Below are 57671 nucleotides of genomic sequence, written 5' to 3'. Positions count from 1 at the left end.
TTCTTGATAGTATTAAAATTCGTATTATTTTTAGGCCATGTCTTTTATCTACCATAACACTTGCCCGATATGCGGGTCGTCCAATATACACAAGGTACTGACTGCGAAGGATTACACCGTATCCCTGGAATCCTTTGACATATTTCATTGCGGACATTGCAGCGGACGTTTTACACAGAATGTTCCTAACAACCAGGAAATAGGACGTTATTATCAGTCGGCGGAATACATTTCGCATTCTGAAACACGTAAAGGATTAATAAACCGTTTATACCATAGCGTAAGGAAGATCACTTTACGTTCCAAACAAAACTGGGTGAAGGCCGGTACAGGTCTTAAGCAGGGTAATTTACTGGATATCGGATGTGGTACAGGAGCCTTCCTTCATTATATGAAACTGGCAGGATGGGAAATTACGGGGCTGGAACCGGATGACAATGCACGCCATAATGCAAAGACATTGTACGGCATAGAACCTTTGCCATCTTCGGAATTATTCCGCTTACCGGCACAAAAATATGATGCAATTACCATGTGGCATGTGCTGGAACATGTACATGGACTGAATGAATATTTACAACAGATCCGTGTTTTACTGAAACCGGAAGGTACTTTACTGATAGCAGTACCCAATTATACTTCTCCCGATGCGGAACATTATGGCGCCTACTGGGCGGCATATGATGTACCCCGTCACCTCTATCACTTCTCCCCTTCTTCTATGGAGCAGTTATTAAAACAGCACAAAATCCGCATTGTTAAAAAACACCCGATGGTGTTTGATGGTTTTTATGTGAGCCTGCTGAGTGAGAAATACAAAACAGGACGCAGTCGCCTGATACCCGGATTCTTACATGGTCTGGCTTCTTACAGAAGAGGACTGAAAGATGTGGACAGATGTAGTTCTGTAGTGTACGAATGTAAAGCAGATTAAATGGGAATAGCCGATAGTCCGAAGACTATCGACCATTTGCTCATGCATCAGCCAATAAGGGATCTTATCTACTAATACAAATAGTTCAGGGCAACTATATCGTTAGAATTGAACGTACGGTTTCCTCCGTTAGAACATGCCAGCATGAATGAATTTGCGGCATTTGTTGCTGTAGATGGCGTACCCGGAATAAGGATAGCACCTACACCGGCACTACCTTCGTTTGAAGTAGAACCACCGCAGCTGATAGCACGGTTGTAATAATCTGTGTGACGGAAGCCGAAGCAATGTCCCAATTCGTGCTGAATTACAGAACCTACATAGTTAACGTCAGGGTTGCTACCATAAGCAGCAGCATTTGTGTTCATCTGAATAGAGTTGTAAGGATTACCAGAGCTTGTAGGGAATCCTGAAGAACCTAAAGTAATGAAACCACCACTTGGTCCCTGGTTAAACCCGGAGATCGTAATGTTTGCTGTACCGCTGGTGATACGCTGCAGCGTGATGCTCAGTCCCAGTGCATTATAGCGTGAAATAGCAAGGTCTGTACCTGATACGAAAGCTGCACCCAGACTGCTCGCTACTTTGATAGTAATAGTACGTGGCAGGCCTGTTACCAGGTTTGTAGTTCTGTACTGTTCAGCATCTGCAACACGCAGCACCGGACCACTGAAGCTTTTCTTAAGATCTTCTTTGGACAGACGGATATCACCTTCTACCAGGTAATCATCACCGAAGGTGTGTACATCAGCAGTACTGAATCCGAGGCTGGCAATCTGGTTTAAAACTGCTTGTGGAATAGCAGTAGTTTGCTCAGGAGTTTTTGCTACTTTCTCTTTCTGGCAAGAGTAAAAGGTAACGACAGAAATGCCTGCTATGAGGCAAAACAAGGCTGTGAATGTTTGTTTGCGCATACATTTTTAGATTTGGGTTTCAAGAAAAGAGGATATTATTAGCTGATAAGCTGAAAATAAATGCAAATACACGGCGGCGATGCCGACGTATGGACATTATTCATCAGTAAATACAGCTAACGCTGACAATTATTGCTCATGATTTTAATAGTGCTGTGTATGACGGACAGTAATAGTGCCAGTACTGTGTCATTACCGGGTTCTCAAAAATTTATGTTTAAGGTTTAGTACTGGTTGGCCATTACCAGTTTGTAAGATTTCTCTTCGGGTCAAATACTCGACGTTTAGATTTCAGTTGCTCTAATCAATATTACAACTTTCCCGGATACCAAAAAAAAAATTGTAGATTTAAAAGCAAAATATGTCAACCCAAAATCTTTATGAAAACAATCCTTGTTTTGTTCTCACTTTTATTATGGCAAAATATATCAGCAAGGCAAGTACAGCCACCAGACAGTATTTCACTAAGGTACGCAGTTGCTGATACCGCAGCACGTACGGGTGGTCCGCTGCGTTATTATCTGGTAAAATTCAGCGTATATCCCGGTAATGCAGTGAAAAATTATGGCGTAATAAAAACGCTGAGTCCATTTCATTATATTTTAAGCCGGGTTGATTTTGACACATCGTTACAACGCAAAGTTGTATATAACTATCCTGCAAATAACAACTGGAAAGCAAGTGCGTTATTGTTACAACAACTGGCTCTGTCTGATAGTATTGTAGTACTGGCTGGTGTACGCAATCCTTCCTTAAATTATTGCCGGGTAATATCCCGGTCAGGCGCCGTATTGCGTGTAAGTGTGCAGAAAAAAGACTGGGATAATTTTATAACGCAACCGGATATACTTTTTTTAGATGGTATCCGAAAAGCACATACAGAAATACTGATCAACAATGCTGATCCTGCTGCCAATGCAGTAAATACAGCACAACAAAAATATCCTTCTGTAAGAGGTAAAAACATCACCGTATCATTAAAAGAAGATTTATTGGATACGACAGATATTGATTTCACAGGACGTTATATCCCATCTCCCTTCGCTGCTACACAACGCTCTTCTCATGCTACTATTATGGCTACGATGATCGGCGGTGCCGGCAATACAGGCACAAAGAGTTTAGGTGCTGCTCCGCAGGTGCTGTTCACCTCTGCCGATTTTAATACAAGCCTGATGCCGGAAGATCCGGATTATTTTAAGCAATTTGATATCACTATACAAAATCACTCCTATGGTACAGGGGTAGAAAATTACTACGGACTGGAAGCAGTCGCATATGATGAGCAGGTGTATAACACGGATACACTGCTACATGTTTTTTCTTCGGGGAACATAGGTTCCAATACTGATTCCAGCGGCATTTACCAGGGCATAAACGGATATGCCAATCTTTCCGGCACATTTAAGCAGGCAAAAAATGTACTTGTAGCAGGTGGTACTGACGATTCCTTACATGTTGTTTCATTAAGTTCACGGGGCCCTGCTTACGATGGACGGGTAAAACCAGAGCTGGTGGCATTCGGAATTGACGGGACCTCAGGTGCGTCAGCAATTACAAGTGGTGTGGCAGCTCTTTTGCAGGATGCCTATAAGCAAAAATATGGCGTTGCTCCTTCTGCTGCACTGGTAAAAGCATTACTGATTAACAGCGCTGTAAAAGTGGACCATATTCCTTTAAGTTATAAAAGCGGATACGGTAGCTTACATGCACTGGACGCACTGAATACACTATCTGCAGCACAGTTTATGAAAGGCAGTGGTCCGCAGCAATTTACCATACACGTTCCGGCAGGAATGGAACAATTACAGGTAACGCTTTGCTGGAATGATCCGCCAGCGGCAGTGAATGCGTCCAAAGCTTTAGTGAATGACCTCGATCTGTCTGTTACAGATGCTGCGGGCCAGACTTTTGCGCCATGGGTACTAAGTGCAGCCCCTTCCATGGATTCACTGGGGGCAGCGGCAAAACGCGGACGGGACAGCCTGAATAATATAGAGCAGGTGACAATTGATCATCCTGTGGCCGGGGATTTGCAGATTCATGTGCACAACCCTGTTGCGGAACAGACTTTTTACGTCGTATATCAATGGACGCCTTCCCATCATTTTGAATGGCTGAATCCCGGAGACCATGAAGTATTGTATGCCGGCGGGAACACGCCTCTCCCCTTTCGCTGGCAAAGCAATATAACAGGCAAAGGCGATCTTTCCTACAGTATCGACAGTGGTATTACCTGGAAGCCGTTAATATCGTCTGTCGGGGCTGAAAACGGGCTTTATTACTGGACTGTACCATCTCTGTTCAGCGCTGCATTGCTAAAGTTTACCCTGCCGGATACCTCGTTCATCAGTGAACCCTTTTATCTTTCCCCCCGTCTTACCCTGCAAACAGGATATAATTGCGGGGACAGCGCTTTCATTTACTGGTCTTCCGTGCAGGATGCTTCAGCTTACGAAGTATATCATCTGGGAGAACAGTACCTCAGTCCTTATGCTTTACCTACAGATACTTTCCTTGCAGTAAGCGGAGGTTCTCCTTATTTCGCAGTCAGCCCTGTGCATAAAGATGGATGGACCGGATTAAAGAGTTACGGAACGAATTACACCATACAGGGTACCGGATGTTATGTCAGAAATCTGTTGGCAGACCTGAATGCGGATGGGACCGTGACTTTGTCGCTTAACCTGGGAACAGCCTATAAACTGCAACATTTATATTGGCAACGGTTAGCAGGCAGTGATTATGTTGATATATCTGATCAGTTGATTGCAGGAGTTGATTATACTTACCTGGATGAACATACGACAAAAGGATTGGTGTATTACAGGGTAAAACTGGTAACCGATGATGGGAAGATCATTTATTCAGATCCTGTATCTGTCTATTTACTGAATGACAAAGAATATCTGTTCTTTCCCAACCCGGTGCATAGTACATTATCTGTTTTAGGTAAGGAGTTGTATGGTATGCAATTGCAGGTGTATGATATGAGTGGACGGTTGGTATTGAGAAAATTATTGCAGAATCAGCTGGAGAGCGTTTGGGTAGAGGATTTGCCGGCAGGGGTATATAATTGTGTGTTGTTCAGGGATGGGAAGAAAATAGTGGCAAAGAAGGTGGTGAAGGAATAATTTGTTATAGAGGAAGTGACCAAAAAAGGTCTAAAAAGAAAGTCCCGGACGATTGTCCGGGACTTCTATATTTAGTAGATACACTATTAAAGGTGGATAGCTTCTCCGTAAGCAACCTCGATCGCGTCTTTTACAGATTCGCTCATGGTTGGGTGCGGATGGATGGAGTCCAGTACTTCCTGATAAGTAGTTTCCAGTTTGCGGGCAGTCACTGTCTGAGCAATGATTTCCGTTACGTTGGCACCTATCATGTGTGTACCTAACCACTCGCCGTATTTTGCGTCGAAGATCACTTTGATGAAGCCTTCGGTTGCACCTGCCGCAGATGCTTTTCCGGAAGCAGTGAATGGGAACTTACCCACTTTCACTTCATAGCCAGCTTCTTTAGCAGCCTTCTCGGTATAACCTACAGAAGCAATTTCAGGCGCACAGTAAGTACAACCCGGGATGTTCATGTAGTCAATTGGTTCTGGCTTGTGTGCGTATTTCTTTTCGTTATATGCGATTGCTTCTACGCAAACGATACCTTCTTTAGAGGCAACGTGTGCCAGTGCCTGGCCAGGGACCATGTCACCGATAGCATATATACCAGGTACATTAGTCTGGTAGTATTTATCTACCAATACCTTTCCTTTATCAGTTTTGATACCTAGTGCTTCGAGGCCCAGGTTTTCTATGTTAGCAGCGATACCAACAGCGCTCAGTACAACATCTGCTTCCAGGGTGATTTCACCGGTAGCTGTTTTTACTTTTGCTTTAACGCCTTCGCCACTAGCTTCTACGCTTTCTACAGAAGAATTGACCATTATTTCAATGCCTTTCTTCTTGTAGATCTTTTCCAGTTCTTTGGAGATATCCTCATCTTCAACAGGAACAATGCGTGGGAGGAACTCAACGATCGTTACTTTAGTACCCAGGGTAGCATAGAAGTACGCGAATTCAACGCCAATTGCACCGGAGCCTACAACGATCATGGATTTAGGCTGCTTAGGCAATACCATTGCCTCGCGATAGCCAATTACCTTTTTACCGTCTATTTTCAGGTTAGGCAGTTCACGGGCACGGGCACCAGTAGCCAGGATAATGAATTTAGCTTCATGTAAAGCTACCTTACCATCCTTATCAGTTACTTCTATCTGTCCTTTGGATTTTACCTTACCGGAACCAAGCAGTACATCAATTTTGTTTTTCTTCATCAGGAACTGAACACCCTTGCTCATCTTATCTGCAACACCCCGGCTACGCTTAATAACCGCATCAAAATCGGCGCTACCTTCGCCAACATTAATACCATAAGTTTTGGCATGTTGTATATATTCCAATACCTGCGCAGACTTCAATAATGCCTTTGTGGGAATACAACCCCAGTTCAAACAAATACCGCCCAGGCTCTCCCTTTCTACTATTGCCGTCTTAAATCCCAGCTGAGAAGCACGGATAGCAGCCACATATCCACCAGGGCCGCTGCCAATTACGATTACGTCGTATGCCATATTGCTTAATTTTAATTTAAACTTGCCAAAGGTAGTAAATAAAAAAAGCCCATCCAAACGGGCGGGCTTATCTTATATCTTATTAATATTTTTTATCTGAGGTCTACTACTTCCACGCCAGGATACTTTTTAGCATCAAAGACAAAGGTAGCGTCTGTCAGGTTAGTATTTGGCGTAAAGCTGGTAATCTCGTAAGTGTAGTGATTACCGTTCTTTTCGTACACTTTCATACGGGAAATGCTCTGATTTTTCTTATCTACAGATACAATTACCTTGAAAATGTTCTTGGATTTGTCTGTAGGCGTCATTTCGATGTTCTCCAGTATTTTACCTTTCTCATTGGATTCGCCATCGAGGCGGTACAGATAATCTTTATCGTAGAAGTTGGTGAACAGTTTAGCAGGCGTCAAAGCAGTGCTATTCTGATCTACATTATTGATTGTTACTTCATTAGCATCCTTTGCGTATGTCCAGGACGTTTTGTTATCGCTGATGATTTCCTGTCCGTCCAGGTTTACTTTATATTTAGCGCCTTTCAGGTATACAGTCCCTTTCTTTGAGTCAGTAACACTGTTATTAGCCCCTTCAACCTTTAAAACGAAGTTGGCTACAACAGACTTTAACGTTGAAAATTTCTTGCTCACATTATCCAGGATTGACTTTGCCTTAGGATCATTCACTCCTAAAGAACCTCTAGCCTGCGCCACGCCGTTCGTTACTACACTTCCAGTCAATATGGCCATTAATATAATTTTCTTCATCGTTTTGTAAGTTTTAGTTTACTAGTTGTTTTAAGACAAATGTTATGCCGATACCTTTTTGCAATGTTAATATAAAGCCAATTAGCCGAGGCTATCGAGTATTTCTTCGAGTTCGGACTCAGATTTCACGTGTACGTCCCTGGCTTTGCTACCCATGTTAGGCCCTACGATACCTGCTGCTTCCAGCTGGTCCATCAGGCGGCCTGCACGGTTATAGCCCAGTTTCATACGGCGCTGTAAGAGTGAAGTAGATCCCTGCTGGTTCTGCACGATGATACGGGCAGCCTCTTCAAAGAGGGTGTCCCTGTCCTGCAGGCTGATCTCCTTCCCTTCCATATCCTTATCGTCCACATATTCCGGCAGCAGGAAGGCTTCCGGATAACCGCGCTGTTTACCAATGAATTCCGCTACTCTTTCCACTTCCGGCGTATCTACGAATGCGCACTGTAAACGTACCAGTTCGCTGTTGAAGGACACCAGCATATCCCCCTGTCCTATCAGTTGTTCAGCACCGCCGATATCCAGAATGGTACGGGAATCTATCTTGGAAGATACCTTGAATGCTATACGGGCCGGGAAGTTGGCCTTGATAGTACCTGTGATGATATTTACAGACGGACGCTGAGTGGCGATAATAAGATGGATACCAATGGCACGTGCCAACTGGGCCAGGCGGGCAATAGGCATTTCCACTTCTTTACCGGCTGTCATGATCAGATCCGCAAACTCATCTATTACGAGTACGATAAACGGCAGGTAACGGTGTCCTTTTTCAGGATTCAGGCGACGCTGGGTGAACTTCGCGTTGTATTCCCGGATATTACGGGAGCCGGCTTCCTTCAGCAGGTCGTAACGGATATCCATCTCTATACAGAGGGCATTGAGGGTGTGAATCACCTTTTTAATGTCTGTAATAATGGCATCTTCTTCTCCGGGTAGTTTAGCCAGGAAGTGTTTCTCTATCAGTTTATACAATGATAACTCCACTTTTTTGGGGTCTATCAGTACAAATTTGAGTTGAGAAGGGTGCTTCTTATATAATAATGATACTAATAAGGTGTTGATACCCACAGATTTACCTTGTCCTGTCGCTCCTGCCATCAGCAAGTGTGGCATTTTGGCAAGATCTGCGATAAAGTTCTCGTTATCAATCTTTTTCCCGATAGCTATTGGTAAGTCCATCGTACTCTGCTGGAACTTTTCAGAAGCCAGCAGGTTTCTTAATGACACGATACTCTTCTTTACGTTAGGCACCTCTATACCAATAGTGCCTTTACCGGGAATAGGCGCGATAATACGGATACCTAAAGCCGACAGGCTGAGGGCTATATCATCTTCCAGGTTCTTAATCTTCGAGATACGCACACCGGCGGCGGGCACTATCTCGTAAAGTGTAACGGTAGGACCTACCGTCGCACTTATTTTCTGGATAGAGATATCGTAGTTCTTCAGTGTGTCTATAATCTGGTTCTTGTTCCTGTCCAGTTCAGAGGTATCCTGTACGATCTTTTCTGTACCATGGTTGTCCAGCAGTTCAAGAACGGGATATTTATAATCTCTCAGATCGAGGATAGGATCGTAGGGGTCCAGTTGTAATGGCCCTGTAGCAGGTTGTTCATCCGGCGCAAGGTCATCTTCAGCTTCTTCTACAGGTGGTTTTAATTCAAAGACCACTTCATTGGGCTGGTTATTCCTTCTGCGGGATGATGTTTGTTCTACGGTTTCTTCTATATATAATAATGGACCGGCTTCCTCCTCCTCTTCTTCTTCCTCTTCTATGACAGATGCTGGCGGAATGACAGTGATATTTTTTACGACGAGCTGCATTTCCGGCAATTCGTCTTCCCCTGTTTCATCAGTTGGCGGAATAACGACTACCCCATTGCCTTTCAATCCGTTTCTGCGTTTGTTATCAGAGACTACCGGAATTTCTTCCTCCTCCTCTTCTTCCTCAATGGCTACTTTTTTAGGTTTACGTTCCATCAGCCATTTGAAATCGAGGTTATATTTCCAGATGATCCAGGCGAAGCCTGCTACCAGCAATAATAATGCGGCTCCGGCTTTACCCAGGAACCCTGTGATCCACTTACTTACCGCATCGCCGAGTGCACCTCCCCAGGGGAAGCCGGCCATACCGGTAACGAAAGCAGCGGCCGTGCTGATGAACAACAGGCCAAACATGATATATTTTATGTTACGCCAGATGCGGAATACGCGACGGCCAACAATAAAATTCATTCCGAGTATAAAAAAGAGGTAACAGAAGAGATAGGAGGCAACACCGAATCCGCCATAAATGAACCAGTGAGACACAAAGGCTCCCAGGCGGCCCAGCAGATTTTCCACTTTCAGATCATCCATGAACAAAACGCTGGCAGCATAACGGAAAACTTTATCCTGATCATCTTCCCAGGTGAACAGATAGGATGTGAAGGCAATAAAGCAGTAGAGTGATAATAACAGTAGTATCACACCCATTACTTTGTGAGTGCGCTCATCTTTTACCAGCTCTTTTACTTTCACCTCAGCTTCCTTCTCCTGTTTCAGTACATTGGGGTCATTACCACGAGGTTTCTTGCTTTCCGGTTTCTCAGTTTTCAGTTTATTCCTAGACATAATTATAGCGCTCCAAAATTAAGGCTGCCGGCTGACATATTAAGAATTTATTTTGGTGTTGCTACAAACACGAGGCCCCGTCTGGCGCCTTTCGGATTGTTTATCATACATTAATATAATAAATGTATCTATCTGCGAACAGGCCTGGCTGACTTTAATATAATAATTGTATCCACCTGACCATAAACTGTAATACCGCAGGATTTATTGTTTCGTCCAGGGTTCCATATTCTTCTATCGTGCAGGAATTACAACGTTGAAACTGGTGGTTGAGCCCCCGGAAAGTACGTAGCGTAATTGTTTGATTTCCACCTTTTAGCATACCGGCTTCTATGCCTTTCAGGTTTTGGGCGGCATTTACTTCCACATCCTTTTCCCCGTTCATAGCCAGTACCGGGCATTTAATTTTTGCCAGATAGGGAGCCGGATCATACGCCAGCGAGCTTAAAACCTCAGGACGGGTATCTGCTTTATAGCTGGTTTCCAGCATCCAGTCCTGTATGGTATTTGTATCGGCCATTTGCTTATAAACAGTAGTAAGGCTGGCGAATGCTTTCTTTTTACGTATTACGGTGTCTTTTTCAGCAACGAGGACATCCAGGTAGTCTTTGAAGGCTTTGTTATTGCCGGCCTTTTCTGTACGGCCGTCGACTCCGGGTGCGGCCATCGTCATCAGGAAAGCGATTTTGTTGTCCGAGGAAGCAACTATCTGTCCTACGGCGCCACCAAGGCTATAGCCCAGCATACCGATCGCATTGCTGTCTACATCTTTACGCTGGCGTAAAAAGCTAACGGCAGCGCGTACATCTTCTGCAAAGTTATAAATATCGGAAGAGTCATAGTTACCGGTGCTGGTGCCGGTACCGCGGTCATCAAAACGAAGTACGGCCATGCCATGTTTAGCGAAATAATCAGCTATAACGGCGAATGGTTTATGTCCGAGGTGTTCCCCGTCCCTATCCTGCCGTCCTTCTCCTGAAATCATGATGATAGCGGGAAAAGTGCCTTTTATACCGGGTTTGGTGAAGGTTCCGGTGAGCAGTACTTTATCCTTTGCATTAACGAATTTCACTTCTTCAACATCGTATGCAAAGGGTGGTTTTGGTTCCTGGGAGTGTTCAGCCGGTTCTGTTTCACGACGCGAGAAGTTGAGTTCCGCACGGTTACCGAGTTGTTCGAAATACCCCTCATACCGGCCGTTCCTGGAATTCCAGCCACCGAAATAAACAAGACCAATCTTTTTGATAGAGAACTTTAAGCTATCATCTGTAGCAAATACCTCATCTATGTTGATAACGTCCTGGGTAACATCCGGACTTTTCATCTGACCTTTAATTACATTATCCTGGTAAGTAAAGGTTACCTGCAGGCGTTGTTTATTCCCCTGAGGTGTTCTGAAAAACCCGTACCAGTTGCCACTTGCATCGTGGAGTGACTGAGAAAATGAAGTGCCGGCCAGGGCGATACCCAGGCAGGTCATGACAATATATTTAAACATAATTTTACCCTTTCTTTAATACGGACAGCAGCAGGCAGACCCAGCCTGCGATGAAGAACAGTCCTCCGATGGGAGTGACGATCCCTACTCCTTTTAAACCAACATTGCCGGTCATTTTCAGCAAAGTAAGCGCATACAGGGAGCCGGAGAATAATATAACACCTATGATAAAGCAGCGGCCGGCCCATTGCAACAAAGAACCGGGGAACTGCGCATATAACATAGCGATAGCGAGCAGGGCGAATACATGGTAGAACTGGTAAGTGACGCCTGTCTGAAAAGTACTGACCGTTTCCGGTGGCACGAGTTCTTTAAGTTTATGAGCGCCGAAAGCGCCAAGTGCAACTGCCAGTCCGCCTAAAGCGGAAGCCCATACCAGAAATCCTTTATGCATTGTTATTGAGTCTTTGAGTGAACGTGTCTAAGGTAATGCTATCTGATTCTGCGATAGTTATCTGTGCCTGCCGGTAAAATGATTCCCTTTCTGCCAGTTTCTTTTCTACGAACGCGAGCAATTCCTCGTCAGGTAAGTCCTGGATGAGGGGACGTTTGGATTTTTTACGTTTGAGTCTTTCTACGATTACCGGCAATTCGGGGTTGAGCCAGATGGTAGTACCTCTTTCATTCATGATATCCATGTTGTCCTGGAAACAGGGTACTCCCCCCCCACAGGAAATAACAAAATTCTCTGATTCAGAGAGTTCTCTCAACCAGAAACCTTCTTTTGCACGGAAATAATCTTCTCCTTTATTGGCGAAGATATCGCTGATAGACATAGATTCGGCCTCTACGATCACGTCATCGAGATCGTAAAAAGGCAATTCGAGGTGTTCTGCCAGTTGTTTTCCCCAGTAAGACTTGCCGGCGCCCATGAAACCAAGTAGAAAGATTTTCAAAGTATCTGATTTAAAAATGGATGATTAAGCTGTCCAAGTTAAACACAATTCGTTATCCAGCAAATATTGCAAATATAGCCGGGCATTTTTATCTGCTTTGTTAAAATTACAGGTAAGAAAGCCTTTAGGCTGAAAGGTAAAGGGTTCTATTGTCATATTCTCCTTAAAATCAACACTTCCCAGGCCATACCATTTGAATACGGCTTCTTTGGCGCTCCAGCAGATGGTTTTTTGTGCCAATGCGTTCCCGGGGTCTATAAACGCCTGTTCTGTTACTGACAGGAATTTGTGGGAGACTTTCTCAATTTTATTCGTTATCTCTTCAATATCAATCCCTACAGCCTCTTCTTTGCTTACGATCGCGGCCACATAATCCCCGCAATGGGAAATAGAAAAATGGTAGTCGTTCCCATGGACATAGGGTTTACGGCTTTCCATGATGCGGATATCCCTTATCGGGAAATCCGGGAATAGCTCCGTCAGCAGATACCGGCCCGCAAAATGCTGCAGGCGCTTGTGCGGATGATGGATAGCGGTGGAAATATTGACCTTCCCCGCAAAAAAATCCTCCTCTTCGGTTATCTTCCACACCCCCAACCGGCTGCCGGGATTCATTTGTATGGTACGTATTAATGGCATATCTTGCCAAATTAAAGCAAAAAGCAGGAGACTACCCAATGCTAATGCGTAATAACTATTAACGACTAATATGATCCTGTCAGACAAACGGATATTAGAGGAAATTGACAAGGGAACGATTGTTATCGCTCCTTACGACCGGAAGTACCTCGGCACCAATTCTTACGACGTACATCTTGGAAAATACCTGGCTACCTATAAAGACAGGATTCTGGATGCGCGTGAACACAATCAGATCGAACATTTTGAGATCCCTGCAGAGGGTTATGTTCTCCATCCCGGCACACTTTATCTTGGTGTAACCGAGGAGTACACAGAAACCCATGCACATGTGCCTTTCCTGGAAGGGAAATCCAGCACCGGCCGTCTTGGCATTGATATCCATGCAACAGCGGGTAAAGGCGACGTTGGCTTCTGCAATACCTGGACACTGGAGATTTCCTGTGCGCAACCTGTAAGAATATATGCAGGAATGCCTATAGGACAGCTGATTTATTTTGTGGTGGAAGGTGAAGTGGAGACCATGTATAATCAGAAAGGGAACGCAAAATACAACGGAAGGACGGTGAAGCCCGTCGAAAGTATGATGTGGAAGAATAAATTCTAAACTATATAGAGGCTGTCTTAAAGACGGCCTTTTTTTTTACCCTTCCCTATGGATAAAAGAACTGCCTGATTTCTGCCAACATTTGTTGTTGTACAATTTTGTAGCATCAAAAGTAATATAAATATTTTTTCAGATTTATCTGAATCACCGTTACCTAACTAGAATATACCGTTCCCTCTTTGGCTTCTACACACCCTACTCCTCTATTGTAATTTCGGCATCGTAACACGTATTTATAATCCCCAAAAAGATCAAAATGACAACTTCGGTTTTCGCATTGGAAAAAAGACTGGAAGTATTTGCTGTAGCAAATCTGGGTGCCGCAAATATTGATATTCTGCAAATAGAACGGATTGTTTCTTATGACAATGGCAGTACCTGGGTGAATAACTGGGTCCCTAATCAGACTGCTACTTTTTCTTCGTCGGTGGCTGCTGCCATAACAGGCGATAGTCTGGACACTTTTGTGGTTGGCCGCCGCAACGACGACCATTTCTGGTTTGGCAGACTAGAGGAATACTACGAATTTAAAACTACACCATGGGCTGTTATCGGAGCAGGTACCTTCTATGGAAAGCCTGCTATATGCAGCTATGGGAATTCAGTTTCAGGCTGGCAGAGCAAAAATACAATACATACCAGTTATGACGGTGTGAGAGTATTGGTCTTCGGGCAAGGAAAGGATAATAGGATCTGGTGGGCATCATCTGTAAATGGCGGACAATCCTGGCACATGGCATGGCAAGCCATTGGTACAGGTACGTTTACCTCCTCTCCTGCCGCTACCTGTTCTACCGACGGAAAACTGGTAGCCGTTTTTGGCAAAGGGAAAGATGATAGGATCTGGTGGGCTTATTCTACAAATGGCGCATCTTCCTGGGACATGGCATGGTCTCCTATCGGAGAAGCCCTGTTTACTTCTGCGCCTGCTGCAGTATGTTCTGCAGATGGAAAACGGATTTATGCATTTGGTAAAGGAAAAGACAACAGGATCTGGTGGGCGTATGCTACCAATGGTGTGCAAAAATGGGACATGGCATGGAAACCTATAGGAGAAGGGATCTTTACCTCTATGCCATCAGTCAGTTGTTCCTGGGATGGAAAAATAATCCATGTATTCGGAGAAGGAAATGATAACCGCATATGGCAGGCAAGATCAAACGATTTTGGTGCCACCTGGGATATCGCATGGAGGAAAATTAATGACAAACAATTTAACAATGTAAACGACTTATAACTATGGCAAACATCGCTAAAATACAAACGCTGTTAAACGATACAGCTAAGGCCATCCGAATTAAATATGGTATCCCGAATATTGCAGGTGTAATTGTACGTGATAATGGTGCTACTACTATGAATACCATACAGGGAGTAAAGAACAGTAACCTGAGTGAAACAGCAGCAGGCAACCAGATGACAGCATCCGACTACTTCAATGTAGGCTCCATCTCAAAACCTATTACGGGATTTTTGTTAGCCTGTCTGATCAAAAAAGGAATTTTAACCTGGGATACGACCATAGAAGAAGTATTTCCGGAATTCAAATCGAAAGTCTTCCGGGATAAACATGGGATGAATGATTTATTCCTGAAGGTAAAAGTCTACGAACTAATGGCGCATGTTTCCGGCATGAACGGCGCACAGTTCTATCCGGATTATAATGTCGCTACAAATCCCGATGCACAAAACAGAGACACCGACCCTTTCCGTTTTCCGCAGGACCAGGGTCTTACAGCTGGGGGTAATAGCAGAGACCCTGAATGGATGACGAATGCATCACTATTATATCAGCGGTATTTGTTTACCGTATTAAGTATGAAAAAGAAAAAATACCTGTACAACAGTGCACAGAACATGGGCTATCAAAACCAGGCTTCCAGCGGTTATGGTGCTACTGTAACTATCTGTACAGCTATGGCCGAACGTAAAACAGGGAAGGTATGGGAACAACTTATGGATGAAGTGCTGGCCGGCCCCTTACAGGGACTGTTTAATATAAAATTCGGGAATCTGACCAATGGGGCACAGTTCCACAGCTTTAACAGCAACACGAATAAATTTGTTCCAAATACAAGTATGGATACATCTCTGATGCCTTTCAGCAGTAAATTCCCAACTGGTGGCATACATTGTACCGTAGGAGGTATTGCACAGTATATACGCTATAACTTACCGGCAATTGATTATTCACAGATCTTTGATGTACAGCAATACCATCAGACCGTTACGACTGCAGCAAAAGGAGGACTAGCTGTAAGTGGTGATCAATTCTGGCATACTGGTGCAACCAGTTCCAGTTTAGCCGCTATACGTATTTATGCTAACGCAGGAAGAGGCGTTGCCGTTATGATGAATTGCGGACCCCAAGGTAGCAATGCCGGTACTGCGGAGTTTGAATTACTGGAAAAGCTGGAAGAGATTCATAAGAACTGGGATACGATTTAACCCTGATTATACAGGCTCATTAGCCTAATCCGCTAATGAGCCTTTCTTTTTACCCCCTTAGCGCCTGTACAATCTCTTCTTTCTTTCTACGGGATATCACCACACTATGACCATCCTGCAGCCATAACAGGTGCTCTTTGTCGATATGCCGGATATAAATCCTGTTTACAAGGTGCGACTTGTGCACCCGTAAAAAGCCATACTCTGCCAATAGCTCTTCGTATTCTTTGATCGTTCGGGAAACAATAACCGGGGCATGGTTATTAAATAAGAATTTGCTGTAATTATTCATTCCTTCCACCCGTATAATGTCTTTAGGCTCAAACTGGAATACTCCTTCAGCAGTTGATAGTGTTAATTTAAATGAAGCATTGTCTGTTTTTAAATTCTGTAGCAGATTGGTGACCAGCTGTGGTTGTTGAAAGATCTGTGATTTTCTAACGATATGCCTGTTTATCGCATTCTGCAGATCAAGAATGTCAATTGGTTTTAGCAGATAATCAAGTGCACTGAAGCGAATGGCTTTGATAGCATATTGATCAAAGGCAGTCGTAAATATCAGGTCAAAATCCCAGCTGCCTATACTATTCAGCAAATCAAATCCGTTCATTCCAGGCATCTGTACATCCAGCATCAGTAATGTAGGATGAAAGTCGGCGATCATGGCTACTGCCAGTTCAGGGTCATTACACATTGCTACTTCTTTCGTAACAGGTACATGTTTGTCCAGCAACAATGTTAGTATATTGGAAGCTGCGGGTTCATCGTCTATAATTAATATTCTGATCATAAGAGTTTTCTTTATACTGGTTGCTGTAATATTATTCTGATAGTTGTTCCCGTAGCCAATCCATTTACATCTTTTAAATCAATGATATCAACGCTGGATGTCCATCCCTGGCAGGCATTCATCAGATTGATCCTTTGCTTCCCCAGCAGCATGCCCTTGCTGTCAAAATTGTGGTTCCCTATTTTTCGGGCTTTTATATTTCCGGCTGCTTCTCTACCAATACCGTTATCTGTGATTTCACAAATAAGGGTTTCATTATTCTCTGTAAAATTAATGGTGAGCTTCTTATCCCCGTGTTTAGACATGAGCCCATGCCAGATGGCATTTTCAATAAATGGTTGTAATAGCAGAGAAGGTACAATTGTTGCATGGTCGTCAATTCTTTCTGAGACTGTGATGGTATACTGAAAGGATTTTTTAAATCGCAATGCTTCCAGATCAAGATAAAGACGGTTCATTTCAATCTCATCATTCAACGAAATGAGATTATGCTCTGAATGATGTAATACCATCCGCAGCAACTTTGAAAATTTTGAAAGATACAGATATGCCGAGGGCATATCTTCCAATACAATCAGTTCCTGGATAGCATTAAGGCTATTGAAAATAAAGTGAGGGTGCATCTGTGCCCTTATTGCACGTGCTTCCAGCTCACTCATTTGCTGCTGGAGATCTGCCTTCCTTTTAATGGTAAACACCCACCACCAGCATAGAAAAAAGATCAGAGACATAATCAGTAAGATGACGATGACCTCGAATAAGTTTGTTTGCCAGAAGGCAGGCGTTATGCGGATATCAAAAGTAAGGTCTTTAATATCCGACAGTCCGCCCTCAGTTACTGCATGCACATTGAGGGTATAGTTGCCCGGACGCAGGTTATTATAAAATACGTCCGGGTGGTTACCATTATCAATCCAATTATGATCAACACCGTCAAGACGGTAGTAATAATGCACTTTCTCAGGGCGTTCGAAATCCAGTAAACTATATTCTATCGTCAGGCGCCTATCTTCATCAACCAATGCTTTATTTAATCGCAATACAGGTTGTATGGCGTGATATTTAAAATACTCTTCCGGAACAATATGGTACAATTTATTACCCGCCTGAAAATACAGACTGCCATCCTTTCCCCTGATACCACTGCAAAAAGCATCCATATAAGTACTATTGGGATTACTGATCACATTATGAAAAGTACGGTGAAGACTGTCGTACCAATCTACTCCACCCAGTGAACACACCCATAAACGTTTAGCATTATCAATCAGTAATGCAAAAGTAAAACTATGCGAAAGCCCATGTGCTGTTGTAAATACTTCCAGCGATCTGTCCCGGGGATTATATTTAAGCAATCCATTCTGACTTGTTACCCAGATACTGCCTTTCCCATCATCAATAATATCCCGGGGATCTGAAAAAGAAAAATGTAGTGCCTTTGACTGACTCTGCAAATCAAAACGTTCTATTATTCCCGTTATGATGTTTTGCCTGGCAAGGTTTTCAGCATGGTCTATGAAATACAGAAACTGACTGTCTGCTGAAATACATGCCTGTTTCATAAACTGTACAGAAGGAATAACTTCCAGCTTATTATGTGCATAGCGGTAAAGCATGCCAGACTGTTTTTTGAAATAAGATATACCATGAGCTCTGGCCGCCCAGATAATTTCATAAGGCGTGTCCGCCAGTTCTTTGGGATAATATGATACCCCGTTGCCTGTTTCGTAAAAGCTACGGGATTTCCCTTTTAATAATCTGCCATTTTCAACAGGCCAGACATATAAAGTAGTATATAGTTGCTTTTGCGATTGAATTTTCTTTGTTGTTTCATCAAACCAGAACAACTGCCTTTTTTGAGAAAATGGAATGTATACCCTCTTTTTCCATGGATCATAAGACATCATTCCCGATACATATTTCAAACTGGTAAAATCCGGAGCATTACTCAAATTATAGGTCTGCACAGCATCATTATAATAATCGATAATATCAATACCTTCGTCAGTTGTAACCCACATTTTATGCAGGTAATCCTCACAGAGGGAATAAATATAATCACTATGTAATATTTTATTATTATCCTCTTTGTGGATGACTGTAAAAGTGTTGTTATCCGTATTAAATATTTGTAATCCTCCATGACGGAAACCTATCCATATATTATCCTTAAAGTCCGCAATCAAAGAATAACAATATGGCCAGGCATCTTTAGGACGTTCAAATTTAAAAGTATCAAGCCTGTGCGTATTAAGATTATATTTTGCCAACAAATGGCTGTTGGCTACAAACCAGATGTTTTGCTGTGAGTCTTTACACAGATCACTTGTGTTTGTTCCAGTTAAGAAATTAAGGTTAAAGACAGGGTCCTTCGCCGGATTATTGTAGTGATGATAAAAATCCCCTGAACTGTATTCATAATAAACAAGGCCACTTGCTGTGCTAAGCCAGAATCCTTTATCCGTATCTACCATACAATGGTATTGCGCTATAGGAGAAGGGATTCCCTTATTATCCTTTCTCTCTGCTATAATGTGATACCTGCCCGAATTTTTGTCCATTCTGAACAGGCCTGCATCGGTAGAGATCCATAAGTAATGTTTTTTATCTTCAAAAATTGAATAGATGTAACCCAGCGAGCTGCTATTATTTAATGAGGTAAGTACATAATGTTGTATAATTCCACTCTGCATATTCATCCTGTCAAGGCCTCCGGTCGTACCTATCCACATATTACCCTCCTTATCTTCAAATAAAGCATGTAATTCTCCGCCACTAAGGGAAAGGCTATCATTGCCCACACGGTTGTACCACTTTATACGAGCGCCTTCGTGTTTATAAAGTCCATTATAAGAGCCAAACCACATGTTATTTAAATGGTCTCGTGTTAAGACTGTTAGCAATTTGCCTGATAGTCCGTTATCTGTTGATAAATGGAAGCTGGTTTGTGCGACAGTAATAAATGGAAGAAGGAGCAAACATACGCTGATCCGCAGGAATGCAGTATAACTCATCAATAAATAAGGGATTCGCCGTAGACTCATTGTTAACAAACATTGTCTCAATTTACAATAAATTATTAAGGATCTTTCAAAGATGCTTTCTGAATTCTTTGGGAGACAAACCCGACCTACCTTTAAAAAATTCTGTTGCAAACAGTCTGATATCAGGTAATGTACAAGATAAAAACTCCATCGCCTGGAAAAAACTATGCTCATATGCAGACAAGATTGCAGCAGAAAACAGCGATGAATTCTCACCCCTGAAAGAACTAGGCCCGGAATTATTTTCTCAGATACATACCTTACCTGAGACCATTTCCAATCTTAAAAAAGTAACAAAAGTTTGGTTATATGGAAGTAAATTAAAAAGAATTCCCAGCCATTCTATATGCATATCAAACCCGTTCTCAGCTATAAAAATCCGTTTAAACTTAATTAATTGACAAAAAACAGCAAATAACTATATTATTTCGGACACACAATAAAAACCCTTATCTTTGAAATAAGAAAAGATCAGATCGATGTTACTTTCATTTGCCGTAACTAATTTCAGGTCGATACGTGAGCGTGTAGAACTGAATATGTTGAAGACCGGATTAAAAGGGCTTCACTCTAATTACTTTGATATTTCTAATAAGAGACATTTACTGAGATCGTCCGCGGTTTATGGGCCAAACGCCTCGGGGAAAAGTGTTTTTTTAATGGCGATCAACGTTTTGGAGTTTTTAGTAGAGCGCTCATCTGGGTTTAGACCGGATCAGGCTGTAGAGCTTTATGAGCCACATAGATTGGAAAAAAGTTTTGCTTCAGCTCCCGTGTTTTTTGAGATTAGTTTTATTTCAAATGAGACCCAGTTTGACTATTCAATAAGCTTCAGCCAGGAACGAATTGAAACAGAAGAACTGTACTATTATCCTACTAACACCAGAACATTACTTTATTCGAGATATGCCGAAAAAGAAATGAAGTTTGGGGACTACTATAAAGGAGCAAAGAAAACACTTGAAAAGCTATTATTACCTAATCAGCTTTTTTTATCTAAAGCGGCGGAGAATAACGTGGAGGTTTTGATGGAGCCATACCGGTTTATAACTCAAAAGATGATGGTTTATCCTTTCATGGAGGATTATCATGAATCAAGTTATGCCAGATTGTACGCCAGGCGTCTTGCAGAGGACAAGGAATCTGTTTTTTCAAAGAGGTTTAATGCCTTAATCTGTGCTGTGGATACAGGAATTACTTCGGTATCGGTGGAAGAAGTTGATTGGAGCGGATTTAAGTTCCCTGGTAGTCTGTCAGAAGAAGTTAAAAAGAGATTTCAGGAGGATTACAAGTACGATATTAAGACCAAACATACAGTATACGAGGGTGTGAATCATGTTGGAGATGTTATATTTGATGTACACGAAGAATCATCTGGTACTAAAAGCCTTTTTGTAATTGGAGGTATTATCATCGAGGCGCTGGAAACAGGAAGTGTTCTTATTGTTGATGAGTTTGAAAAAAGCCTTCACCCAATAATTACCCAATTCCTTATACAACTGTTCCATAATCCATTAGTTAACAAACGAAATGCACAATTGATTTTTGCGACACATGATGTAACACAACTTTCTAATGACAATTTTCGCCGGGACCAGATATGGTTCACTGAAAAAAATGAATTTGGTGCAACTAACTTATTCAGGTGTTCTGATATAACTGGTTTACGTCTCGGAACACCGCTCGATAAATGGTATGCAACCGGTAGGCTTGGCGCTACGCCCATTATTAATGATGTGGATTTCTTAATAGAGATGCAATCAGATGAGCAAGGCAAAAGTTAATAAACGAATTTTAATTTTATGTGAGGGGGTGACTGAATATCTTTATGCAAAGTCACTGCAAAACTGAAGGAACAATGAAAAAACCTCTAATCCGGGATTTTTTGTTTTTAAGTAACCGGCGACCTTTTCATTAAACCGGTCAACATTTGTCCCCTTTCTTAAAATCAAATACGTTTCAGCGAGACAGTTCGTCCAGTTCTTTGCTGATCGGTCATTTTTCAGTAACACCCCGATGTTGAGCACGAAATCAAAATGGCCTGTAGCGTTTGCAGGTGGGTCCTTAAAAATACCCGAAACCCGGAATACGCCATCAAAGAACGGGTATTTCCATTCCAGGGTTTTACCAATAACGTTGTCTGTAGTGTTAAATATCTTTTTTGCCAGCGTCGCTGATATCACAATATTATTTTCATCTGCCAATGCCTGGTCTCTATTTCCCTGGATAAGATCATAGGAAAACACGTTAAAAAAATCTTTGCCGGCATTCCATCCCTGCGCCTGTATATGCTTGTTCCCGGACGACAGGATGCCTTCTCTGCTTTGCCAGTTAAAAAAATCATTAACGGACACCGCTGATTCCACTTCGGGCATTTCTTTCACCAATGATTCCGCCAGCGGGACCGGCGTTATATCCATGGTCATAATACCCTGCGAGGTTTTAAGGTTACTTATCACCTGGTATAGTTGCCTGTCTTTTTTGTGAAATTTATTGACACTTATCTCATCGCTCACCCACAAACAGATCAATAGCGCAGCGGCCAGGCCCGTTGAGAGCCCAATCAAATTAAGGATAGTAAATTGCCGGTCCCTCAGAAAACGTCGCCACGCTGTCTTTAAATTATTTCTGAACATGCTATGGATTTTTTTAGATTAATTACCTGTTCAACATCTTCTCCTTCACTAATTTCTGATCCAGGTAAAGTATACCTACGAATAAGAAAGCTCCTGAAATGATGGCCCATTTGTATTTAGATAAGGTCCCGACAAACTCATTCCCCGCATTGGCATTTACCCAAATCAGCAACCCGTAAAAAGCAGCAAAACCGAGAATAAGAAGGATAAACACCGCACAATAGAACCTGATATCCCTTTTACGATTGATCTGCGCCTGCAAGCGGGCTTTCACCTTTGAAGCAAAACTATAAGATAACCCCTCACGCGGCTCCTCCTCCAGTTTTGCAATCAGTAGCTGGTACTGTTCAAGCGTTTGCTTTTCATCGTATGATAAGGAATCAGGTATCAGCTCTCCATCCAGTAAGGATTGTATCTCGTTATCGTTCATAATTGTTCTTTTTTAAGGTCCTTTTCAATTTTTTCCTTCAGTAATTTCCTTGCCCTGAAAAGATTGCTCTTTACCGTCCCCTCTGGTGTACCTGTGATCTGCTCTATTTCCTTGCAGGAGAAGTCGTTTAAATGGTACAAGGTTAAGGCCGTTCTGTATGCCAGGGGCATTTGCGCTATCAGCAGATTAACGTATTCTGCCATATTCTTTTTATCTAAAAGATGTTCAGGCGTCTCATCGGTGAAGTGGAAATCGTCCATACCCTCAGGATAAGCAGCTTGTCGCTTGTACTTTTTGGTATAGTTGATGGCAGTTAAATAGGCTATACGGGCAATCCAGGTGGCCAGCTTTGACTCAAATTTGAATGCAGGCAGACTTTTATGTACTTTGATGAAAACTTCCTGGCAAATGTCCTCTTTGTCCTGTATGTCGCTTACAAGACGGTTAATTACAAAGAATACCAGCTTTTCATGCTCTTTTACCAAAAGCTCAAAAGCGCGGAAATCCCCCCTGATTATCCTGGATACAATTTCCTTTTCATCTAACATATTACATTAGTCAATCCATTTTGATGAATGGTTGCAAAATAAAAAAATAAATATTTGCAACCGTTTTGTCCCTTATGCTGACTACTATATAAAATCACTTATCATGAAACAATTACTTCCTTTTATAATCGTCATCATATTTTTCATCGTCCTTGCCGTTGTAATCATTTCCGTATTCAACTACAGGTTGAGGAAAAGAATACTGGATGCCGGTCCTTTAGACGAAACTTCCCTTAAGTTCTTATCACAAATCACCAGCTTAGGCTCCGAATCCTTAAAGTGGGGTATTATACTGTTCTTCGCCGGTATAGGCCTGGTAGCCATGGAATATATACCCTATAGTGCTGAAAACTCCCCTTTGCCTTACGGCGTTGAAATGATCTTCATAGCCCTTGGATTTATCACCTATTACTTAATGATACAAAAAAGAAAAGGCTAAACTCCTGTTAATTTTCTGATACCCGATTTGAAAGTGCATCCCGCTCTTACCAGGATACCTATGTCCCAAATTTAATACATCATTACCATGTACAATAAATTTACAATACTGATTATCAGCATATTGATTAGTAATACCGTGCTGGCACAAACCGCTGATTCCGCAAAGACCTTAAAAGAAGTGGCCATCATTGCCAACAAAACATTCGTTCAACAAAAGGCAGATCGTATCATCTACAACCTACAGGCAGATCCTGAAAGTAAAGGCAACAGCGTTTTGGGGATGATGCGTAAAATCCCTTTTATCACGTTGGATGGTAGTGACAATATTCTTTTAAAAGGAAATGCGGGTTTTAAAGTGCTGATTAATGGCAAGTCTTCCAGTATGGTGAATGGTAACTTAACAGCGATACTGAGAAGCATGCCTGCATCTACCATCCAGAAAATAGAAGTGATCACGGTCCCTCCCGCTAAATATGATGCGGAAGGCCTTGCCGGGATCATTAATATCATTACTGACAGAAAGGTGAATGAAGGTTATAACGGTACTTTAAATGTAAACGAAGGCTTTCCCGCTGGCGGTCCCGGAGCGGGTGGTTCTTTCACTGCTAAACTGGGTAAATTAGGCGTTTCCGCTTTTGCCGGAGTAAGTATATATTATTCCCCTCAGACCAGTTTTACCAATACCAGAACAGGTACTGATACAACAAACCTGCAACAGAGCGGATTAGCTACATCTAAAAATACAAATGGTTATTTTGGTACACAGCTGAGTTATGAAATTGATTCACTGAACCTCCTCTCCGCACAATTCAACATCAATGGTACCCGCGCTAACGGCAACAGTAATTTATCATCTGTTACCTCTTCACAGCAATATGATTTGCTCAATCATAATACCAGTCATTCTTATGGTATTGATGCAGCGATAAATTACCAGCTTGGATTTAAATCCTCCAAGAGCAGATTTCTGACCTTCTCTTATATGTATAGCACCAATCCGGGAAATCAGAACGCTAATATCAACATATCAAAAGCGGTTAATTTTAATACCCCTGATTATAACCAGAATGCACATCAAAGCTTTAAAGAGCATACCTTTCAGATGGACTTTGTCACTTCCGTAAAAGCACTGAATATAGAAGCGGGTGTGAAAGGTATTCTCAGAAAGAACACCAGCGATTTTCATTACAACTCTTTCAACAATGGCAAATTCGAATTGAATACTGCGTTATCAGATTTGTATACCAATACACAGCAAGTATTCAGCGCTTATAACTCCTATCAGTTATCATTGAAAAGCTGGAATATCAGTGCGGGTATAAGACTTGAACAAACAGTAATAAAAGCTGATTTTATTTCTTCCGCTGCGGTTGCTAATCAGAACTACCTGAATGTGATTCCTTCCATTGCTGTAGGTAAGAATTTCAACGATCAAAGCAATATTAACTTCGGATTTACACAGCGGATGAGAAGACCAGGCATCAACAGGCTGAACCCTTATGCAGACCGCTCTAATCCAGATATTGAATCAACAGGGAATCCTTATCTACGCCCTGTTTTGTTGAATGATATACAGGCAGGTTATAGCAGTAATAAGAAACTATCCCTGAATATCGGCCTTGATTATTCCTTTATGAATAATCTCGATCTTAAGGTGGTTAATTTTGATCCTGTTACTAAGATTACCCGTACCTCTTATGCCAATGTTGGCAAGGCGAAGAGTTTAGGTAGTAACTTCAATATTGGTTACCCGCTGACTAAATGGTATAATGCAGGTTTGAATGGGAATGTGATGTACCTCTGGCTTAACGATGGCATGGCTATCAGTAATAACTGCTGGATGTATTCTCTTGCTTTATCAAATGCTTTTCAACTCAATAAAGGCTGGCGGATCAATGCAGAGCTGAATGTAATCAGCCATAGACCGAATGGCTTGCAGGGAACCTCTAATGGCAGGATCAGTACTGCGTTTGGACTCAATAAAGAATTGGTTAAAAACAAACTGTCCGTTGCGGGAAGTATTAAAAATCCATTCACAAAATACAGGGATAATCGGAACCAGACTTTCGGTCCAAACTTTCAGCAATTCAGTACCAGCAGGGATTATTTCCGTTCTTTCAACCTTAGCCTGAATTACAATTTTGGTGGATTGAGAGATGGGATAAATAAAAGCAGAAGAGAGATAAGGAATGATGATTTGTCTAATTAGGGAAGGTGAAATAAAGGAGGTGTCTTCTATGTTGAAAAACAAGCCCTCGAGAAAAAAGTTTGGTAGTATTTAATCCTTACTATACTATTTACACAAAGGATTAAATACTACCGATTCATCCGTATGGACATATATTTCGGTTCCACTTTGTAAATGCCCTTTCCAGGTGCATTGATTAGTAAAAGAATTGCTCCGATATGATCTTATCGTCTTTAACCTGGAATATCCCAATCTCCTCTAATAACACACGGGGTCTGTTTTTAAAGGTAATATCCCTTTTTAGTATCACACTGAAGAAATCCCCGGCAACCAGTGGTTCACTGCAGGACTGGCTGTGAAGTGTTTCCCGCGATTCACGAAAGGCTTCGCCTTTGGCCATAACAGCAGCTTTGCCCCTGGTAATAATCTGCATCCCCTTTGAGGCAGCATGTTCTGGTTCTGTTGATATCACATTATCGTCATAATATTCATTCTGTATCTCAACATATTCGTTCCGGCATGCCAGCTCATAGTATTTGTTTGCCATTTCCTTTGTAGTCATAAATGTCCTTTTAAATGAGAATTAAATATTTATAGGACAAAGTTGAATAGCGGGAGTGACAACCCTATGTCAGTAGCCCTGGTAAAAGATAAAAATCATTGCGGTGTAAAGAGGTGATCTAAATACAGGCTCCTAAAATGTCAGAATCGCGATCTCAGGATGACAATTACCCTAATGCCAATATCCTTGCACAGCCTGCATATTTCATCGTGTTTACAACATTGTTGCTGATGGGAGTACCCATTTCAAGTCCCACAGACAGTATAAAAGTCCAGGAGTCATCCGGTTTCTGTCCTCCTTCTAATTGTAATTCGATGCGTTCTCCTGTATAATTCTGTCCTGTTGGTTGCCACGCTGTATAAGCAGCTGGTGCAGCGTCAGTGTCTTTCCTTGTAAACACAGGATAGTTATAGTGCAAATCTGTAATAGCCTGTAGTGAAATTACGAACCGGAACAACGGATACTGCCAGGGAATGAACAGGTTTATTTCTGGCATCAGGTTAGGCAACTGTACCCATGCACTACCGGTTTCCCTTATAATCTCACATTTCAACGGATGTCTTACCACGCCATCAAAAGGATTCTTTTGCGTGATGCGGAATCCTTCCAGGAGCTCCCTGTGCTTCGAAAGCAGAACAGACCGTTGTCCTCTCACATTTGCGGTATCCTGCAACTGCATTACTTTACATAATTTGGAAAACTGAGGTGCAATGTTGTGGTCTGCAAGATGTCTTACAAACAACACTGCCCATCTGATTCTGGCGGCTGCTCTTCCGCAACCTTTCCATTCGAGATTGTTCTCCCGTGTTCTTTCAAAACTTTTAGCTGTTTTAATTTTCTTTTTGGATGCTCCGCCGGGGCTTCGAACAAACGTACCATCCATATCTCTTCTTTTGTAGGCGGATAAACCTCCGATTCTTCCGGTGAAATCGATACCTCCTCTAAGTTGGGCCATATTGTGTGGGGTGTCTACTACAATTTACCCAAAATCTGTTATTAAGACAAATATAATTGCTATATAAGCCCACTTTAAATAAGGTGGGCTTGTAGACCAGTTGTATAGGACTTATAGTGGGCTTATATAGGGCTTATATCACCATAAGCAGTGAATATCAGTAGGTTATAAGCCCTCTTAAATTAGAGGCCTAAATACGCTTAATTAATTGATCCTGAATGTATTGATGAAGGCTTTTATTTTACAGCGTTTAACTGGGCTTTGCTGAATGCATCTACGACAGCTTCTATGATGGTTACATCAGATTTGGATAACTTCTATTCAGGGGCACAGGGACTCCCCGGTGTTCATAAAGCATGTCCGCCATTTAATGTGAAAGATTGGCTGAAGGAATTCGTACCATAATTATCTGAAGAGTATCATAAGAAAGGAATTATAACAAACTGGCTTTAGCTTAACGAAGGGACTTACCTAAAAGGTCAGCGTCTGTTTGCATATAATTTTTTTCATGCAAAGATGTTACGGAATAGGCATAAATGCAAATGAGATGAAGGCGATTTTAAGTAAACAAAAGATTGGATGAAATACGAGATATATAAGGAAATAAGAAACTCAGATGATATTTGCATTATGAAACAGAAAATCATCAAATATAAAAGTGATCTGTTTAAGCAGGAAGTGACTTTAACTGTGGATGAAAGTCTTAATAAGTTAAAGGGAAGAGTATTGGCTCCTAAGAAATTAGAAGCAGCTAATAAGACCCTAAGAAGGCTCAAACATGCTTTACCGAAGTAATCATCTTTTGAATAAAAAGGGAAGGCCCGCCAAATGGCGGGCCTTCCCTTTTTATTCAAAAGATGATTATTTAAGAGAGTTAATCCATGCTGCTATTTTCAGGGCATCATTACGAGGCACCTGCGGCATTGGCGGCATTTCAGTAGCAAATTCAGGCCAGTTCTGAGGCTTTGGATTTGCCAGCAGTTTCAGGATCTGCTCATTCGTATAATGACGCTTAGCCACGTCAGAATAAGCCGGGCCTACCTGACGCTTGTTAGCAGCATGACATGCCAGACAAGTGTACTTTGCCAGTAAAGGCTTCACTTCCTCAAAGGTAGGCGCTTTCGTCACCGCTGGTTTAGCAGCAGATGGTTTCACCGTCGCAGGCTCCGGCTTAACAACAGGCTTTGCCTTAGCAGAATTGAACGTACTTACTTTGCTTAATGGCAGCTTATCACCCTGCGGGATATGATGCAAGGTGTAGAATCCGGTAGGATGCACCAGTGAATAGGAATGATCCTTTGCACGTACTCCTTCCAGCGTAATATTATGCACATAATCCAGACGTAAGCTGTCTACTATAATACGGGCCTTAAGACCGTCTTCAGAGACTTTAACGCCTTTGATCGGACAGGTGATATTGTTTACCGGAGGACTCCCATATACAGAGTGATACTTGTAAGTAAAGCTCTGCACAGAATAAGAAGCCAGATCTTCTGCTGATTTCTTATCTACAGGTAAAGTGAATTCAATTTCAAAACCATCAGGCATTGCTTTGATAGTACGCATCTCAAACGGCATCTTCTCATTCCATACCAGACGCTGTAAACCTTCGTTGGCATCTCCTGCAGAACCCCATCCCCTGTTGGTCTCTCCTACAAACAACGTAGAACCGTCCTTAGCCCAGGCCATCCTCAATACCCCCGACTGAAAACCAGCACGGAAATCAAAAGAAACACCCTGGTACTCACCGTCCACTTTCTCCATCACCACACGCATGATCTTACTCTGCCCCTGGTCACCAATTAAAATCTGTCCACCGAAAGGGCCAAAGCTTCCTTCAGGGATTATGATAGCCTCCGAGTTGGAAACACCCTGTATGCCATGTGGTAAAATAACTGCTGGTAAACGTAAAGAAGGGATCTTCTTTTTAACATCTGCCAGTGTTACAAATTGCTCATTGACGATATTCTCCGGTTTGAGATAATGACCATCTGGTCCTTTCTCACGACGGTCTTTCACCAGTGAATGAAACTCCTCATCGGATAATTTCACGGGAGAATCAGGCTCCTGAGACCAGCGTAAACCAGCCGGATGACCGATAAAATCACCTTTGTCTATTTTCCAGAGACCACCGGAACCAACCCAGTCGCCCTGATTCTCAGTATAGAACAGTTCCCCGTTCAGCATACTGATACCACAAGGAGAACGGAAGCCGGTAGCATAAGGCTCCATGCGTCCATCTTCCCAGATATGCATCATCCAGCCACGCCATGGCACCTTGCTTTCACCACGCCACCATTCCTGATCGCCAAAAGCAACGTTACCGGATACAAAGAAAGAACCATCCGGTGCAATCTTAGGACCGAAGCTATATTCGTGATAATGACCGGAAAGCGGCCATGCGTAAACAGTTTCATAGACGTCCGCTTTACCGTCCATATTGGTATCTACCAGTTTGGTGAGTTCCCCGCGCTGTGCGCAGTAGAATGCACCATCTTTCCATACCAGTCCCAGGATCTCATGCAGACCGGAAGCGAATTTGCGGAAGTAAGGTTTGCGGCTGGTGGGGTTTTCTACCACGTACACATCTCCGCGACGTGTAGAGATTCCCAGATCACCATTAGGCAATACCGTTAGTCCGCCTACTTCCAGCAGGGTCCCTTCCGGAGAAGTCACCTTCATGATCCTAAAGAAGTCTTCTTCCTTCGGCGTTTCCTGGGCATGCAGTGTTGTTGCTGCCGCTGTAAGCAGCAGCGAGTACAATGTGGCCTTTTTTAACAGTGCCTTATAAATATTTTTCATTTGCAATAGTCAAAAGATTAGAAAAGGATGGAATAGCTCAGTTTACTGCGTACCGGAATAATCAGCTCTTTCAGGCCACCAGCATCGCGGATGACAGGCTTTTCTCCACCGGCATCTTCCAGTTGCAGGTAATATGATTTTCCATCGATGATATACATATCCTTTGAAAGCGCTTCTATCGTACGGCCCTGTGCCAGCTTCGCATACAAACCATCTACCGGAGCAGCTACAGTGAGTTCGCGATGTACACCGTGACCTTCTGATACAACACGTACCGCATCTGTAACAGCAGCGCCATACAGGAAGTATTTAAAGGTGGGACGGTCCTTATCGTCCAGCACATATCCTTTGGGACGGTAACCGGTACCAGTGGTATCGGATAACCAGGCAGCATCAGCAGAAGACAGCTTTGCCAGTGTAAAGGCAGGACTGCCCAGGTACTGCACCGTACCACGGGGACGGGAGCAACCATTGCCCCTGTCGTGCCACATAGAGGTCGCATCCAGGAAACCGCCACGCCATACCTGTACCAGCATGCCCCTGTCCATATCATAGGTGTAATGCACGTTTTCGGGACTTCCTACAGACACCGCATGCACGATACGTGTACCGGGAACATCCATAAAGCTGCGGAGAATAGTATTTACCGGCGCATCTACCAGGATAGGATCTGTTTCATCCCTGCGGTTCGCATCTTTTGGTTTGTGGGGCTGATCTGCTTTCGTAATAGTGATGTTGCGGAAAGCAACAGCACCATGATCTCCCTGTAAACGTAATGGGCCAACGGCTTTTTCTTCACTGGCAGAACCACGGGTAGGACCCAGCAATTCCACATCTTCGTGAATAGTAACACCGTTCAGTTCAACAAGCAGCATTCTTGCATTTTCTGTTTTGTGACCAGCGGCATCGAAACGGGGTGCCTGAAAAGAAATTTTCATATGCTGCCAGAGACCAGGGGCACGGCTTACATTGTAACGGGGAGCATGACCGTCGTATCCCTGCTGACCGGCAGGACGACTATCATCCCAGCGTTCGTAGATACCGCCATTATCGCCGGATTTAGGGTTAGTAACGGACCAGCTGTCCAGCAACTGGATTTCGTACCTGCCCTGCAGATAAACGCCGGAATTAGCACCTGGCGCCATCATATAATCCAGTTCAATGTCTACGTCTCCGTATTCAGCATTTGAGAAGAGGTCCTTACCAGGATGTTCCTTATCCGGAACATTCAGCAAGACACCTGTACCGGCGCCGGCTTTCAGCACATCGGGTTTTTCTAAATTTGCGATAGCATCACCAGCTATACTCCAGCTCTTTCCCGGATCATGAAATGAGGAAAGGTCCTGCAGAGGAACTGACTGGCCCGCAGCAGGATTGACAACAGCCATTCCCATACCACAAAGGCATAGGAAGCCCATCAAAGACCGGCTTGCATGATTTTTCGATCTAAGTACCATAACGTTAAAATGAGTTAAGCCAAAAGAAAAAATGAAAAGTTGAGACCTTTTGACGAAGTGCTAATATATAAATAGTTTATTGCCAACGCAAGAAATTGGTGCAGAAAAAAGGATGAACGGGAAAAACAATTTTAAATGGAATGTTAATACAGTCAAGGATTTCAGGGCAGAACGCCTATAAACGGGGCTATCTTTTTATATAACTTTTGTACAGGAAATCATCTGAGGCATCTACCAGTTGATAAGTATTTGGGACCTCATCGCCCAGGCTGTGGAAAGTGACAAGGCGTGTACCGCTGGGACGGTTTTCGAGTGCGCGTGACAGGTATTTTGAATAATACACATACAGGCTGGTGGAATATTCAATTTCATGATCTATACGGTCCCCTTTGTCGAGATTCTCAAAGAAGGAATTGTAGAAATAGAAATTATCATAATTGTCCAGGTCCAGTTGCGTGAAATTGCCGTGAATAAAATGGACGTTCTTTACTTTGAGTTTATCCCTTGCGTCCAGGGCATAATTATAGAGTTCCTGCCGCTGTTCCACACCATAAAAGGTGGCCGCGGGGTAATACATTGCACCTACCAGGCAGAATTTACCTACACCACTGCCTATATCGAGGACCCTCTTTCTTTCTCCCTGAGAGAGGAAGTGTGCTGCTTTGCGGGCTACACTCATAGGCGTCCAGTGCCGCTTTGACAAAAGTTGTATCCTTTCGGGATACAACCAGTCAAATGCAGCATCAGTATTGTAGGGATTTTGTGCGGTAGGATTTAACTTCTGCATGTTTAATTACAAAGCTACTGGCACTCTTATTAATTTCTGATATTCTTCGGGCTGAAGAAGACCTTCCCTGTCCTGAAATTTAGAAGGGGTGATGAAAAATATCCACCCACGGTCCTGTGGACTTTCAAGAATCAGGTCCAGGTTATTGTTCAATCTGATGTTCGGTCCGAGAAACTTACATTTCACCGGAGCATTCACGGGGATGATCTCATCTCCTGAATAGAGGTTTGCTATCAAGGTCCCCTTTTCAATGGAGCCCTTGTTATTGAACCATTTAACACTATCAATCTTTTTTATTCCTGCTAATTTAAAGGCGGACAAGCCAATAAAACCAACAGTACCATTAAAATCGATCCACTCATGATCTTTGGTAAAATGAATGCGTGGTCTGGAAATAGTTGACATATTCATTCTACAAAGGTAACTTTAGTATTGCAACTATGCGCTGATATATATCACCCGCCGTTTTTATCAATTATTTATAATATGAGTTTAACCGGGCTCTTCCCGATAGATAAGTGGAATTTTAAGTCAGAATCGGTCCTAAATAACCTTCCTGAGGAGGAATTCGAGCATTTATGTGCCAATATGACCGAAAAACAATATGAAAAGGGTGATGTTCTTTTCAGGGAAGGAACAGTCCCATCCGGCATATTTTTCATCAAAAAAGGGAAAATTAAGAAGTATAAACTGGATCATGACAGCAAAGAGCATATCATTTACGTAGCAAATCCCGGGGAATTGCTGGGTTATCATGCCATTCTTTCTGAGGAACGGTATCCGGACTCTGCGGCGGCGCTTGAAGAGAGTGTGATCGCTTTTATTCCTAAAAAGGATTTTTTAGATACCCTACAGGAATCTAAAGTATTGTCTCAAAGGCTTTTAAAGACACTAAGCCATGAATTTGCCGTGCTGACCAACAGTATTTCCGTGTTTGCGCAGCGTTCTGTCCGGGAGCGACTGGCCATCATGCTCATTGTACTGAGGGAAAAGTTTAAGGCGGAAACGGCAGAAGGAGAAGAAATTGCGATCAATATTTCGAGGAATGATTTAGCAAATATGGTGGGAACAGCGAAGGAAAATGTGGTGAGGTTCCTCAAAGAGTTTAAAGTAGCAGGGATCCTGAATGCGAACGGGCGAAAGATCTTTGTGAAAGATGTGAAGAAACTGGTAGAGATTTCAAACTATTCATAACTGTTTACGGGCATGCTCTTTGTTTATGTTATATAAAACATACAACATGAAATATTTAAGATTTCTGCCCGTGCTACTGCTGTTGATATTGGGTGCCAGTTGTGTGCCTCCAGGTCATGCCCGGCGACCACCCAGACCACCAATGCCACCTCATGGTGTGCAGTTTAATCATGTAGTTGAACGGCCTGTAATGGTATAGATATTAAAAAGGCTGACGATTGTCAGCCTTTTTTTATTTCGTTTCCTGTTGTAGCTTTTTGATGATGGCATCCAGTTTTTCAGGATCGTTTACATAAGGGGAAAGATCGAACAGTGCAATTTTCCTGAAGTCTGTAGGATGGCTTTCACTTTGGAAAGAGATAGTACCTTCTTTCAATAAACGTCCTTCCTGCAGCAGTGAAGGATCTGCGTTTGTAACGTTGCCTCCTCCTACCTGTGGTTTCTGGTACACCAGTACAGTGTCTTTGAATACAATATGTTTGATAACAGAGTCCCCGAGTACAAGTGCAGAAGCACGTACCCACTGGTCGCCATGATATGTTTTAGAGGTAGATGTAATGCAATGTTCTGTAACCAGTTTACCATCTATGACTACGTTCGTACCTGGTGTACAAAGGTTACTGGTCGGCCTTTCATCTTTACCATTACCACCCAGGAGCTGTTCTTCAAGAGAAATAGGGAAGTCCTGGTCTTTACCCATACTGGCCGCTGTTTGCCCATGGAGCATTATACCGTTGTTGCGGATAGCCCATCCTGGTCCACCCGGAACCTGTTCTCCCACAAAACGGTATTCTACCACTATCAGATAGGCGGAGAATTGTTTTTTGTAGAAGATATGCCCGTATTGTTCGTCGAAGTTTTTGTAGTGGTCGTACCTTACTTTGAGCAGGCCGTTTTCTACGCGGAAAGTATTCCCAAAGTTATCATTGAGATCATGTCCTTTTATCTTGATATCCCAGTTTTTGAGATCTTTTCCGTTGAACAACTGAATCCAGCCTTTCTGTTTATGCTGTGCCATGCCTGTCAGCGCTACCAGGAGGAGTCCACAGGTGAAGAGTTTTTTCATACGTCTGTATTTTTATGGCCTTTAAGATAGCGTTTGTATCTGAGATAGTTGGCATGTAATTGGGAAGATTTCAGGAATGTAACCACAATGCAACAATTATGAAATTAATCATTCCCCTTTTGTTTGTTAGTTTCTCTTGTTTTGGCCAGGATACCGGCTGGCAGCAATCTCTTAAAACAGAACTCTATAAGCTGGATACTTCGAAAAACTTTGATGTGTGGAAACAAAGTATTGAAAAGCTGGAGTCGTTGACGAAAGCACATCCTGAGGAGTGGTTATTGCAGTATTATACCGGCTGGGCATATACACAGCCTTCTTTCCAGGCGCCTCCCGGAGAATCGGAACCACTGACAGACAAAGCGGAACCTTATGTGAGGAAAGCGCTGGCATTGCAGCCGGATAATACGGAAACACTGACGCTGATGGCTTATTGGTTATCCGCCAGGATCAATGCTTCTCCCATAAGAGGCGTCACACTTGGTTCTGATAGCAGGAGTTATGCAAATAAGGCAATAGCAGCAGATAGTGCTAATCCAAGGGCATACCTGGTAAAAGCGCTGGTAATCTATCATACACCGGCAGTTTTTGGAGGCGGGAAGAAGAGAGCGGAACCTATTGTACAGGAGACAACGCAACGATTTGCTGCCTTTAAGCCGAAGACAGCGATCGATCCGCATTGGGGAAGTGAAATTTGTCAACACCTGGCCGCTGAGTATAAATAAACTGTGCATTTTTATACCCGATCATTTATAAATAAACATTGTTATGAGTACATACAACAGCTTAAACGGACATGGCGAGCCCCGCGCCACTGCTTTATATGAGGAGTCCAATATTCTCAATGTGAGCAAACCGGGGCGTATTGCCTCGATAGTAAGCGGAGCTATGTTAACCACTTCCGCCATCAGTAACATTGATAAACATCCTTTTCGCAGTTTGCTACGGTTGATCACCGGTGGGTATTTACTGTACAGGGGTATTTCAGGCAATTGCCCGATATCTGCGGCTGCATCCGGGAAACGGTTGGGAGATGGGCACACCCGGGCGATCAATATCCGTAAGAAATTAATTGTAGACAGGCCCAGAGCAGAGGTATATGCATTCTGGCGTGAAGTAGATAATCTGCCTCTTTTCATGAAACATGTGGCTTCCGTAGAATCCCTGGACAGCTATAACTCGCATTGGGTGGTAACGGGCCCTGCCGGAATTGGTAAGCTGGAATGGGATGCTGAAGTGATTAAGGAAGACCCCGGTAGTTTAATAGGATGGCGTTCTGCGCCTGGTTCAGATATCGTGACTGCGGGAAAAGTGAGCTTTAGTGATATCATCGGTGGTGGTACCGAAGTAGATGTAAATATTACGTATCGTCCGCCGGCAGGTTATGTGGGTAGAGGATTAGCCTGGTTACTGAATGGTGCTTTTAAGAGAATTGTTGAAAAAGATATCCTGAGCTTTAAACACTTTATAGAAACAGGCGTTATCACTATTTAGTATGGCCTAATTATTGGAAAACAGTAAGAAAATTATATTTGTATAACCTTAAAAACCATTTTTTATGAGTACGGCAAAAATATTATGCGGAGCATTGGCAGGGGTTGCAGCAGGATTAGCGCTAGGGATTCTCAATGCGCCAGATAGTGGAGCAGAAACTAAAAAAAAGATTAAGCGGTCAGCTCATCATTTTCAGGGCCGTATCAGCAGAATATTAGGGAAGGGGGCAGATGGATTAGGTGAGTTGAAATATATCTTTGAAAACGAGGCGACAGGTTTGAAGGATGATGTACGCGAACGTATTATGACGCTCATAAATGAGAGCATTGAACATTACAGCAAATTCAAAAAAGAAGTAGCTAGTTGATATTGATGGCAATGCGACAATAAAAAAACAGGCAGTGATATGATCACTGCCTGTTTTTTTTATTGTCTATTTTTCTGCCAGTAAATCATCTACCAGCTTATTGTATTCCTTTTTAAATTCTTCATAGTGAGCACCTGTTCCCGGGCCATTAAAGCCGGTATGCACTTCTCTTACATTTCCTTTTTTATCAATGAAGATAGTTGTGGGAAATCCTTTGATACCTGTTAACTGAGGTAATGATTTTTCAGATTTCTGCGGATCAGAAGGTGTTACTCCGGTGATTAAAACAGGGTACGATACATCAAATCTTTTCAGAAATCCGTCCAATGCTTTCTTAGATTTTTCAAAGCTGGTAGTACGTTCATAAGATAATCCTATTACCTCTACTCCCCTGTTCTTATTCTGTTTGTACCAACTGGACAGAAACCCTGTTTCATCCATACAATTGGGACACCAGGACCCCATCAGGGTAATGACCACTACTTTATTCTCGAAGCGTTTATCACGAATGCTGACTTTCTTTCCGGACAGATCGGGGAAAGTGAAATCGAGGCGGTTATTACCCGGTTTGATAGTAGCCAGCGTCCTTTCATCCGGTAAAGCGGCCTTATCATCCTTTTGAGCTGTCCATCCTTCTCTGCCATCACCAATACCGGCATAGAACACCCCGTTTTCCAGGGTATTATTGTTTACCAGTGCGGTGAAGTAATAGGCATGAGAACCATCAAATGTAGAGAGCTTGAGGCTATCCCCGTCTACAATGCCTTCCAGGAAGCGGTAATCTCCGGTGGTAGTGAGGAAGGTCCCGTAGACCGTATTCCCTTTTTGTTTAAACTCCCCTACTGCAAAGGAAGAATCTTTGCCCGGTGCGGCAAAATATGTAGACCAGCGGCCTGTTATATTGCTTTTAGCAGGCTCATGCTGCTTAAAACGTTCTTTTATATTATATGCTGCGGTAAAAGGGATGCTGACATCATTATCCGCGAGATGACGGATCCATGTACCGGCAATTTCGCCATTGGGGCGGAATGCGGCTTTAAATTCGGAATCAAAGAAGGGCATTTTTATGAAGATGGAATCTCCTAAAACTTTTACATCATCTACCAGGAGACGATCATGGGCATTCAGGATATATATGATCTTTTTCTGAGCACTGTCCTTTACTTCAAAATTAAAGATGATATCGGCTCCGTCTTTGCGGTGCAGGCGGGCCTGCCATGTACCTTTTTCTAAATCCCATTTTTCCAGTTGAAGGCCGGAACTGAGTACCGGCACGGCTAATAATAAAAATAATAATCTCTTTACCATATATCCTATTAAATCAGTAGAGTAAAGATAGGAAATACTTTTCAGACTGGTATAGCGGTTTCAGGATCTTCTTATATAGCCCGATAAGCGGGCCTCAGCTGTTTAGTTCCTTGCGCCAAAGAGCATACTGCCTATGCGTACCATTGTGCTCCCCTCTTCCAGGGCAATAGTATAGTCGCCGCTCATACCAACAGAGAGTTCATTGAAAGTATCCTCGTCTGCAAAGAAGCAGGCTTTAAGGCTTGTTTGCAGGCTTTTGAGATGCCTGAACTCTTTTCTTACCTGATCCAGGTCATCTGTGTTGGTCGCCATACCCATCAGTCCGGCAATGCGGATATTAGGAAGGCTTTCCCGCTGCTTTTGCCATTCTTCCAGCAATTGTTCCAGCTCTTTTTCACTAAGACCGAATTTGGTTTCTTCTTCAGCTATATGCACCTGTAGCAGGCACTCGATAGTACGATTGAATTTACCAGCCTGTTTGTTGATCTCTTCCAGTAGTTTCATACTATCTACCGCATGGATCATAGTTACAAAAGGAGCAATGTATTTTACTTTATTACTCTGCAGGTGGCCAATAAAATGCCATTGAATATCCGTTGGCAGTAATACTTGTTTTTCCTGTAGTTCCTGTACGTAGTTTTCTCCGAAAATGCGCTGACCAAGGTCATATAATGCCTGAATATCCGCCGCAGGCTTTAGCTTACTTACAGCTACCAGCTTTGCATTATAAGGTTTAAGCTCTTCTTTTATCTTGTTATAAGCTGATAGGTTGACTGACATAGTGCTACAAAAATAACAGATTTAAACGGTGGTTGCAAACACAGACCTCCCAGGCAGATAGTGACTGAGTTTGATTACATAATCTTTGCGGCAGGTGTTGTTGATTAAATACACCTTATCTGACGTGAATATTAGGTGAAGTTAAATTGAAAATAAATCCTGAACCCATATTCAAAAGCTAAATCAGGGAACAAAACAGTCAGATGCAGTGTATTTAATCAACAACATCTGACAATCTACGCTGTCATAATATTCAAACTGAGTCACTAGAGACTCCCAGATAGTGACTCAGTTTGATTTATAAAAATTAAAGAGGCTTCGCAAAAATCCCCCTGTTATTTATCAGCTCAGAATAGCCCTGCTGATAACGATACGCTGCACCTCGCTGGTACCTTCATAGATCTGTGTGATCTTAGCGTCCCGCATCAGGCGTTCTACATGATATTCTTTCACATAGCCATAGCCACCATGTACCTGCACCGCTTCCGTAGTGACCCACATCGCTGTTTCTGAGGCAAAAACCTTTGCCATAGAGGAGCTAAGTGTATAATCATTATGATTGTCCTTATCCAGCGCCGCTTTAAAGCAAAGCAAACGCGCCGCTTCTATACGGGTAGCCATATCTGCCAGCTTAAACTGGATAGCCTGGTGCTGACTGATCTCTTTCCCGAAGGCTTTGCGCTGTTTGGAGTACTTCAGTGCCAGTTCATAAGCGCCACTGGCAATGCCCAGAGCCTGTGAAGCGATACCAATACGACCACCTCCCAGAGTTTTCATCGCGAATTTGAATCCAAAGCCATCTTCCCCTATCCTGTTCTTTTTAGGCACAATGACATCCTGGAACATGATGCTATGTGTATCACTGCCACGAATCCCCAGTTTGTTCTCTTTAGCACCGATCGTAATACCGGGCGTGTTTTTCTCTACGATTAATACGTTGATCCCTTTACTGTTTTTTTCGGGATTAGTCTGGGCAATAACAAGGTATACGCTGGCGCTGTTACCATTGGTAATCCAGTTTTTGGTACCATTTACGAGGTAATGGTCGCCTTTATCCTCCGCCAGGGTACGCTGGGAAGTAGCATCAGAGCCCGCTTCCGGCTCACTGAGCAGGAAGGCGCCGGTGATCTGACCAGTAGCCAGGGGGACTAAATATTGTTGTTTCTGTTCTTCGGAGCCAAAAGTTTCCAGGCCCCAGCAAACCAGTGAATTATTTACGCTCATACATACTGAGGTAGAGGCATCTATCTTGGAAATCTCTTCCATGGCCAGTACATAAGAGATAGTATCCAGTCCGGCCCCTCCGTATTTCGGATCAACCATCATCCCCAGAAATCCTAATTCCCCGAGTTTTTTGATCTGTTCTGCCGGATACTGTTGTTTTTCATCGCGTTCAATTACACCGGGCAATAATTCGCTAACGGCGAAATCTCTTGCCGCTTTCTGGATCATCAGGTGTTCTTCTGTAAGTTGAAAGTCCATAAGTTGTTTTTTGGTGCTGTAAAGGACAGGAATGTGTTTTAACGTGTTTTTTGTATAGCAATCCTCTCAAATTACCATTTCAACCTCTACAAAAAAAATACATCCTGTAAAATTGCACGTTATCCATCATTCCCCTTGAAATATTAAAGATTATTTGAAGATACAGCATCCTTATTGCAATTGCTTTAGCGTTTATGCCTGGGGACTATACGCCTTAACAGTCCGGTAACCAGGGGGTTCTGTTAAAATCCATTAGATTGCTGATTCAGGAAGAACAACCTTTTATGAAGAACATTAAGATCATTGAGGTAAAATCGGAAATAGGAGCAGGAACACGTGGTGCGAGCCTGGGTGTAGAAGCTATCAAAATTGCGGCGCTTGATTTTATGAGCAACTTTTTTGTGCATTTTCCCACAGAAACAATAGAAACAGAGAATAAACTACTGTTTGAACCTATTGAATCACCCTATGCCAAACGTATTAAGGGTACCCTTACCCTATACGAAAGAATCAGCAAAAGTGTAAGTGAAACGATTAAAGCGAACCTGTTCCCGGTCATTCTCTCCGGAGACCATAGCACTGCGGGCGCTACTATTGCAGGGTTAAAGATGGCCCGTCCACAGGCTAAGATAGGCGCTATCTGGATAGATGCCCATGCAGACCTGCATACGCCTTTCACTACACCTTCAGGGAACATGCATGGGATGCCGGTAGCGGTGTCTATTGCAGAAGATAACCTCGATTGTAAAGTACATGATGTAGATGAGAATACACTCAAAACATGGGATGCGCTTAAAAATATAGGTGGTATTGCACCGAAGATATTACCCGAAGATATTGTGTTCATCTCCCTCAGAGATTATGAGAAAGAAGAAGAACACCTGATCAAGAAATACGGGATGAAGATCATTACTACCAGCGAGGTACGCCGTAAGGGACCAGAACAGGTAGCCCGCTCCGTGTTCCGGTACTTAAGTGACTGTGAGTATATCTATGTTTCTTTTGACGTAGATAGCCTGGATGCCTCTATCTCCAAAGGTACCGGTACCCCCGTAACCAATGGACTGAGAGAAAGGGAAGTGGAGGATTTAATCTCTAAATTCATGCAGCATCGTAAAATCTGCTGTTTCGAAATTACAGAAGTAAATCCTACACTGGATAAAGAGAATCTGATGGCAGAAATCGCTTTTAATATCTTACAGCGAAGTGTAAACGTATTATTGCTGAATTGATCAGGGATTACTGTTTTTCATTTTGATAAGGTTCGCCACCAGGCCAGTCCATCCTGTCTGATGGGATGCACCTATGCCTTTACCACTATCACCATGAAAATATTCATGAAATAATATCAGGTCTGCAAAGTGCGGATCTTTCTGATATTTTTCATTGTTACCGAATACAGCCCTTTTCCCGTTTTCATCTTTCAGGAAGATCTTCAATAAACGACAGGCCAGTTCTGTGCCTGCTTCTTTTAATGAAATAAAGTTACTGGAACCGGTAGGATATTCTATCCTGAAATCATCAGAATAGAAGTAATGGAACTTGCGCAGGCTTTCAATAATGAGGAAGTTCATCTGTAGCCAGATAGGACCACGCCAGTTTGAATTACCGCCGTAAGTATAACTGTCGCTTTCCCCGGGAGCATATTTAAGTGTCAGTTCAGTATCCTTTTGTTTTATCACATAAGGGTGATCATGATATTCTTTGGATAAAGATCTTACACCGTAATCGCTCAGGAATGTTGTTTCGTCTAACATACGACTGAGGATCCTTTTCATACGATGTCCGCGGAGTAAGCTCAGTAAATGTTTGTTCTCTTTCCCTTCTTCGTACCAGCGGGATACCAGCATAGCCAGGTCGGGCCTGTGCCGCAAAAACCATGACATATGTTTTTCGAAGACAGGGTTATCCTCTAATGTTTTTTTGCTGATGACTTCTACGGCGAAGAGCGGGATCAATCCCACCATGCTCTTTATTTTCAGTTTCACAATGCTGTTGTCGGTCATGCGCAACTGATCGTAGAAAAACTCATCTTCTTCATCCCATAATCCGCTGTCGCCCTCTCCCATATTGGCCATCGCGCCAGCTATGTACATGAAGTGTTCAAAGAATTTGGTAGCCATGCCGGTGTATACCTTATTGAAAGTAGCCAGTTCCAGCGCGATGTGCAGCATGTTCAGTGCATATACCGCCATCCAGCTGGTAGCATCGGCCTGTTCTTCCCGCATTCCTTCAGGGAGAGGTGAACTACGGTCGAATACCCCTATATTATCAAGCCCTAAGAAACCACCTTCAAAGATATTGCTGCCACTGTTATCTTTCCTGTTCACCCACCAGGTAAAATTGATCAGCAGTTTATGGAAAAGTGCTTCCAGGAAAAAGTAATCCTTTTTCCCTTTGATACTGGCATCGAGTTTAAAGACACGATATACGGCTCCTGCATGTACCGGCGGATTTACATCTCCGAATGCCCATTCATATGCCGGGAACCCACCGGAAGGATTCATGTACCATTCTTCTGTGAGCAGCAGCAGTTGCTGTTTGGCGAAGTCAGGATCTACCATGGCCAGGGTTACACAGTGGAAAGCCAGGTCCCAGGCTGCATACCAGGGAAATTCCCATTTATCAGGCACGCTGATCACGTCATCATTATACAATTGCCGCCAGTTGCTGTTGCGGCCTGTCCAGCGTTCTTTAGGAGGTTCGGGCATGGCAGGGTCTCCTTCCAGCCATTGTTCTACTTTATAGCTATAGAATTGTTTATTCCATAGCATACCGGCGAGTGCCTGGCGATGTACCAGTCTTTCGTCCTTATCTTTGATCTCAGCCTGTAAATCGTTATAGAAGGCATTTGCCTCATTGATCCTTTGTTCGAAGATGGTATCGAAATCTGTTCCGAAATTATCCTTGTCTGTTAAGCGCAGCGCGATCGTGTATTCGCCCTGTGCAGGAATTGTAATATCATAATCTATAGCCGCCTTCGTTCCTTCTTTTCCCGGGTTGATAGTATTTGCGCCGTGGATGATATAATCATTGATCCCGTCTTTTGGATAAGGGGTTTTGTTCGCAACATTGTACAGGCGGACATTGTTTGTTTCATTCTCACAAAAAAGTATTCTCCCATTGCCCTGCTGATGCAGATATTGCACTGCCAGTGCTTCATCTTTCAGCTGGATGCTTTGTTTATCTATCTGCCACATGGCGGGTTTATAATTGTGCCGGCCCCATACCCATATATTTCTGAACCATAAGGTGGGAATTACATGCAGACTGGCTGCTTCATCTGCCCTGTTATGGACCGTTATTTTTATCAGTATATCTTCAATATCTCCTTTGGCATATTCCACGAAAACATCAAAGTATTTATTTTCGTCGAATAGTCCTGTATCCAGTAATTCAAATTCTTCCTCATCCTTACCCCTTGCCGCATTTTCGTCTATTAGCCGTTGATAGGGATATTCCTGCTGTGGATATTTGTACAGCATTTTCATGTAGGAGTGTGTAGGAGTAGCATCGAGGTAGTAGTACAGTTCCTTTACATCTTCTCCATGATTTCCCTGTTGATTGGTGAGTCCGAAATATCTTTCTTTTAAGATGGGGTCTTTTTTATTCCAGAGCGCTAATGAAAAGCAGAGGTTTTGTTTATCATCCGATATGCCTGCGATACCTTCTTCCCCCCAGCGCCAGGTTTTACTGCGGGCCATATCGTGTGTGGTATAATCCCAGGAAGCCCCGTTGGCGCTATAATCTTCTCTTACGGTCCCCCATTGTCTGTCACTTACATAAGATCCCCATTTTTTCCAGCCTGGTTGTTCTAAACGTTTTTGTTCTGCGTTCATGTCCCGAGATTTATTTTATTTTGAAATAGGCCACCAGCCAACCCACCACCTCGCTGTAACTGCGGATACCTTTCTCCTGTTTATTAGCCTTGAGGTAATGATCATAGATGATAGCGGTGTAGTCGTCCACACGGCTGCGATACCGGTCATTAAAGGCCCTCAGCTGATGCAGGTCTGCCTTCACACCAGGAACAGCCCTGCGCCACAACTGACCGGCCAGGGTGGTATCTTCCCTGCCCAGCTGCCGGATGCTGTACATAAACATCTCAAAGTTAGCTGCATATCGGAAACGTTCATCAGGATAATTACTGGCCACAAGATATCCGACAAAATTTGCCTCTTCCTCAGGTGCATAACCGACCTGATGAGCAACCTCGTGACAAATAGTGAAGGGATGCAGGAAACCCGGAGTGGTGATATTTACCTGTGCCTCGGCAGTGAAGGGGTTCAGATATCCGCCTACATTCATATAATTCAGCCAGGTACCATACAACGAAGGTTTGATACAAGGGTGTTTATAAGTAACACTGGGCCATTTAGGAGCAGCCAGCGTATATGCTTCAATGGCTTTTTCAAATAACCTGGCGCTGTCCGGACCAGGATGAGTAGCGTTTACAGAATCTCCCAGGGCTATTTTATGCTGATTTAACTGCACCAGTAAAGTATCTGTAAGACGGTATAACTGGTCTGTATTATAATCACTTACCTGTAGTTGCATGTCTTCTTCCAGAGACTGCCGGTCGTAATTATAACCCCATAATACAAGGAAGGCCAGGTACAGGCCCAGTATGGCCTGGGTACCTCTTAACAACAAAAATAGCACGTTATACCATTTCGTTTTAAGAATATTATAACATAGTTTTAACAAAAAAATACCAGCAGTTATAATCCAGGCGATATAAATTACGTCGCCGATGCTGAAAGGAACTTTCCCCAGTACCTGCCGGAACAACATACTTATTGAAATGTAAAACCTATGAAAGTAAAAACCAGCAAACCTCTGGCTAACTCCGAACAATACTTTAAACAACAGTATACACGATACGGTGATCAATATACGTACTCCTGTCTGCCTGATTTTTGCTTTTGTTTCCATACTAATCCGCGAGAAGATGACAGATGAGATTTTACTGGGCGAACTTGCAACAGCACTTACCTGTCAGTCGGGCGTGAAAATACAGATTAATTACGCAGAAAAAATACCCGGCGGAGATATTAACGAAACGTATAAACTCTCTACGGGGGAAGGCTTATTCTTTTTGAAGCTGAACAGTTCCCGCAATTATCCCGGGATGTTTGCCAGGGAATTTAACGGGTTATCTGCATTGCGGGAGACGAATACTATATCGGTACCCAGACCGCTATACCACGGTACGGTAGGTGAAAAGGGTTTTCTGATAACGGAGTTTATGGAGAAGGGCGGTGCTAATCCCGACTTCTGGGAGAATTTTGGCGCCAGCCTGTCGAGGATGCACAGAAACAGCCACGCACATTTCGGTTTCCCCGAAACGAACTATATCGGTACAATGAAGCAGTATAACTCGCCTTACAGCAGTTGGTCTGTGTTTTATGCATTTAACCGGTTACAGCCATTGACAAGGGCCGCTTATGATAAACATTTGCTGGACAAGGACATGGTGGAGAAAATGGAGAAGTTATGGCGGCATTTACCCAATATTTTCCCTGATGAGCCGCCTGCATTGCTGCATGGAGACTTATGGTCGGGGAATTTTATGGTAGGCAGGGACGGGAAAGCCTGTATTTATGATCCTTCTGTGTATTACGGGAACAGAGAGATGGACCTGGCAATGGCCAGGTTGTTTGGGGGTTTCGACACCCGTTTTTATTATACTTATGAGGCGATGTTCCCGCTGGCACCCGAGTGGAAGCAGCGGATAAGTATATGTCAGCTTTACCCCCTGATGGTGCATCTGTTATTGTTCGGTGGTAATTACCATAATAATGTGAAGGAGATACTGAATGCTTTTTAATTAGTGCTACCGCTTTCCACTTCTTTCATTCGTTCGTATTCTTTTTCTATGATCGGATAAAATTTTTCAAGGTCCAGGGAGATATCCCTGAATAGGGTATCCACGTCTTCCGCAGGGGGGATCGTGTTGTTATTCAATGTATTTTCAAGTTGTTGCATATTACCGCTGATCCAGGTAAGGCCCACCATTGCAAAGTTCGGTTTCAGTTTATGCACCTGGAATTTCAGTTGTTCCCAATCCCTTTCAGTAACCAGTTTCTGGATTTTAATCATTTCATCCCTTACTGTCTTCAGAAATATTTCAAACAGGTCGGCAGCGTATGAAATGTTGTTCTCGTATAAAGTATTGAGATACTTTACATCCAGTTCCTCATGAAATTCGAATCCGTCTATGTTTGTAGCTTCTTCCATTATTAGTTCTGTTTCATCATCATTCAGATATTTATTAAGCACCTGTAACAGCTGGTCCGGTGTGTAAGGCTTTGTAAGGATATCTGTAATCCCTGCCTGACGGGCCTGTGTAAAGGTACTTTCCATGGCCAGCGCGGTGGTAGCCACCAAAGGCGTTGCCACATTGGGCTTATCTTCATCATCCCTGATCTTTATGGCTAATTCCAGGCCATTTAGTCCGGGTATACGGATATCCAGCAACACGAGGTCGTATTGTCTGGAGTCAAGAAAATAAAGCGCATCAGGACCATTTGTAGCCAGTTGGTGATGAATGTTATATTTCTCCAGCAGGCTGATGATGTATCTCAGGTTCATAGGGTTATCCTCAATGACGAGGACCTTGGCGCCTGAAAAGTTGGCCTTTTTGCTCTGACTAGCGGTTCCTGCCACCTGTGCGGCCGGCTTCTTCGTATTCATAAAAGGCAGATTGAAAGAGAAGCAGGTACTGAACCCTGGTACATCTATTACCTGGATGGTTCCTCCTTGTAATTCAACGAGTTGCTTGGATATGGCAAGGCCAAGACCAGTACCACCATATTTTTCCCTTATTTCCTGTTCGGCCTGTTTATAGCTGCGGAAGATGAGTTCCAGCCTGTCTTTCCTGATACCTATACCGGTATCACATACTTTGAACTGCACCCAGAGTTTATCGTCCTGCCAGCTTTCCAGGGTCACTTTAATGGCAATTTCGCCCTCTCTGGTGAACTTCTCTGCATTACCTAACAAATTCATGAGGATTTGGTTCAGTAACGTATCATCCCCTACCAGCAGGTTTTGGAGCTCCGTATCTATAACAGCGGATATTTTAATGGGTCGCTGTCCCATTTTCAGTTCGAAGGTATGGCGCAGCGACTGTATAAGTTCTGTAAGATTGAATTCCCGCTGGTTCACCTGCAGTTCTCCTGCTTCTATACGGGAGATATCCAGGATATCTGATATAAGCCCCAGCAGGATGCCTGAAGAATGTTTGAGGATGTTGATATAATCCTGTTGTTCACCCCGCAGATCGGTTTCTCCCAGCAGGTGGGTCATACCTATAATAACATTCAGCGGCGTACGGATCTCGTGGCTCATGCTGGCCAGGAATTCTTTTTGGGCGCCCCTGGCCTCTTCCGCCTGATGCCGGGCTTTTTCCAGGTTGGACTTCATCATTTTCTGCCTGGAGATATCTACTATCTGCCAGATACTGCCGTTGAAACGGCGTTTATCAAGCAGGGGGATATAACTTACTTCATATATACGATTATCTGTAAGGACGAGTTCAAGGCCCTGACAGGGCTTCTTCTTTTTACGAAGGTCTTCCATCCTGGCAATGAACTCTTCCGGCCGCAGCATCAGGGTAGCCATATGGGACATCACCTCTTTAAAGGGTTGTCCTATGATGGCAGAAGCATCCGTATCCGCATCCCTCAGGAAGACATGATTACACCAGATGAAGCGATGGAGCGCATCAGTAAGCAGGATACCAGCATTACTGTTTTGCAGGAAAAGGTTGATAGGCAATGAAAATATCGCATGGTCGGCAACTGCAGAGTTGTTGGCTATGGTTTGTTTTCGCGTAACTTTGTTAGTGTGGGCTTTTGCCATTATTCATTTACCAGCTGGGGGATGTACATAATTACTACATACAATATATAAATATACATATTGAGAATCATCAAAATTAGGAAATTTTTGCAATTGCGAATATTTAATTACCTTTGCATCCCTCTAAAAGTGAGGATTTTTATATGAAACCACTCCGTGAATTTGAGATTGCCTTTGTGGGGCTAAAACCCGGAGAGCATACATTTCAGTACCAAATTACGGATAGTTTTTTTGAAAACTATGGTCCGCAGGATTTTACGAATTGTGAAGCTACGGTGAAGCTGTTATTGGAAAAGAATAACAATTTCTTCCTGCTCAAATTTGAGATCGGCGGTAAGGCAACTGTAAATTGTGATCGTTGCGGGCAGCCATTTGAGTTACAATTGTGGGACGATTTCAACCAGGTAGTAAAGCTGGTTGACAATCCTGAGGAGATGATTGATGACGAAGATGCAGATGTGGCGTATATCTCCAAGTCGGAATCCCATTTAAATGTGGCCGAATGGATTTATGAGTTCATTAACCTGAGTATACCTATGCAGCGTATCCATCCGGATAAGAGCGATGGGAAGAGCGGTTGTGACCCGAAAATACTGGAGATGCTGGAGAATATGAGTCAGCAATCCGGGGAAAAAGACAATCCAATCTGGAAAGATTTAGATAAGTTCCGTCAGAATTGATAATTTTGCGCTCCGTGAGGCTTGACATTGCCGTAAATGGCGGGCAAACAAACATTTAAACACAGACAATTAAAATTAAATAAAATGCCAAATCCGAAACGCAGACATTCTCAGCAAAGATCAGCAAAGAGAAGAACGCATTACAAGGCCTTCGCTGATACTTTAAGCACCGATAGCGCTACCGGCGAAGTGCACCTGAGACATCGCGCTCACTGGGTTGAGAACAAACTGTACTACAGAGGTAAAGTAGTATTGGAAAAACAAAGCAGCACTAAATAATTTTACTATTTTTACCCCCGACGCAAATCAGACAAATCTAAAGTTCATGAGAATCGGGCTCGATATGATGGGTGGCGACTTTGCACCCCTGGAAGCAGTAAAAGGAGTAAAAGTATTTTTAGAATCTGGTGCTACAGATGTACATCTGGTGCTGATTGGTGATGAAGCGGCTCTGGCCCCTTTATTAGCTGAAGCACAGTTAGACCAATCAAAATATTCAGTTGTTCATTCATCCCAGGTAATCGGGATGGATGAACATCCTACCAAAGCACTGAAGGAAAAACCTCAGTCTTCTATCAGTATTGGCTTTTATCTTTTGCAGAATGGCAAAATAGACGCCTTTATCAGCGCCGGTAATACCGGAGCCATGATGGTTGGTACCTTCTACACCATTAAAGCAATTGAAGGCATACAGCGTCCTACGATCTCCACGCTCGTTCCCCGGGATGGCAGTGGTTACGGACTGTTACTGGATGTTGGTATCAATGCGGATTGCAAACCTGAGAACCTGGTACAGTTTGCTGTATTGGGCTCCCTTTATTCCAAACACATTCTGAATAACCCTAATCCTACCGTAGGATTATTGAACATCGGAGAAGAGGAAGGTAAGGGTAATCTGTTAGCACAGGCAACCTATCCGTTGCTGAAAGAACATCCGCAGCTGAACTTCATTGGTAATGTGGAAGGACGGGATATTTTTACTAACAAAGCAGATGTTATTGTTTGTGAAGGTTTTACCGGTAATGTGGTCCTTAAAATGGCTGAGTCGATTCATGATATGGCGGTAAGACGTCATATAGACGATGAGTACATGCATAAGTTTGACCATGAGACCTTTGGCGGTACTCCTGTACTGGGAGTTAATAAACCAGTGATCATCGGTCACGGTATTGCCAAAGCAGTAGCCTTCAAAAACATGATCTCACTGGCACAAAAAGTGCATGAATCTAAACTTGTGGATAAGATCCGTGAGAGCTTAGTGAAATAATTTACTTCCTATTAAAACCTAAAGGTATTCGATACCGGTTGTTGAAAGACAGCCGGTATTTTTGTTTTTTGCAGGGTTTTGCCCTGCACCCGAAAATCACTCAGGAGCTTTTATAAGCGGGAGTTTCACATAGAAAGTAGTACCTACGGTCAGTTGTGTCTCAAAACTGATCTCCCCGTGTGCCTGCTCCACGATGTTCTTACACATCGCCAGACCAAGACCAGTACCGGAATTCTTTGTAGTAAAGTTAGGTACGAAGATCTTAGACTGGATTTCAGGAGGAATACCGTCCCCATTATCTGAGACACTGATCACCACCCAGCCCTGCTCTACCTCATTCATACTGATATTCACCTCTCCTTCCCTGTCTTCCGGAATCGCCTGGATAGCGTTCTGCAACAGATTGGTAAACAGCCTGTTCATCTGTGTCTTATCCGCAAATACATAAAAGGCATGCCCCGGTGGATTAAAGTGAATGTTGCAGTTCTGATGGCTCTGGTAGAGGTCCTTCAGAGAATGTAATACTTCATTTAAGAGCAATACCTCATCATTAGACTCATCTATCCTGGAGAAAGCAGAGAAATCCGAGGCAATATTCGACAGGTGATCTATCTGCTCTACCAGCGTACGTGCCACATTATGAGACAGTTGCTTTACATTAGGTGCATCATTGTCAATAGCCCGCTGTAAATACTGGATACTTAGCTTCATCGGTGTAAGCGGGTTCTTGATCTCATGGGCTACCTGCCGGGCCATTTCCCTCCAGGCCCCTTCCCTTTCGCTTTTTGCCAGCCTGGCCGCACTCACTTCCAGCTTACGCACCATCTTGTTATATTCCTTTACCAAAGCGCCTATTTCATCATCCTTAGACCATTCTATTTCATCATTCTGTTGTCCCAGGCTCACATGCCGGAGTTTCTCCGTTACCAGGGAGAAGGATTTAGTAATGGAATTGGTGATCAGTAAAGCCAGTAAACCCGCTATCAGGAAGATAAACGCATTAAAGTTGATTAACGCTACCAGGAAGTTGGAAATCTGCTGATTCAGTTCTGTCTGCGTAGCAAAGTAAGGAACGTTCAGATAAGCGAAGATTTCCCCGTTACTACGCAAAGGCGCATAACCAGACAAATACCTCATAGAGCCAATAGTTTCCCGCTGTATCCACTGGATCTTCTGTTCCCTGTATAAATGCAAATACGCGTCGGGATTGATCTTCCTGGATAACAGTCCCTTTTCAGTAATTAAAGGCTGGGTAGTGATCTGCAGATTACCGTCCCGGTCATAAACATTGATATCCAATGCCCTGTCATCCGCAATTTCGCTGATAGCCGAAGAAAGGCTCGCCTGGAAAATAGGATCATAAAGATCCTCCAGATCATCAAACATCCTTTGGGTAGAAAATACTTTCTCTACGTCATGGGATACTTCGTTGATAGTATGGCTTAATCTCTCCTTATTCTCTCTTTCTGAACGATCTATAAAAAATAATATCGTAGTAAGACCTAAAATGATGAAGGCAAATACAACAATAAAAATGATAGTACCGTGTACCTTTTTCCGAATACTGATGTTGATCAGCGATTTGAGATTCCCGATGCGCATACGTGCTTTAACAAGCAGATCAAGGACCCTGTAGATCACAATAATCAGCAGGAAAAGACAAAACATGTAGGCAAAGAGGGTGATAAACTCAACAAAACTCCTGTTCTCCTTAACGACTATCACTACTTTATCCCTGGATGCTTTGTAGATCATCTCTGAAAAACCATTTACAGAGCGAATCGATATCTCATCTTTGGGCAGGTCCGATGTATACAATTTTACTTCGAATGGATAATCATTATTGTTGATCACCAGTTGCCCCTTGTCATATATAGCATATGAATACGGAACGGAGGATTCCTTTTCCGGATCGTATATCTCACCATCTACTAATAATTCCGGGTAAAGACGTTGTGTATTTACAACCGCCGGAGTTAACTCATATACCAGGTAGCCGGATTTAATACCATTACGATAGAAGTCCTTCCGGCCTATATAACTGAAGTCGTTGAAACCACGTTCATTATAATAAAGATCATTCCCTATCAGTTCCGACTCTACCAGCATACGCCTGCTAAGGATAGAGAAACTGCTGGTATCTCCCCCGTATATCGGCATTCCATTTTCATCAAAGGCATAAAAGGTTACATTGAAGCGGCCCAGATATCCTTTGAAATATTTTTGCTTCAGTTCATTTTCCAGCATAGTCCTGGGCATGTTACTCACGTTGTTCTGCTGGAAGAATAATTGCAGCAGTTCATCACTCTCCATCTGTTTTGTCACATCCGTCAGTAGCATCTCCAGGTAAGGATCTTTCTGCTTCGATAACTCGATAGCCATCCTCTCACGCAGTGAAATTTCTTTTTGATCATTATAATATACCAACACCGCAGAAGTGGTAATAGTTAATAAAAACAACCAGAAAAGAAAAGGGACTGTGGCTAAACTATTCTCAAAACGAACAGACAAAATATCAAGCAGAACAACGTATAATATCAGCCATACGACCAGCACTACCGAGTAGTAGATTTCCTGGTTGTGGATCCTGAATAACAGCCATACAATCCCTACCACTGCAACGAAAATGTATTTGGTACGATGGCGGAAATTCGTAAGCTCGTTCAGCAGGTAGTTAATGATCTGCGAAAAAAACAGAAAACTAAACGAGATAAATCCAAGGATGATAAACCCTATAATACTGTATTCATTCAGACTGAAAAAGTTAGCTACATCGAAAGAGATCTTGGAGTCGATCACAAGACTCTGGATCAACTCCGAGAGGAATTGTCCGATGATATACATTAGTAAACTGGCCAGTATGATGACCAGCCTTTGCTGCCATAGGTTCTTTACCACCGGCGGTTTAATGGTTTTCACGTGTTCCCGGAAAAACAGTAACAACCAGAACGTAAGGAGTACGTTTAATAAGAGGTCACCCAAAGAGCGGAAGATCTCATCTTTCGCATAAATGAGTGGCGTGAATACATTGAGTTCACGTAAGTTAAAAGGGAATGGATATAAATAGCTGAGAATACGGAAGATGAAGATCACCGTAAACAGGAAGAGAAAACCATAGAGCGGGTTCTTTTGCCTGGCGATCATGGCCGCAAACAGGTTGATAAATATGAGAACACAGATACAACCTAATACGCGCAAAATGACACTGAGGATGTTAGGCGCACCAGCATCCATTGTTCTGTCATAGTTCAGATAAAAGAGTATTAAGTTCTGGCCGTTTAAAACGGGAATACCTTTGGGGCGTAAATGAATAGAATATTCAGGGCCCAGCGCCGGTTTATCATAAAAGTGATCTACCAGGTAGTTGTTGCTGATACTGTATTCCATCATCACCGGGATGGCCCCGATAAGATATCTGTCGTGATTATCTTTGCTTCTTATCTTTTTACAGATCATCTCATAATACCCGTTCTTTAACTTTACGAAACGGGTACCAGGGACAAGAGGCGCCTCTTTTTCCTCCGGCTGTACCAGGTTGGTACTCCAGTATACAAGCCAGCGGCCGGCAGCGCTGCTGTCGTACGCAAATACATAGAAGTCTTTATTATCCAGGAGTTTTACTTCCTGGATATTATATTTTCTTGCAAAAATATCATTGAGTAAGGTAGAATCTCCCGTGAGTTCTATGAATGATTGTTCCCGCTGACGGATACTTTTTTCCAGGCTGCGTTTTACTCCCTGCGGGGAAGAATAGTACGACCAGTAATTGCTGAAAAGAAAGGAAAAAGTAAATAACCAGGCAGCAATAATCAGCAGGTATCCATGCCGGATGAAGAAAAGTCTTATTTCTTTTATATCTAACAATTATTCAGTTTTTTTTGCTTCGTTCCAGAGTGCATCCATTTCTACCAGGGACATTTCATCCAGGGACCTTCCTTTTTCCGTGGCCATTTTCTCTATGTATTGGAAACGGCGGATGAATTTTTTATTGGTACGTTCCAGTGCATTCTCTGCATCTATATTTAAGAAGCGGGAATAGTTAATTAAAGAGAATAGTACATCTCCGAATTCGGCTTCTATATCTTTCTGTGTCCCGTTTTCCACCATCTCCTGCAGTTCATCCATCTCTTCCTTTACTTTATCCCATACCTGCTGGGTATTATCCCATTCAAATCCCACCTGTTTGGCCTTACCCTGTAGTCTCATGGCTTTCACTAATGCAGGAAGCGCTTTGGGAACACCGCTGAGAACAGAAGTTTTCCCTTCTTTCAGTTTTATTTTCTCCCAGTTTTGTTTCACCTGTTCTTCGTTATCCACTTTTACATCTCCATAGATATGCGGATGCCTAGTGATCAGTTTTTCACAAACTCCGTTAATAACCTCTTCGATGGTAAACTGTTGTTGTTCCGTACCGATTTTTGAGTAGAAAACGATGTGAAGAAGCAGATCGCCCAACTCCTCTTTTATTGATTTCCAGTCTTCCCCGGTAATAGCATCTACCAGCTCGTATAATTCTTCAATTGTCTGTTGTCTGAGGGTATGGATGGTTTGTTTTTTGTCCCAGGGGCATTTTTCCCTTAAGTCATCCATAATATGTAACAATCTTTCAAAAGCTGCATTATTTTCCATTTGTCAAATATAAGGTCCAAAGTGCTAAGGCTGCATGCGAAGATGTTAATTTCTTTTTATGAACGGATAGGCCAATTTAGTTACATTTGCCGACTAATTTTTAATTCATGAATACCAAACACATTGCGCTTATTTCAGCGGAGCTGAACATCGCGGCGCGACAAGCGGAGAACACCATGAATTTGCTGGCGGAGGGGTCTACGGTCCCTTTTATCAGCCGCTACCGCAAGGAAGTGACAGGTAGCCTTGACGAGGTACAGATAGGGCGTATCGAGGATTTGCAGAAACGATACAAGGAAGTGGATGAACGCAGGGCTTACATCATCAAAACTATCACGGAACAGAACAAAATGACCGATGAACTGCTGGAAAAACTGGAGCAATCCTGGGTGATAGCAGAACTGGAAGATTTGTATCTCCCATATAAGACCAAACGTAAAACCAGGGCGACCGTGGCCATTGAAAAGGGCCTGGAACCACTGGCGAAGCTGATCTTTGAACAATCTGAGAATGCTCCACAAACCGTTGCAGAACAATACCTTAGCGAACAGGTAGCGTCTACAGAGGAAGCCTTGAAAGGAGCCCGTGATATCATGGCAGAGTGGATCAATGAAAATGCCGAGCTGCGTGATAAAATGCGTAAACTCTTTACCCATACCTCCAAACTGACATCCAAAGTGATAGAAGGCAAGGAAGAGGAAGGTAACAAGTATAAGGATTACTTCGACTTCAACGAGGAGCTGCATACCATCCCTTCTCACCGTGTGATGGCCATTTTACGTGGGGAAGCCGAAGGTTTCCTGTATGGCACTATCAATCCTGAGGAAGAAGATGCGATGGATATCATGCACAAACAGTTTGTGACTGGTAATAATGCCAGCAGCGAACAGGTAACCAAAGCAGTAGCGGATGCTTACAAGCGACTGCTCCGTCCGTCTCTGGAAAATGAGTTCCGGGCTGTAGCCAAAGAAAGAGCTGATGCTGAGGCGATTGACGTGTTTGCTGAGAACCTGCGTCAGTTGTTGCTGGCTGCACCATTAGGACCTAAGGGAGTTATTGCGGTGGATCCGGGTTACAGAACGGGTTGTAAAGTGGTAGCGCTTGACGATCAGGGGAATATGCTGGATAATGATGTGATCTATCCCCTGGAAAAAAATTACAAGAGAGATGATGCAGAAGCCTTATTGAGAAAATGGGCTCAAAAATATAACACCGAAGCCATTGCCGTAGGTAATGGTACAGCTGGCCGTGAAACGGAAGAGTTTGTGAAGAAAATTGATTTTGGCAAGAAGATCAATGTGTTTATGGTGAATGAAAGCGGCGCTTCCGTTTACTCCGCCTCTGAAGTGGCAAGGGAAGAGTTCCCTGAGTACGATGTTACCGTACGTGGCGCTATTTCTATCGGTCGCAGGCTGATAGATCCGCTGGCGGAACTGGTAAAGATAGATCCTAAAGCGATTGGGGTTGGTCAGTACCAGCATGATGTGAACCAGTCCAACCTGAAACAGAGCCTGGACAGAGTGGTGGTAAGCTGCGTGAATAACGTGGGTGTGAACCTGAATACTGCCTCCAAGCACTTATTAGCGTATGTATCCGGCTTAGGCCCTTCCCTGGCAGAGAATATTGTGAAATACAGGAAAGAGAACGGCGCATTCAGCAACCGTATGCAACTGAAAAAAGTAACCCGTCTGGGAGAAAAAGCGTTTGAACAGTGCGCGGGCTTCCTTCGCATTGAGAACGGAGATAATCCCCTGGATAACTCAGCAGTGCATCCTGAGCGTTATAAGCTGATAGAAACAATGGCCAGCAGACAGGGAAGCACCGTGCAGGACCTGATGGCGAAAGAAGATTTACGCAAGAAAATCAATCCAAAGGAATATGTGAGCGAGGAAGTAGGTTTGCTGACCCTGGAAGATATCCTGAAAGAGCTGGATAAACCTAGTCGTGACCCCCGTGATGAGATTGCAATCTTTGAATATGCAGAAGGTATTCGTACGATGGAAGACCTGAAAGTAGGTATGACATTACCAGGTGTGGTGACGAATATTACTAATTTCGGCGCTTTTGTGGACGTAGGAGTAAAACAGGATGGTCTGGTGCATATCTCTCATCTGAGTAATAAGTTCATTACTAATCCAAACGAAGCGGTGAAACTGAACCAGAAAGTAACCGTAACGGTGCTGGAAGTGGATCCTTCAAGAAAGAGGATTTCTTTATCTATGAAGGATAATGAGGCCCCCGCTACTCATAGTTCGGGTCCACGCAGGGAGAATAATAGTAATAAGAAGCCATCCTCTTCTAAACCAGCTGCTCCTGCGCCAATAAATGATTTCCAGGCGAAGCTGAACGAACTGAGAAAGAAATTTAATTAAATAAAATTAGCTGTTAGCAGGCCTGGTGGGACGTTCCACCAGGCCTTTTTATTTTATTGATAAAAATCAATTTTTAATTAGCGCAACTGATGGTCAACTAAGGTAACTTTGCGGTATTCTCATTCATACATGAATTATGACTACAGACGAATACGCATCACAGATCGTTGAGGAATTAAAGACAGCAGAGAATTACACCGAAGTAGAAGCTATTATTGAGAAAAATGATCTTATTATCCGGAGATGTTTAACTAAGCTCCAGAGTAATTTAGAGAACCTGTCCCCGCTGCTTTGCACCAGCACACAATGGAGTTGTTACCGATATGCCATCATTTATCTCCGCAGGCAATCACTAATGGCCGTATGAGTTATATATCCAGCCTTTTGCTGAATAAATGCCCCCGATGCAGGAAGGGAGATCTGTTTAAGAACCAGAACCCTTATGTATTGAAGAAGGTATTTGATATGCATGATCATTGTCCCGTATGCGGACAAAAGACCGAGCTGGAAATAGGCTTCTGGTATGGAACAGGTTATGTGAGTTATGTGATAGCGGTATTGTTTTCCCTGTTTAATTTAGCGTGGTACT

51 protein-coding genes (1 of these 51 cut by a window edge) are annotated in these 57671 nt (G+C 43.0%); 23 read left to right on the top strand and 28 right to left on the bottom strand.

What is annotated here, in order from left to right; genetic code table 11:
• Window positions 1-37 precede the first annotated feature (37 nt).
• On the top strand, window positions 38-934 hold the full coding sequence (locus tag GO495_RS05000) for a class I SAM-dependent methyltransferase (RefSeq protein ID WP_157298575.1): 897 nt from the start codon (window positions 38-40) through the stop codon (window positions 932-934).
• Window positions 935-1005: 71 nt separating this feature from the next.
• Here GO495_RS05000 and GO495_RS04995 read toward each other — a convergent pair whose 3' ends face one another.
• Window positions 1006-1848, bottom strand: a complete 843-nt coding sequence (locus GO495_RS04995) for a M57 family metalloprotease (protein WP_157298574.1) — start codon at window positions 1846-1848, stop codon at window positions 1006-1008.
• A gap of 380 nt (window positions 1849-2228) precedes the next feature.
• On the opposite strand from GO495_RS04995, the gene GO495_RS04990 reads away from it, so the two are divergent.
• On the top strand, window positions 2229-4982 hold the full coding sequence (locus tag GO495_RS04990) for a S8 family peptidase (protein WP_157298573.1): 2754 nt from the start codon (window positions 2229-2231) through the stop codon (window positions 4980-4982).
• A gap of 86 nt (window positions 4983-5068) precedes the next feature.
• Here the strand turns inward: GO495_RS04990 and lpdA are convergent, their stop codons facing one another.
• The 7 genes from lpdA to GO495_RS04955 all read right to left on the bottom strand — a co-directional run bounded on the left by lpdA (window position 5069) and on the right by GO495_RS04955 (window position 12885).
• Window positions 5069-6475 carry a dihydrolipoyl dehydrogenase gene (lpdA, locus tag GO495_RS04985; RefSeq protein ID WP_157298572.1) on the bottom strand — a complete coding sequence of 469 codons (1407 nt, stop codon included), beginning with the start codon at window positions 6473-6475 and terminating at the stop codon, window positions 5069-5071.
• Window positions 6476-6567: 92 nt separating this feature from the next.
• Window positions 6568-7236: an outer membrane lipoprotein periplasmic chaperone LolA1 gene (gene lolA1, locus GO495_RS04980; RefSeq protein WP_157298571.1), complete on the bottom strand. Its 669-nt coding sequence runs from the start codon at window positions 7234-7236 to the stop codon at window positions 6568-6570.
• 81 nt (window positions 7237-7317) lie between these two features.
• Complete coding sequence (locus GO495_RS04975) at window positions 7318-9852, bottom strand: FtsK/SpoIIIE family DNA translocase (protein WP_157298570.1); 2535 nt, start codon at window positions 9850-9852, stop codon at window positions 7318-7320.
• A 154-nt stretch (window positions 9853-10006) separates the two neighbouring features.
• On the bottom strand, window positions 10007-11350 hold the full coding sequence (locus GO495_RS04970; RefSeq protein WP_157298569.1) for an alpha/beta hydrolase family protein: 1344 nt from the start codon (window positions 11348-11350) through the stop codon (window positions 10007-10009).
• Between the two features lie 4 nt (window positions 11351-11354).
• Window positions 11355-11744 (bottom strand): DUF423 domain-containing protein, encoded by a 390-nt coding sequence (locus GO495_RS04965; protein WP_157298568.1) that lies wholly within the window; start codon window positions 11742-11744, stop codon window positions 11355-11357.
• Window positions 11737-12246: a shikimate kinase gene (locus GO495_RS04960; RefSeq protein WP_157298567.1), complete on the bottom strand. Its 510-nt coding sequence runs from the start codon at window positions 12244-12246 to the stop codon at window positions 11737-11739. Before GO495_RS04960 ends, GO495_RS04965 begins: the two co-directional genes overlap by 8 nt.
• Before the next feature lie 24 nt (window positions 12247-12270).
• On the bottom strand, window positions 12271-12885 hold the full coding sequence (locus GO495_RS04955; protein ID WP_157298566.1) for a 4'-phosphopantetheinyl transferase family protein: 615 nt from the start codon (window positions 12883-12885) through the stop codon (window positions 12271-12273).
• Between the two features lie 70 nt (window positions 12886-12955).
• On the opposite strand from GO495_RS04955, the gene dcd reads away from it, so the two are divergent.
• The 3 genes from dcd to GO495_RS04940 all read left to right on the top strand — a co-directional run bounded on the left by dcd (window position 12956) and on the right by GO495_RS04940 (window position 15940).
• Window positions 12956-13492, top strand: coding sequence for a dCTP deaminase (dcd, locus tag GO495_RS04950; RefSeq protein ID WP_157298565.1), 537 nt, complete (start codon window positions 12956-12958; stop codon window positions 13490-13492).
• Between the two features lie 256 nt (window positions 13493-13748).
• Window positions 13749-14729: a PLL family lectin gene (locus GO495_RS04945; protein WP_157298564.1), complete on the top strand. Its 981-nt coding sequence runs from the start codon at window positions 13749-13751 to the stop codon at window positions 14727-14729.
• Window positions 14730-14731: 2 nt separating this feature from the next.
• Entirely contained in the window at window positions 14732-15940 is a 1209-nt protein-coding gene (locus GO495_RS04940) for a serine hydrolase domain-containing protein (protein ID WP_157298563.1), read from the top strand.
• A gap of 49 nt (window positions 15941-15989) precedes the next feature.
• Here the strand turns inward: GO495_RS04940 and GO495_RS04935 are convergent, their stop codons facing one another.
• Window positions 15990-16730 carry a LytR/AlgR family response regulator transcription factor gene (locus tag GO495_RS04935; RefSeq protein WP_157298562.1) on the bottom strand — a complete coding sequence of 247 codons (741 nt, stop codon included), beginning with the start codon at window positions 16728-16730 and terminating at the stop codon, window positions 15990-15992.
• 11 nt (window positions 16731-16741) lie between these two features.
• Window positions 16742-19774 carry a ligand-binding sensor domain-containing protein gene (locus GO495_RS04930; RefSeq protein WP_170302632.1) on the bottom strand — a complete coding sequence of 1011 codons (3033 nt, stop codon included), beginning with the start codon at window positions 19772-19774 and terminating at the stop codon, window positions 16742-16744.
• 68 nt (window positions 19775-19842) lie between these two features.
• Between GO495_RS04930 and GO495_RS31960 the strand changes: the two genes are divergently transcribed.
• Window positions 19843-20175 carry a hypothetical protein gene (locus GO495_RS31960; RefSeq protein WP_170302631.1) on the top strand — a complete coding sequence of 111 codons (333 nt, stop codon included), beginning with the start codon at window positions 19843-19845 and terminating at the stop codon, window positions 20173-20175.
• Between the two features lie 78 nt (window positions 20176-20253).
• Complete coding sequence (locus GO495_RS04925; RefSeq protein ID WP_157298560.1) at window positions 20254-21558, top strand: AAA family ATPase; 1305 nt, start codon at window positions 20254-20256, stop codon at window positions 21556-21558.
• A 42-nt stretch (window positions 21559-21600) separates the two neighbouring features.
• On the opposite strand, the gene GO495_RS04920 is transcribed toward GO495_RS04925, so the two are convergent.
• Genes GO495_RS04920 through GO495_RS04910 form a run of 3 tightly spaced genes read right to left on the bottom strand, consistent with a single transcriptional unit; the run spans window position 21601 to window position 23388 of the window.
• Window positions 21601-22410 carry an ABC transporter permease gene (locus tag GO495_RS04920; protein WP_157298559.1) on the bottom strand — a complete coding sequence of 270 codons (810 nt, stop codon included), beginning with the start codon at window positions 22408-22410 and terminating at the stop codon, window positions 21601-21603.
• 22 nt (window positions 22411-22432) lie between these two features.
• A complete protein-coding gene (locus tag GO495_RS04915) occupies window positions 22433-22840 on the bottom strand; it encodes a hypothetical protein (protein WP_157298558.1) in 408 nt (135 codons plus the stop codon).
• Window positions 22837-23388 (bottom strand): RNA polymerase sigma factor, encoded by a 552-nt coding sequence (locus GO495_RS04910; RefSeq protein WP_157298557.1) that lies wholly within the window; start codon window positions 23386-23388, stop codon window positions 22837-22839. Before GO495_RS04910 ends, GO495_RS04915 begins: the two co-directional genes overlap by 4 nt.
• Window positions 23389-23491: 103 nt before the next feature.
• Between GO495_RS04910 and GO495_RS04905 the strand changes: the two genes are divergently transcribed.
• Entirely contained in the window at window positions 23492-23827 is a 336-nt protein-coding gene (locus GO495_RS04905) for a hypothetical protein (protein WP_157298556.1), read from the top strand.
• An 87-nt stretch (window positions 23828-23914) separates the two neighbouring features.
• Entirely contained in the window at window positions 23915-26038 is a 2124-nt protein-coding gene (locus GO495_RS04900; protein WP_157298555.1) for an outer membrane beta-barrel family protein, read from the top strand.
• 175 nt (window positions 26039-26213) lie between these two features.
• Here GO495_RS04900 and GO495_RS04895 read toward each other — a convergent pair whose 3' ends face one another.
• Both GO495_RS04895 and GO495_RS04890 read right to left on the bottom strand, forming a co-directional pair.
• A complete protein-coding gene (locus GO495_RS04895) occupies window positions 26214-26579 on the bottom strand; it encodes a SnoaL-like domain-containing protein (protein ID WP_157298554.1) in 366 nt (121 codons plus the stop codon).
• Between the two features lie 166 nt (window positions 26580-26745).
• Window positions 26746-27534, bottom strand: coding sequence for a hypothetical protein (locus GO495_RS04890; RefSeq protein WP_157298553.1), 789 nt, complete (start codon window positions 27532-27534; stop codon window positions 26746-26748).
• Between the two features lie 579 nt (window positions 27535-28113).
• Here GO495_RS04890 and GO495_RS04885 point away from each other — a divergent pair.
• Window positions 28114-28329 carry a hypothetical protein gene (locus tag GO495_RS04885; protein WP_157298552.1) on the top strand — a complete coding sequence of 72 codons (216 nt, stop codon included), beginning with the start codon at window positions 28114-28116 and terminating at the stop codon, window positions 28327-28329.
• Window positions 28330-28395: 66 nt separating this feature from the next.
• On the opposite strand, the gene GO495_RS04880 is transcribed toward GO495_RS04885, so the two are convergent.
• The 4 genes from GO495_RS04880 to GO495_RS04865 form a co-directional block, all read right to left on the bottom strand.
• Window positions 28396-30336 (bottom strand): c-type cytochrome, encoded by a 1941-nt coding sequence (locus GO495_RS04880; RefSeq protein ID WP_157298551.1) that lies wholly within the window; start codon window positions 30334-30336, stop codon window positions 28396-28398.
• Window positions 30337-30353: 17 nt separating this feature from the next.
• The gene (locus GO495_RS04875; protein ID WP_157298550.1) at window positions 30354-31793 is read right to left on the bottom strand and encodes a 3-keto-disaccharide hydrolase; all 1440 of its coding nucleotides are present in this window, start codon (window positions 31791-31793) and stop codon (window positions 30354-30356) included.
• Window positions 31794-31980: 187 nt separating this feature from the next.
• The gene (locus GO495_RS04870) at window positions 31981-32580 is read right to left on the bottom strand and encodes a class I SAM-dependent methyltransferase (RefSeq protein ID WP_157298549.1); all 600 of its coding nucleotides are present in this window, start codon (window positions 32578-32580) and stop codon (window positions 31981-31983) included.
• Between the two features lie 6 nt (window positions 32581-32586).
• A complete protein-coding gene (locus GO495_RS04865) occupies window positions 32587-32991 on the bottom strand; it encodes a glycine cleavage system protein H (RefSeq protein WP_157298548.1) in 405 nt (134 codons plus the stop codon).
• A 177-nt stretch (window positions 32992-33168) separates the two neighbouring features.
• Between GO495_RS04865 and GO495_RS04860 the strand changes: the two genes are divergently transcribed.
• Window positions 33169-33774, top strand: coding sequence for a Crp/Fnr family transcriptional regulator (locus GO495_RS04860; RefSeq protein ID WP_240915151.1), 606 nt, complete (start codon window positions 33169-33171; stop codon window positions 33772-33774).
• 46 nt (window positions 33775-33820) lie between these two features.
• A complete protein-coding gene (locus tag GO495_RS04855; protein WP_157298546.1) occupies window positions 33821-33973 on the top strand; it encodes a hypothetical protein in 153 nt (50 codons plus the stop codon).
• A 33-nt stretch (window positions 33974-34006) separates the two neighbouring features.
• Here the strand turns inward: GO495_RS04855 and GO495_RS04850 are convergent, their stop codons facing one another.
• Window positions 34007-34840, bottom strand: a complete 834-nt coding sequence (locus tag GO495_RS04850; protein WP_157298545.1) for a 3-keto-disaccharide hydrolase — start codon at window positions 34838-34840, stop codon at window positions 34007-34009.
• A gap of 98 nt (window positions 34841-34938) precedes the next feature.
• Between GO495_RS04850 and GO495_RS04845 the strand changes: the two genes are divergently transcribed.
• The 3 genes from GO495_RS04845 (at window position 34939) to GO495_RS04835 (ending at window position 36698) form a co-directional block, all read left to right on the top strand.
• Window positions 34939-35562: a tetratricopeptide repeat protein gene (locus GO495_RS04845; RefSeq protein ID WP_157298544.1), complete on the top strand. Its 624-nt coding sequence runs from the start codon at window positions 34939-34941 to the stop codon at window positions 35560-35562.
• Between the two features lie 43 nt (window positions 35563-35605).
• Window positions 35606-36331 carry an SRPBCC family protein gene (locus GO495_RS04840; RefSeq protein ID WP_157298543.1) on the top strand — a complete coding sequence of 242 codons (726 nt, stop codon included), beginning with the start codon at window positions 35606-35608 and terminating at the stop codon, window positions 36329-36331.
• 64 nt (window positions 36332-36395) lie between these two features.
• Window positions 36396-36698, top strand: coding sequence for a YtxH domain-containing protein (locus GO495_RS04835; protein ID WP_157298542.1), 303 nt, complete (start codon window positions 36396-36398; stop codon window positions 36696-36698).
• A 66-nt stretch (window positions 36699-36764) separates the two neighbouring features.
• Here the strand turns inward: GO495_RS04835 and GO495_RS04830 are convergent, their stop codons facing one another.
• The 3 genes from GO495_RS04830 to GO495_RS04820 form a co-directional block, all read right to left on the bottom strand.
• On the bottom strand, window positions 36765-38006 hold the full coding sequence (locus tag GO495_RS04830) for a TlpA disulfide reductase family protein (protein ID WP_157298541.1): 1242 nt from the start codon (window positions 38004-38006) through the stop codon (window positions 36765-36767).
• A gap of 102 nt (window positions 38007-38108) precedes the next feature.
• Window positions 38109-38786, bottom strand: a complete 678-nt coding sequence (locus GO495_RS04825; RefSeq protein WP_157298540.1) for a YggS family pyridoxal phosphate-dependent enzyme — start codon at window positions 38784-38786, stop codon at window positions 38109-38111.
• A gap of 342 nt (window positions 38787-39128) precedes the next feature.
• Window positions 39129-40268: an acyl-CoA dehydrogenase gene (locus GO495_RS04820; protein WP_157298539.1), complete on the bottom strand. Its 1140-nt coding sequence runs from the start codon at window positions 40266-40268 to the stop codon at window positions 39129-39131.
• A gap of 284 nt (window positions 40269-40552) precedes the next feature.
• Here GO495_RS04820 and GO495_RS04815 point away from each other — a divergent pair, with 284 nt between their 5' ends.
• Window positions 40553-41500, top strand: coding sequence for an arginase (locus tag GO495_RS04815; RefSeq protein WP_157298538.1), 948 nt, complete (start codon window positions 40553-40555; stop codon window positions 41498-41500).
• Here GO495_RS04815 and GO495_RS04810 read toward each other — a convergent pair whose 3' ends face one another.
• Window positions 41501-44107, bottom strand: coding sequence for an MGH1-like glycoside hydrolase domain-containing protein (locus tag GO495_RS04810; RefSeq protein ID WP_157298537.1), 2607 nt, complete (start codon window positions 44105-44107; stop codon window positions 41501-41503).
• Between the two features lie 10 nt (window positions 44108-44117).
• Entirely contained in the window at window positions 44118-45203 is a 1086-nt protein-coding gene (locus GO495_RS04805) for a DUF3810 domain-containing protein (RefSeq protein WP_276611791.1), read from the bottom strand.
• 16 nt (window positions 45204-45219) lie between these two features.
• Here GO495_RS04805 and GO495_RS04800 point away from each other — a divergent pair, with 16 nt between their 5' ends.
• Window positions 45220-46098: a fructosamine kinase family protein gene (locus GO495_RS04800; protein ID WP_157298535.1), complete on the top strand. Its 879-nt coding sequence runs from the start codon at window positions 45220-45222 to the stop codon at window positions 46096-46098.
• On the opposite strand, the gene GO495_RS04795 is transcribed toward GO495_RS04800, so the two are convergent.
• The gene (locus GO495_RS04795; RefSeq protein ID WP_157298534.1) at window positions 46095-48134 is read right to left on the bottom strand and encodes a PAS domain-containing hybrid sensor histidine kinase/response regulator; all 2040 of its coding nucleotides are present in this window, start codon (window positions 48132-48134) and stop codon (window positions 46095-46097) included. The two genes, GO495_RS04800 and GO495_RS04795, sit on opposite strands and share 4 nt — an antisense overlap.
• A gap of 143 nt (window positions 48135-48277) precedes the next feature.
• On the opposite strand from GO495_RS04795, the gene GO495_RS04790 reads away from it, so the two are divergent.
• The 3 genes from GO495_RS04790 to plsX all read left to right on the top strand — a co-directional run bounded on the left by GO495_RS04790 (window position 48278) and on the right by plsX (window position 50081).
• Complete coding sequence (locus GO495_RS04790) at window positions 48278-48814, top strand: YceD family protein (RefSeq protein WP_157298533.1); 537 nt, start codon at window positions 48278-48280, stop codon at window positions 48812-48814.
• A gap of 84 nt (window positions 48815-48898) precedes the next feature.
• Window positions 48899-49093: a 50S ribosomal protein L32 gene (gene rpmF / locus GO495_RS04785; protein WP_012793868.1), complete on the top strand. Its 195-nt coding sequence runs from the start codon at window positions 48899-48901 to the stop codon at window positions 49091-49093.
• 46 nt (window positions 49094-49139) lie between these two features.
• The gene (plsX, locus tag GO495_RS04780; protein ID WP_157298532.1) at window positions 49140-50081 is read left to right on the top strand and encodes a phosphate acyltransferase PlsX; all 942 of its coding nucleotides are present in this window, start codon (window positions 49140-49142) and stop codon (window positions 50079-50081) included.
• A gap of 96 nt (window positions 50082-50177) precedes the next feature.
• On the opposite strand, the gene GO495_RS04775 is transcribed toward plsX, so the two are convergent.
• A complete protein-coding gene (locus tag GO495_RS04775) occupies window positions 50178-53945 on the bottom strand; it encodes a sensor histidine kinase (protein WP_157298531.1) in 3768 nt (1255 codons plus the stop codon).
• The gene (gene mazG, locus GO495_RS04770; protein ID WP_157298530.1) at window positions 53946-54710 is read right to left on the bottom strand and encodes a nucleoside triphosphate pyrophosphohydrolase; all 765 of its coding nucleotides are present in this window, start codon (window positions 54708-54710) and stop codon (window positions 53946-53948) included. It abuts the gene before it with no gap.
• 107 nt (window positions 54711-54817) lie between these two features.
• Here mazG and GO495_RS04765 point away from each other — a divergent pair, with 107 nt between their 5' ends.
• The 3 genes from GO495_RS04765 to GO495_RS04760 form a co-directional block, all read left to right on the top strand.
• Entirely contained in the window at window positions 54818-57082 is a 2265-nt protein-coding gene (locus tag GO495_RS04765) for a Tex family protein (RefSeq protein WP_157298529.1), read from the top strand.
• Window positions 57083-57218: 136 nt separating this feature from the next.
• Window positions 57219-57449, top strand: a complete 231-nt coding sequence (locus GO495_RS31955; RefSeq protein ID WP_170302605.1) for a hypothetical protein — start codon at window positions 57219-57221, stop codon at window positions 57447-57449.
• Window positions 57446-57671, top strand: the 5' portion of a protein-coding gene (locus tag GO495_RS04760) for a DUF983 domain-containing protein (RefSeq protein ID WP_240915150.1). Its footprint extends 158 nt past the window's final position; the window shows 226 of its 384 coding nt (coding positions 1-226); it begins with the start codon at window positions 57446-57448; its stop codon lies beyond the right edge, outside the window. Before GO495_RS31955 ends, GO495_RS04760 begins: the two co-directional genes overlap by 4 nt.

It is taken from the genome of Chitinophaga oryziterrae, assembly GCF_009758125.1.
Classification (GTDB): domain Bacteria; phylum Bacteroidota; class Bacteroidia; order Chitinophagales; family Chitinophagaceae; genus Chitinophaga; species Chitinophaga oryziterrae.
The sequence above is the reverse complement of the archived record's forward strand: the minus strand, read 5'-3'. Positions and strand labels throughout refer to the sequence as shown.

Bases quoted from the DNA above. Each gene is read 5' to 3' on its own strand.
- GO495_RS05000 (WP_157298575.1), top strand. From the start codon at position 38: ATGTCTTTTATCTACCATAACACTTGCCCGATATGCGGGTCGTCCAAT.
- GO495_RS04995 (WP_157298574.1), bottom strand. From the start codon at position 1,848: ATGCGCAAACAAACATTCACAGCCTTGTTTTGCCTCATAGCAGGCATT.
- GO495_RS04990 (WP_157298573.1), top strand. From the start codon at position 2,229: ATGAAAACAATCCTTGTTTTGTTCTCACTTTTATTATGGCAAAATATA.
- lpdA (WP_157298572.1), bottom strand. From the start codon at position 6,475: ATGGCATACGACGTAATCGTAATTGGCAGCGGCCCTGGTGGATATGTG.
- lolA1 (WP_157298571.1), bottom strand. From the start codon at position 7,236: ATGAAGAAAATTATATTAATGGCCATATTGACTGGAAGTGTAGTAACG.
- GO495_RS04975 (WP_157298570.1), bottom strand. From the start codon at position 9,852: ATGTCTAGGAATAAACTGAAAACTGAGAAACCGGAAAGCAAGAAACCT.
- GO495_RS04970 (WP_157298569.1), bottom strand. From the start codon at position 11,350: ATGTTTAAATATATTGTCATGACCTGCCTGGGTATCGCCCTGGCCGGC.
- GO495_RS04965 (WP_157298568.1), bottom strand. From the start codon at position 11,744: ATGCATAAAGGATTTCTGGTATGGGCTTCCGCTTTAGGCGGACTGGCA.
- GO495_RS04955 (WP_157298566.1), bottom strand. From the start codon at position 12,885: ATGCCATTAATACGTACCATACAAATGAATCCCGGCAGCCGGTTGGGG.
- dcd (WP_157298565.1), top strand. From the start codon at position 12,956: ATGATCCTGTCAGACAAACGGATATTAGAGGAAATTGACAAGGGAACG.
- GO495_RS04945 (WP_157298564.1), top strand. From the start codon at position 13,749: ATGACAACTTCGGTTTTCGCATTGGAAAAAAGACTGGAAGTATTTGCT.
- GO495_RS04940 (WP_157298563.1), top strand. From the start codon at position 14,732: ATGGCAAACATCGCTAAAATACAAACGCTGTTAAACGATACAGCTAAG.
- GO495_RS04935 (WP_157298562.1), bottom strand. From the start codon at position 16,730: ATGATCAGAATATTAATTATAGACGATGAACCCGCAGCTTCCAATATA.
- GO495_RS04930 (WP_170302632.1), bottom strand. From the start codon at position 19,774: ATGAGTCTACGGCGAATCCCTTATTTATTGATGAGTTATACTGCATTC.
- GO495_RS04925 (WP_157298560.1), top strand. From the start codon at position 20,254: ATGTTACTTTCATTTGCCGTAACTAATTTCAGGTCGATACGTGAGCGT.
- GO495_RS04920 (WP_157298559.1), bottom strand. From the start codon at position 22,410: ATGTTCAGAAATAATTTAAAGACAGCGTGGCGACGTTTTCTGAGGGAC.
- GO495_RS04915 (WP_157298558.1), bottom strand. From the start codon at position 22,840: ATGAACGATAACGAGATACAATCCTTACTGGATGGAGAGCTGATACCT.
- GO495_RS04910 (WP_157298557.1), bottom strand. From the start codon at position 23,388: ATGTTAGATGAAAAGGAAATTGTATCCAGGATAATCAGGGGGGATTTC.
- GO495_RS04905 (WP_157298556.1), top strand. From the start codon at position 23,492: ATGAAACAATTACTTCCTTTTATAATCGTCATCATATTTTTCATCGTC.
- GO495_RS04900 (WP_157298555.1), top strand. From the start codon at position 23,915: ATGTACAATAAATTTACAATACTGATTATCAGCATATTGATTAGTAAT.
- GO495_RS04895 (WP_157298554.1), bottom strand. From the start codon at position 26,579: ATGACTACAAAGGAAATGGCAAACAAATACTATGAGCTGGCATGCCGG.
- GO495_RS04890 (WP_157298553.1), bottom strand. From the start codon at position 27,534: ATGGCCCAACTTAGAGGAGGTATCGATTTCACCGGAAGAATCGGAGGT.
- GO495_RS04885 (WP_157298552.1), top strand. From the start codon at position 28,114: ATGAAATACGAGATATATAAGGAAATAAGAAACTCAGATGATATTTGC.
- GO495_RS04880 (WP_157298551.1), bottom strand. From the start codon at position 30,336: ATGAAAAATATTTATAAGGCACTGTTAAAAAAGGCCACATTGTACTCG.
- GO495_RS04875 (WP_157298550.1), bottom strand. From the start codon at position 31,793: ATGGTACTTAGATCGAAAAATCATGCAAGCCGGTCTTTGATGGGCTTC.
- GO495_RS04870 (WP_157298549.1), bottom strand. From the start codon at position 32,580: ATGCAGAAGTTAAATCCTACCGCACAAAATCCCTACAATACTGATGCT.
- GO495_RS04865 (WP_157298548.1), bottom strand. From the start codon at position 32,991: ATGAATATGTCAACTATTTCCAGACCACGCATTCATTTTACCAAAGAT.
- GO495_RS04860 (WP_240915151.1), top strand. From the start codon at position 33,169: ATGACCGAAAAACAATATGAAAAGGGTGATGTTCTTTTCAGGGAAGGA.
- GO495_RS04855 (WP_157298546.1), top strand. From the start codon at position 33,821: ATGAAATATTTAAGATTTCTGCCCGTGCTACTGCTGTTGATATTGGGT.
- GO495_RS04850 (WP_157298545.1), bottom strand. From the start codon at position 34,840: ATGAAAAAACTCTTCACCTGTGGACTCCTCCTGGTAGCGCTGACAGGC.
- GO495_RS04845 (WP_157298544.1), top strand. From the start codon at position 34,939: ATGAAATTAATCATTCCCCTTTTGTTTGTTAGTTTCTCTTGTTTTGGC.
- GO495_RS04840 (WP_157298543.1), top strand. From the start codon at position 35,606: ATGAGTACATACAACAGCTTAAACGGACATGGCGAGCCCCGCGCCACT.
- GO495_RS04835 (WP_157298542.1), top strand. From the start codon at position 36,396: ATGAGTACGGCAAAAATATTATGCGGAGCATTGGCAGGGGTTGCAGCA.
- GO495_RS04830 (WP_157298541.1), bottom strand. From the start codon at position 38,006: ATGGTAAAGAGATTATTATTTTTATTATTAGCCGTGCCGGTACTCAGT.
- GO495_RS04825 (WP_157298540.1), bottom strand. From the start codon at position 38,786: ATGTCAGTCAACCTATCAGCTTATAACAAGATAAAAGAAGAGCTTAAA.
- GO495_RS04820 (WP_157298539.1), bottom strand. From the start codon at position 40,268: ATGGACTTTCAACTTACAGAAGAACACCTGATGATCCAGAAAGCGGCA.
- GO495_RS04815 (WP_157298538.1), top strand. From the start codon at position 40,553: ATGAAGAACATTAAGATCATTGAGGTAAAATCGGAAATAGGAGCAGGA.
- GO495_RS04810 (WP_157298537.1), bottom strand. From the start codon at position 44,107: ATGAACGCAGAACAAAAACGTTTAGAACAACCAGGCTGGAAAAAATGG.
- GO495_RS04805 (WP_276611791.1), bottom strand. From the start codon at position 45,203: ATGGAAACAAAAGCAAAAATCAGGCAGACAGGAGTACGTATATTGATC.
- GO495_RS04800 (WP_157298535.1), top strand. From the start codon at position 45,220: ATGACAGATGAGATTTTACTGGGCGAACTTGCAACAGCACTTACCTGT.
- GO495_RS04795 (WP_157298534.1), bottom strand. From the start codon at position 48,134: ATGGCAAAAGCCCACACTAACAAAGTTACGCGAAAACAAACCATAGCC.
- GO495_RS04790 (WP_157298533.1), top strand. From the start codon at position 48,278: ATGAAACCACTCCGTGAATTTGAGATTGCCTTTGTGGGGCTAAAACCC.
- rpmF (WP_012793868.1), top strand. From the start codon at position 48,899: ATGCCAAATCCGAAACGCAGACATTCTCAGCAAAGATCAGCAAAGAGA.
- plsX (WP_157298532.1), top strand. From the start codon at position 49,140: ATGAGAATCGGGCTCGATATGATGGGTGGCGACTTTGCACCCCTGGAA.
- mazG (WP_157298530.1), bottom strand. From the start codon at position 54,710: ATGGAAAATAATGCAGCTTTTGAAAGATTGTTACATATTATGGATGAC.
- GO495_RS04765 (WP_157298529.1), top strand. From the start codon at position 54,818: ATGAATACCAAACACATTGCGCTTATTTCAGCGGAGCTGAACATCGCG.
- GO495_RS31955 (WP_170302605.1), top strand. From the start codon at position 57,219: ATGACTACAGACGAATACGCATCACAGATCGTTGAGGAATTAAAGACA.